Source organism: Pseudomonas sp. Irchel 3E20 (assembly GCF_900187645.1).
Taxonomy (GTDB): domain Bacteria; phylum Pseudomonadota; class Gammaproteobacteria; order Pseudomonadales; family Pseudomonadaceae; genus Aquipseudomonas.
Genome location: NZ_FYEE01000001.1, coordinates 285569 through 342347 on the forward strand (window position 1 = coordinate 285569; position 56779 = coordinate 342347).

Genomic DNA, 56779 nt, shown 5'->3' on the forward strand with positions numbered 1-56779 from the left:
GAAAAGGGCGGTATCCAATGCCTCTGTCGTTGTTTGAGTACAGGTTTGGATGGCGGTAGTAGTTTCATTGCAAGGTAAAAAGCCAACCCCCTACCGACTGCAAATGCAGAGGGTCGGGTAGGCAGCGCCGGCACTTGGGCCTGTGTGGGAGCAAGCCTGCTCCCACACAGGCAGCCCCCCTACACCAGCGGCTCGTCACTGGGCGATGGTTTTCACCGACACGCCGCGCTCCAGCGGGGTGGAGCGGCCGTAGATGTCCTCGAAGCGTTCGATGTCGTCTTCGCCCAGGTAGCTGCCGGACTGCACTTCGATGATTTCCAGGGGGATCTTGCCCGGGTTGCGCAAGCGGTGGACGGAGGCGATGGGGATGTAGGTGGACTGGTTTTCGGTGAGCAAAAACACGTTGTCATCGCAGGTGACTTCGGCGGTGCCGCTGACCACGATCCAGTGTTCGGCGCGGTGGTGGTGCATTTGCAGCGACAGGCACGCGCCGGGTTTGACCGAGATGTGCTTGACCTGGAAGCGCCCGCCCATGTCCACCGAGTCGTAGGAGCCCCACGGGCGGTAGACCTCGCAGTGGTTCTGGGTTTCGCTGCGGCCCTGGGCGTTGAGGGTGTTGACCATCTGTTTGACGCCTTGGACCTTGTCCTTGTGGGCGATCATCATCGCGTCCTTGGTTTCCACGACCACGATGTTTTCCAGGCCGATCACCGAAACCAGTTTGCCGTTGCCGTGGATCATGCAGTTGCGGCTGTCCTGGATCACCACGTCGCCCTTGGTGACGTTGCCGTTGGCGTCCTTGGCGTTGACTTCCCATAGCGACGACCAGCAGCCCACGTCGCTCCACCCGGCGCTCAGCGGCACCACGCAGGCGTCGAGGGTTTTTTCCATCACGGCGTAGTCGATGGAGTTGTCGGGGCAGCAGGCGAAGGTGGCTTCGTCGAAGGTCAGGGTGTCGGCGTCCTGTTCGCTGCGTTCCAGGGTCAGCAGGCAGGTGTCATAGATGTCCGGGTCGTGTTTTTTCAGCTCTTCGAGGAAGCGGCTGGCACGGAACAGGAACATGCCGCTGTTCCAGAAGTAACCGCCCTCCTTGATGAATGCGGTGGCACGTTTGACGTCGGGTTTTTCGACAAAGCGCTGCACCCGGCTCACGCCTTCGGGCAGCGCGGCATCGAGGTTGGCCTTGATGTAGCCGTAGCCGGTTTCCGGTTTGGTCGCCGGCACGCCGAACAGCACCATCTCGCCGCGCTCGGCGGCCACGGTGGCCAGGGCGAGGGCGCGTTGCAGGGCTTTTTGATCGTCGAGCACGTGGTCGGCGGGCAGCACCAGCATTAGCTCATCGCGGCCCTCGTTGACCAGCATCATTGCGGTCAAGGCCACAGCCGGCGCGGTGTTGCGCCCGAATGGCTCCATCAGGATGCGCTGGGTGTCCAGGCCACGGCTGGCCAACTGTTCGTTGACGATAAAGCGGTGGTCCTTGTTGCACACCACAATGGGCGCGTCCATGCCGTCGAACACCAGGCGTTCCAGGGTTTGCTGGAACAGGGTGTGCTCGCCGGTCAGGGCCAGAAACTGCTTGGGAAATTGCTTGCGCGACAGCGGCCACAGACGCGAACCGCTACCGCCGGACAGGATGACTGGGATCATGGTTTTTCTCCGAAAAAAGAGGGGGAGGGCAGTTGCAAGCGGCAAGCTTCAAGCGGCAAGTAAGGGCTTTTCACTTGCAGCTTGCCGCGAGTAGCTGGGCGCACTCAGCGCGCCTTGACCCACACGGGGGAAAGGCTGGCGCCCTGGCCGGTGACGTACAGCACCGCCGCTTCGCCGCGCTCCAGGGCGACGGGTTTGACGTCGCCGACTTTCTGGTTGCCGTCGTACAGGGCCAGGCTGACTTTCACCGGGTTGATTTCGCGCTCGCCACGGCCCTGGGCGGCCACGCGCTTGACCACTTCGGTCTTGCCGTCGGCGGTTTTCAGGGTCAGGGGTTTGTCGCTGAGGTTTTGCACGCGCACCAGGGATTTCTGTTTGTTCTTGAACGGCGGTTCTTCGATCAGTTGCGGTTGGCCTTTGCCGGTAGTGACCAGGGTGTAGTAGTGGTCGGCGGCCAGTTTCACCGCCAGGTTCTGGCTGCCGACTTTGGCGCTGTAGTCGCCGCCGGGCATGAAGCTGAAGTCGCTGCTGGCCAGGGGGGCGACCTCGTTGAGGTTGGTGCTGCCGACCGTGGCACTGACTTCGGCATTGCTGGCGTTGTACACGCGCACAAAGCTGGAGCCCTTGGGCGCCACCGGGCCGTAGAGCGCGGCGTCGCCGGCGAAGGCGGGGGCCATGAGGCCCAGGCCGGCGGCCAGGACGAGGGTGTGGGCGAAACGGGTGGGGAAGGTCATGGGTGTACCTCTCTTCTTCAGTTTTGCGCCCGGGTGGGCGTCTCGGGTTTAGGGCTGCTGGCCACGCTTTGTTGGCGTGCGCCGGTTTGCTTGAGCGCCGCGACCCACTGCGGGTCGGCGTCGCCGATTTCGTTGTTGACGGGCAGGTAGCGCTCGGGGAATTCCCAGATCAGCACCTGGGGCGGGTGGTGGATGAAGTCGTCGCTCTTGAGGTAGCTGAGCATCGGCAGGATCGGCCCGTGGCCGTCTTCGGCGTAGCTGAGCACGTCGCTGCTCAGGGCTTGCTTGAGGGCACCGACGAAGTTCCAGTCGGGGTTGGCGCTGTAGCTGGTGCCCACCAGCGCCACCGGGACTTCGCGGTCGGCGAACAGGGCGTCGTCGCCGGCGCCAGGCTCGACGGCACGGGTCACGCGTTTGTCCAGGGGCTCGCGGGCCGGCATGAGGTTCTCGAACAGTGGGTCCAGGGGCAGGAAGCGGCGCAGGTCGCCCTGGTGGCTGACCCGCTCGCTGGCCTCGGTGACAAAGCGCTGGGGCTCGCCGCTCAGGGGCGTTTTAGCGCGGATGGTGTGGGCCAGTTGCTCGGCGGCGATCTGCGCGCCTTGCGGGGTCCAGTGGGTGTCGGTGCGCAGGAACACCTGCTCGCCGGCCTGTTTGGCCCGTTGCAGGGGGCCGAGCAGGTCGGGGGCCAGCACCCGGTGGGCGGCCAGGCGTGCGTGGAAGTCGCGGTACAGGTCGGCGTGGATGCGCGCCGGTTGCACTTCGCCCAGGTGTTCGGGGTACAGGCGCGCCTTGGCCGGCACCACCGCCATCACCAGTTGCACGCCTTTGTCCTTGAGGGCCTGGCGCACGCCTTCGACCAGGGCGTAGTTGCCTTGCAGGTTGAGTTCTTCGTTGACGGCCGGGTTGAATTCTTCGTCGCTGTACAGCCATTGGCTGCGGCCCAGCACCACGCCGGGGCGGCCTTCGTTGAACAGTTTGAAATCCAGCGCGGCCCACAGGTTGGTGCCCAGGCGTTTGATGGGGAATTGGTCGTCGTAGTGGGTCTCTACCGCTTTGCTCCAGCGCCCGTTGAGCACGCTGGCGTCGGGGCCGGTGGCAAAGCCGAAAAAGCTGCGCAGCGACCAGCCGCCCAACACGAGCAGCAGGGCCAGGAACAGCGCGATGTAGAGGAGGCGTAAAGAGCGGGTCATGGCAGGCGCCCTCAGAACTGGAAGTAAAGGAACGGCGAAAAGCTTTGCGCCGAGAGTTTCAGGATGGAGGCGATAAACAGCAGCAGCACCAGGGCACGCAGGGCATAGCGGGGCCAGTCGAGGGTGATGCTGTGTCCCTGAGCGACCTGCTCTTGAGGGAGCGAGCCTGCTCGCGACAGCGCTGCCAGCGAGGTGGCGGCCGCCCCATCGTGAGCAGGGCTCGCTCCCACCGGTTGGGGTTGGCCTGGGCGGTCGCGATAAAAGTCACGCAGGCCGAAGAACGCCAGGGTGGCGTAGGCCAATACCAGGGTGGCCACTTGCAGGCCGGTGAGGCTGGCGCGGTTGAGTTCCGAGAGCTGCCAGTCACCGAAGCTGAACATGGCGCCGTACATGCGCCCGGCCACGTGCAGGTTTTCGGCGCGGAAGATCACCCAGCCCATCACCACCAGCAGGAAGGTCAGGGCCCAGCGCACGGGGTTGAAACTACGCGCCGTGGTGTTCAGGCCGATGGCTTTTTCAATCGCCAGCCACAGGCCGTGCCACGCGCCCCAGACGATGTAGGTGATGTTGGCGCCGTGCCACAAACCGCCCAGGAGCATGGTCAAAAACAGGTTGCGGTAGGTGGTGAGGGTGCCTTTGCGGTTGCCGCCCAGGGTGATGTAGAGGTAGTCGCGCAGCCAGGTGGACAGGCTGATGTGCCAGCGCCGCCAGAACTCGGTGATGGACTGGCTGATGTAGGGCTGCTTGAAGTTTTCCATGAAGCGAAAACCCATCATCAGGCCCAGGCCGATGGCCATGTCGCTGTAGCCGCTGAAGTCGAAGTACAGCTGCGCGGTGTAGGCCAGGGCGCCGAGCCAGGCGTCGCCCGTGGTGGGGTTTTGCAGGGCGAAGCAGTGGTCGGCGACCACCGCCAGGGTGTCGGCGATGAACACCTTCTTGATGAAACCCTGCATGAACCGCGTGCAGCCCTCGGAGAATTTATCCAGGGTGTGGGTGCGGTGGTTGAACTGCTCGGCCAGGTCGCGAAAGCGCAGCACGGGGCCGGCGATCAGGTGCGGGAAGATTGCCACGAACGCCGCGAAATCGATGAGGTTGCGCGTGGCCGGAGTGTCGCCGCGGTACACGTCGATGATGTAGCTGATGGACTCGAACACGTAGAACGAGATGCCGATGGGCAGCAGCACGTGGGTGAGGATAAAGGGCTCCAGGCCCACCGAGGTCATCATGGCGTTGATGCTCTCGACGCCGAAGTTGGCGTACTTGAAGTAGCCGAGGATGCCCAGGTCCACCACCACCCCCAGCAACAGCCAGCGCTGCGCCGGTTTGGTGCGCACCCCGGCGGCGCCCACCTTGAGGCCGATCCAGTAGTTCCACAGGGTGACGCCGATGAACAGCGCCAGGAAGTCCACCCGCCACCAGGCATAGAACACGTAGCTGGCCATCAGCAGCAGCAGGTTGCGGTAGCGTTGCCCGCTCAAGTAGTACAAGCCGAGGAAAATCGGCAAGAACAAAAACAGGAACACATTGGATGAAAACACCATCCCGATCTCTCCGTGTGTAGCCAACAGTAAGGGCCAACGGCCCCCCCCAAACCCCCCGGTGGAAACTGGGGGGGCGATCAATTCATGCCTTGCCCGCCACCTTTGGGCGCGAGCCTGGGTCGGTGGGAGCGAGCCTGCTCGCGATCTCAGGCTGTGCCGCCGTCATCGCGAGCGGGCTCGCTCCCACAGGGGTTCAAGTGCCTTTGCGTGGGTCATACACCTGGGTCAAGTCGCCGCCGAGGCGGAAGGTCTTGAACGGCTGCATCTGCCGCTTGCGCGCCAGCACGTCCGGCGCGCAGGTGTAGAGGCTGCAGAAGGGTTCGAGCCAGGCGAATTTGGCCTCGACCTTGAGGTCGCTCAGGTCCTGTTTTTTGCCGCTGCGGGCCTGGAAGTCGTCGGCGTCTTGAACCCCGGCCAACACCCGCTCGCCGAGGCGTTTGAGGGCGTCGTGGTTTTCGTTGCGCAGGTCCACACCGTTGGCCTGGGCGAAACTGGCGATCATCGCCAAGGGCGGCAAGGCGTAGTTGTGGTAGGCCAGGGCGCGTTGCTGGCGCTTGAGTTCGTTGGGCAAATAGCCCTGGGCGTCGACCTGGTTGGCGCCGACTTTGTATTGCTTGACCGCCCAGTCGAACAGGTCGCGGCGGTCGGTGGCGATGGCGCTGGCCATCACCGACCAGGCGGCCCAGTACGAATGGTTGTTGGTTTTTTCCAGGGGCAGGTTGTCCCAGTCGCGCACCACCTGCTCGGCCATGTTCGCGAACCAGGCCTCGATCTGCCGGGCTTGCGGTTCGTGGCGGGCCAAGGGCCTGGACTCGGAAAACTTCAGGCGGATATAGGCCGAGGCCATGCTGCCCAAGGCCCATTTGCGCATGGATTTGCCGGTGTGGTTGAAGTCCTTGGACATCAGCGCATCGGCCCCGGCCCACGCGGTGAGCCAGTCCAGGGTGCATTGCAACTGTTCGGGACGGCCGTCGCGCATGAACTGCATCACCTGTTTGCTCACGCCCCGCTCCAGGGTGGTGATGTTCGCGGTGCTGTCGCGAAAGGCCTTTTGCGACTGGCTATTGAGGGTGGCGCGGGCCTTGTCCGAGCCTTCGTATTTGCTGCGAAATTGCAGGGCGCCGGTGTAGGGCGCGGGGATGGCGCCGCAGTCGGAGGTGTAGTCGCCGGTCTTGAAGGTTTCCACCGGGGCGAAGTAGCCCAGGGGCGGGCGCAGCGCGGCATCCGCTGCGCCGGCGAACAGGGCCAGGCCCAGCAGGGCCGGGGTGAACAAACGGGTAAATGGGCTGTGCATAAGTAACCTCATGGCGCCAGTTGGGCGGTGCGTTGCCCGGCGCTGGGGAAGGTGTTGCGTTGGCAAACCCGGGCCTGGACTTTCTGCCCCTGGGCACCGGCCTCGGGGCCTTGCACCTCGACGGCGAGCAGGGTCTGGGCGGCCCAGTCTTCGTCGGTGCGTAGCTCGAAGGCGAAGCGCCCGTCGGTGTCGGCGGTGTCGGGTTTGTCGAGCTTGATGTCCTCGTGGCGGCCGTTCATGTACCAGAGGGTGGCTTGCAGGGTTTTCACCGAGGGGTCGGCGAAGCGGATATCGACCTGGTGGTTGCCGTTGCGCAGGTCCAGGTTACGGCTGTTGACCAGCAGTTCATTCTTGCCCGGCTTAAGGGTTTTGTTGGCGCTCATTTGCGCCGGTTTGCCTTCGCAGCCGTTGTCCAGCAGGGCCATCATTTGCCGGTAGGTGGTTTCCTGGTCGAGGCGGTACAGGGGCGAGAATTCCCAGATCAGGATTTTCGGCGGGTTGTTCTGGAATTCTTCGCTGCCCAGGTACTGGATCATCGAGCCTTCCAGGCCCCCGCCGGGGAACGCGACGTTGAGGATGTCGGCGCCGATGGCCTCTTGCAGGAAGCCGGCGAAGTTGTAGTTCTTGCCGCTGTGGCTGGTGCCCACCAGGGTGATCTGCGCCTGGGCGCTGTCGCCGAACAGGTCGCCGTCGCCGGCCTCGCCCTTGGGCTCGGTGGTGAATTGGTCCATGTACTGGATGGCGTAACTGGTGCCGCACAGTTGCCCGGCCATGTTGTGCAGGGTGCCGGTCTTGCCCATGCGCCCGGTTTTTTTGGTTTCGAATGCGCGCTGGGGAATGTCGGCGAATTGCGGCAGTTGCTTGACCTTGGCGGCGACGATTTTCGCCGTGCGCTGGGCGCCGTAGGGGGTCCAGTGCTGGTCGCCACGAAAGTAGAAGTCGTGGGCCGGCAGGGTCTCGGGCAGGCGTTCGTCGGCCAGGGGCGAGAGGTCGGGCACCACGTAGCCCATGGCGGCGAAGCGCCCGAGCATGCCTTGGTAATTGCGCAGCGCTTTGTCGAAATCAAAGCGTGCCTGCTCAGCGGGGTTGAGCTTGCTGCGGTTCACCAGGCCCCGGGTGGGTTGGTAGACCAGCACCAGTTCCACGCCTTTGCTCTTGAACGCGTCGTGCAATTGCTGGAGGCGCTTGTAGCCGGCGGCGCTGGTGTCGAACTCGGTGCGCAGGTCTTCCTGGGTGCGGAACAGCCAGTCGCCCTGGGCTTGCACCAGGGTGGTGAAGTTCTGTTGGTAGCGGGTGGTGTAGTTTTTCGCGTCGTGGGCGGCTGGGCACAGGTTGCAGCACGGCTCGGCGCTGAAGAGCGGGGCCGCGGGCTGGTCGGCGCGGGCAGTGCCGGCGGCGGCGAGAAGGCCCAGGGTCAGGCCCGAAAGGCCCAGCAGGGTTTTGATGTGGGGCTTCATGGCGGGCGTCCTCATGGCTGCAAAGGGGTCTGGCGTTCAACGGGGTCGATCAGCACGGCTTTGCGTTGGCGCACCAGCAGGTCGAGGATTTCGTCCTGGCGCTCGCCCAGGATGCCGTTGAAGCTGATGCCACTGGATTTGGTCGGCGCCAGCATTGAGACGCGGTACAGCTCGATGCTCAGCGGCGAGTCGATGGACAGCGGGCCGCTGCCGTTGCCGGCCAGCTCGCCGCCCACCAGGATCAGCGAAACCTGGGCGTCGAAGGGGTCGAGTTCGATGTTGCGGTCGGTGTCGCTCAAATCCTTGATGTGGCCGTATACGCCGGTCAGGCCGTTGGCCATGGCGAGGTTTTCGTAGAGGCGGATGTTGACGCTGTTGCGCACGCGGATGCCGTGGCGGCGGTTGCTGATGACCTTGTTGCCCCACAGCAGGTTGTTGCCGCTCTCGTAGAGGGTGATGCCGTCGGTGTGGTTGCGGTAGATGTGGTTGTCGGCGATCAGGTTGTTGACGCTGTTGCGGTCGATCACCAGGCCCGAGAGTTGGTTGTCGTAGCTGCGGTTGTTGAAGATGAAGCTGTCGTTGACCTCACGGGAAATGATGATGCCGTGCTTCTTTTTTGTGCCATGCACGGTGTTGTCGGCGATCACCAGGCCATGGGAACGGTCGTGGGGGTCGATGCCGTAGACGATGTTGTCGCGGTAGGTGCTGCCCTTGATGACGAAGCCTTGGGTTTCGTAGCAGTAGAAGCCGTACCACATGTCGGAGAACTCGGAATCGATGATCCAGCCCGTGGGCTCCTTGCGCTTGAGCACCTTGGCCATGTTGGGCGTGTACTGGGAAATGCTCACCCCGTAGGACTTGCTGTTGGCATAGCCGAAACTGGCCATCTGGCTGTTGACGATGTAGGTCTGGGTGCCGCCCCAGGCCAGCAGGAACGGGCGGAACTCCTTGGCCGAGCGGAAAGTCGCCGGGCCGTTGGCCTGCTCGCGCCACCCGGTGATTTTGCTGTCGCGCACGAACAATTGGCCGTCGTTGACCAGGAACGAACCGGCCTCCTGGGACAGGCGCAGCTCTTGGGTTTGCCCGTCGATTTCCAGGATGCCTTTTTCGCCGACCACGATGGGCAGGCGCGCCAGGTACACGCCGGGGGCGGTTTCGCGCAGGTATTGGCTGGGTACGGCTTTGGCCAGGTCCTTGAGGTTGAGGTAGCCGTCGTCGATGAAAATCGCCTGGGGGATGCCGTGTTGGCGCACCACCCATTCGGCCATTTTGTTGTCGCCGCCGATGAAGTCCTTGAGGGCGTTCTCTTGCATCATCCGGCGCACGCTGGCCTTGCCGCGTTGGCGTCGGTCGACCTTGGCCGCCACCGCGTCGGCGGTGTAGCCGGAGAGGTCCGGCAGCGCCGGTTTGGGCAGGTCCAGCGGCGCGGTCGGGGCGCTGCTGACGGTGTAGGTCTTGGCCTGTTGCAGCTCTTTGGCCAGGGTCGGCGCCTTGGCTTCGACGCTGGCCTGGGCGGTGGCGCCGCACAGCAGCAGGGCGGCCAGCAGCGGGGCTTTGAAGGCGTGGGGGTTCATCGCACAGGCTCCCATCAGAAGCGCCAGATCACGTCGACAAAGGCGCGGTGCATGTACGAGTCGACGTCCTTGCCGTAGGCATCGCCGGGCTTGAACACGCCACCGCGAAAGCGCACCAGCGCCGCTGGTTCGTCGATGGACTGGCTCAGGGCGGCGGGCAGCAGGCCTTGCTTGAAGTATTTGGTGACCACCAGGTCCACTTCCTGGCCCAGGTCTTTGTTGCCATCGGCCTGGGGCAGGGCGGAGCCGGCAATCCCGGCGTCGCTGTCCACTGCGTTGATGCCGCTGCCGGCCACCGGTTGCTTACCGTCCACGCGCCAGAACTTGTGGTAGACCAGGCTGGCGTCGTAGTCGTCGCGCAGTTGCCAGGAGCCGAACAGGGTGGCGGTTTGCAGGTTGCCGGTTTCGCCACGGAAGGCTTCGCCGAAGCGGTGCACCCGCGAGCGGGTGCCGGTGAAGTTGGAACGGTTGCTTTGCAGGCCGTTCTGCTCGTAGTCGGCACTGGCGCGGGCATAGGCGGCGCCCACTTGCCAGTGTTCGTCCAGGCGCAGGCGCAGGCCCAGGTCGGTGGCCCAGCCGTCGAGGTTGGCGTGGCGCTTGGCGTTGGCCGGGGGGCTGCCGTCGGCGCTCAAGGGGTTGACGCGGTCGCGCTTGCCCTGCATGCCGGTAACGCTGCCCCAGTAATTGACGGTGTTGCTGTTGCGCCAGTTGTAGGCGTCGCTGTTGGCCTCAAGGCCCAACCAGGTGAGGTCGCCGTTCTGTTTTTTGTCCAGGGAATCGGCCGCTTGGCCCGGCACTGGGTAGTCGAGTTGGCCGTCGTCCTGGCTGTGGTGGCCGCGCAGGCCTAGCCAGTGGCCGGGGGTCCATTGGTAGGCAACGTCAGCGTAGAGGTGCAGGCGATCTTCGTCTTGGGGCGAGAGTGCCTTGAGGTCGGTGCGGTATTCGCTGAAGCGCTCGGCGGCGCCGAGGTTGGCGCGCAGCAGGGTGGTGTCGAAGGTCCAGTTCAGCGCTTCGATGTTGGTGTCGCGCCACTGGCCGTCATCGTTGCGCAGGCGTTGGCGGCCGAACTTGAGCTGCTCGCCGGGGTAGGGCGTGAAACCGCTGTAGCCGACCCAGAACTCGCGCAGGGCCAGGTAGTTTTTTTTGCTGCGCCGGTCGCCGTTGTCGGTGGGTTGGCTGGCGTCGGCGCTGGCTTGTTGCAGGGTGTCGGTTTCGATGATGTCGCTGGCGGCCACAGCCTGGCCCATGGCGTAGGCGCTCCAGTGACCGCGCTCGCCGTACAGCCAGGGGCGCAGGTCCAGGCCGATGCCGTTGACGTCGCCGCCACGGGCGGTGCCCAGGTCGCGGTCGTCTTCGGATTGGCCGGTGATTTTCACTTCCAGGCCGAAGTTCTTGTCTGCGGTCAGTGCCGCCAGGGTCGGGCACGACCACAGCAGGGCGAAGGACAGGCCGAGGCCGGCCTTGACGAATGGGTTGAGCTTCATAGGGGTTCCTCGCCGGCTTCTGCTTGCAGGGCGTGCAGGGGCAGGGCGGCCGGGCTGATGGCGGCGCGGGCGGCCTGTTCCTGTTGCAGCAGGCGTTGGGCCTGGGCCCGTTGGGCGGGCGGTAATTGGGCGTCGAGTTGCTGGGCCAGCTCATGCGCCTGGGGGCTGTCCTGGGTTTTGGCCAGTTGGCTGAAGACGTAGGCGTTGACCGGGTCGGGCCGGGTGCCTTTGCCCTGGGAAAAGAGCTGGGCGAGGGCGAAATCGGCGCTGTTCTGGCCGTTGCGCGCGGCGGTCAATAGATGGTCGAGGGCCTTTTGCGGGTAGACCTGGCCCAGGTAGCCACGGCGGTAGATCTGGCCCAGGTAATAGTCGGCGGCTACCTCGCGGCCCACGGCTTTTTGCAGGTGCGCTTCGGCCACCTGGGCGTCGGCGGGCAGCACTTTGCCTTCGTAGTAGAGCTTGCCCAGCAGCAGTTCGGCGCGGGGCTGGTCGGCGGCGCGGCCGTTGTCCAGGTACTGGAGCAGGGTGTCGGTGTCGCCCAGTTCGGGGAAGTCGTAGAGCAATTGGGCGAGGCTGACCCACGCGGCCGGGTAGCCGGGGGCGATGCCTTCGAGCAGGCCTTGGGCGGTTTTGCCGTCGGGTTGGCCGAGGCTGGCGTCGCCCAGCACCCGGGCCACGCTGTCCACCCGTTGCGCAGTGACGGTGCCGCGGGCATGGGCCGCTTGCAGCTGTTTAATCAGCTCGGCCTGTTGCTCGGGCTGGGCCTTTTTCTGGTAGACGGTGGCCAGTTCGACGTAGCAGATGTCGGTGCTGGCCAGCGCCGCGGTGCAGATGGCTTGGACTTCGTCCAGGTGCTGGTCGTAGCTGCCCTGGGTGCGGTAGAGCAGCACCTGGGCCAGGCCCGCTTCGGGGTAGCCGGCGTCGCGCCATTGGCTGATTTGCTGCTGGGCATCGACGTCGGGGAAGCTTGTAGGGTGTTGCAGGTAGAGCATGGCCAGGGCCAGGCGCGTGTTGCCTTCGCCGGCGGCGGCGGCTTTTTTCAGCAGGGTTTGCGCTTCGCGGTGTTCGGCGGCGCTGGCGCCGGGTTTGGCGGCCAGCAGGCGCCCGAGGCGGGCCTGGGCGCGGGGCGAAACCGGGGCGGCGGCGCGGTAGGTGGCTTCGGCCTGCTGGAGTTGGGCCGGGTCACGGCTGTCGACCTGGATATCGGCCAAGCCGACTTGGGCTTCGCTGTAGCCCAGGTCGGCCAGTTGCCGGTAGTTCTGCGCCGCCAGCGCGGTGTCGCCGCGCTTGAGGGCTTCGTTGGCCAGGCGCTGGTCGGGCAGGCCGGCGCAACCGGCCAGGGCCAGGGCCAGGGCGCAGAGGGCGAGGCCGCTGCTGCGGGGGCGAGCCTGTGTGGGGGCCGGACCGGTCGGGGCGGTGCCGCGCTGCGAAAGCTTCGCCAGGGTTTGCCAGGCAAACCGCGTGGCCTGTATTGCGGGCAGGCCCGCTCCCACAGAGGCTTGTGCCCACAGGGATGAGGGTGAAGTGGTCATGGCCATGTCCTCCCTCAGAGCCCGGCGGCCATGGCTTTGTCGATCAGCCAGTTCATCGACGGGCCGCGGTCGCTGCGCACGTCCACCGGTTGGCCGGCCAGGGCGCTGTCGAGGGGGGCGTCGGGTTTGATCTGGACGCGGATGTCGGAGGCCAGGTCGGCGCTGTTGAGGCTGGTGCTGCTGACGATGGTGCCGCGACGCACGTCATCTTCGCCGGCGACCTGGAAGTTGACCTGGGTGCCGGGGTGCACGTCGGCGAACTGGCGGTAGGTGAAGCGTGCTTCCACGTTGGCCTGGCTATGGCGCGGCACCAGTTGGAAGATCACGTCGCCCTTGCTGGCGTACTGGCCGTCGGCGACCCGTTGCTGGGTGACGACGCAGTCGCAGGGCGAGGTGAGGGTGCCGGTCATTTGCTTGCCGAACAGTTCCTCGACCTTGGCCGGTTGCAATTGGTCTTCGTCCAGGTGGCCCTTGAGTACGTCGAGCATGCTGGTGCTGAACGTGGCCAGCGGCGCGCCCTTGGCGGCCATGCCGTCGGCCTTGACCAGGCTTTGCACGGTGCCATCGCGGGGCATGGTCACGTTCATCCCCGGCACGCTCACCAGGCCGGCCTGGGCGTGGCTGACGAAGTACAGGCCGTACACCGATTTGAAAATAAAACCGAACGCCACCAAGCCGACGATGAAGATCCCGGCGCTGAAAACCACGGCGCGCAAACGGCCAAAGACGCTCATGCCGCTGCCGCTGTCCTTGACCTTGCGCGCCTTGGTGAAGTTGTCCCGTTGCAGGGTGGCGAGCACGTCGCCCAGGGTCACGATGTCGCCGGCCAGGTGCGAGGTGATGAGGTGGCGCAGGGTGGCGATGTCTTGCGGTTCGAGGTTTTGGAACTCGCACCCGGTGCGCCCGCTTTGGCGGTCGTAGGAGCGGATCAGCAGTTCGACGTCCATGCCCAGGCCCAGGTTGTCGATGACAAATTGCAAGCGGCCCTTGTGTACCTGGCCCAGGGCCAGGGGTTTGCCGGTGCCGGCGTTGAAACACAGGCCGCCGGCGCTGAGGTCTTCGACGCGGGCCATCAGGGGGGTGCCGCTGGCGTCGATAAAGCGCAGTTTGGCCGGGATCTTGACCCGGGCGTGCTGGCGCTGGGCTTCGGATTCGTGGACGACGTTGACGTTGGCGCCGCGGGTGTTGAGTGAGCTGTTCATGGTGCAGGTCCTTGTTGATTCGGGCGGGTCGGGTCAAACCATCATCAGCAGCACGGCGACGAAGATGCTGCCTGCGGAGAAGGTCATGGTTCGCGACGACCAGGTGTTGAACCAGCGCTGGGCGCTTTGCAGGTCGCGGGTCAGTTTGGTGTCCTGGCGGGTCCAGGATTGTTGGTCGAGGCGGAAGAACACGTAGATCTTCACCAGCGCGCCGACGATCTGGTTGTAATAGAGGATCAGCGGGTAGGCCGGGCCGATGCGGTGCCCGGAACAGGCCAGCAGCAGGGTCAGGAGCAGGCGGGTGATGCCGATCCACAGCAGGTAGACGAGGATGAACGCGGTGCCGTACTTGAAGCTGGCGATGATTGCTACCGTCAGGCCCAGGAGGCTGGTCCACATCGACACGCGCTGGTCGAACAGCACCACGCTGGTGAACAGGCCCAGGCGCTTGACCCCCAGGCCCAGGGCGCGGGCGTTCTGGCGCAGGTTGTTGCCGTACCAGCGGAACATCAGTTTGCGGCTGGCCTTGATGAAGCTTTTTTCGGGCGGGTGTTCCACGGTGTGGATGGCCGCGTCAGGCACGTAGAAGGTGTCGTAGCCCAGGCGCATCAGGCTGAACCAACTGGACTTGTCGTCACCGGTGAGAAACTTGAAGCGGCCCAGGCGCCAGTGTTGCAGGGAGTCGCTTTCCACATCGGCGATGAACGCCGGGTCGGTCACCACCCGGGCACGGAACACCGACATGCGCCCGGTCATGGTCAGCACACGCTTGGACAGGGCCATGGAGCACATGTTGATGTGGCGCTGGGCGAAACGCAGTTTGTGCCATTGGCTCATCACGTAGCCGCCGCGCACTTCGCAGAATTCGTTGGTGGTCAGGCCGCCGACATTGCCGAACAACTGGAACCAGGGCACGGTCTTGCGCACCACGCCTTCGGCCAGCACGGTGTCGCCATCGATCACGGCGACCACGGCGCGGTCGTCCGGCAGGTGCCGGGAGATGGCGCGAAAGCCAAAGGCCAGGCCATCGCGCTTGCCGGTGCCGGCGATGCGCACGAAATCCAGTTGCACGCGCTCGGGCGGGTTCATCCGGGCCCACAGGCTTTTGACCAGCAGCTCATCGGACATTTCCACCAGGGAACAGACCACGGTGGTGGGGAAGCCGCAGTCGATGGCTTCGCGGATCACCGAGCTGTAGACCTGGGCGGTGGTCAGGGCGTCGATGCGAAAACTGGTGACCATCAGGAACACATGGGAGGGGTCCGCCGAGGCGCCGAGTTTGCGCACCTTGCGCCGCAGGTGCGGGTAGACCACGTAGAGAAACAGCATGCCGCGAATGAAGTGGGTGGCGCCCATGGAGTAGCGCCAGATCCCCACCGCGCCAATCAGGAAAATGAAGTCGCGCGACTGCGCGTCGAAAATCGACGGCGGCAACAGCGCGGCCAGCCCCATCAACAGGCTCAGGTACAACAGCCAGCCAGCGGCTTGCAGGAAAAATTGATTTAGCTTGGACATAGGCTTTTCCGCAAAAGAGAGAAGGAGCGACCAGTTGCAAGCGGCCAGTGAACAGCGCTTCACTGGCCGCTTGCCGCTGCTCTTACCAGCAAATTCCTTCAGTGCGGCCGCTGACGCTGGTGGCCTGGTTCATGAAGCCGACCAGGTCGATCACTTGTTTGCCCTGCGGGGCGGTCTGGGCCAGGGCGCGAAATTTTTCGTCGCGGTTGCCCAGGATGATGACGTCGCTGTTGTCGATCACCGAGTCGAAGTCGGCGTTGAGCAGGGACGAGACGTGGGGGATCTTGGATTCGATATAGTCCTTGTTCGAACCGTGCATGCGCGCGTATTCGACGTTGCTGTCGTAGATGCTCAGGTCAAAGCCCTTGCCGATGAGCATTTCGGCCAGTTCCACTAGGGGGCTTTCGCGCAGGTCGTCGGTGCCGGCCTTGAAGCTCAGGCCCAGCAGGGCGACGCGGCGTTTGTCGTGGCCGCTGATGATGTCGAAGGCGTTTTGCACCTGGGATTCGTTGCTGCGCATCAGCGAGTTGAGCAGTGGCGCTTCGACGTCCAGGGAACTGGCGCGGTAGGTGAGGGCGCGCACGTCCTTGGGCAGGCACGAGCCGCCGAAGGCGAAGCCTGGGCGCATGTAGTACTGGGAGAGGTTGAGGGTCTTGTCCTGGCACACCACTTCCATCACTTCACGGCCGTCCACGCCCACGGCCTTGGCGATGTTGCCGATCTCGTTGGCGAAGGTGACCTTGGTGGCGTGCCAGACGTTGCAGGTGTACTTAATCATTTCGGCCACTTCGATGCCCTTGCGGATGATCGGTGCCTTGAGCTCTTCGTACAGGGCTTGCAGCACGTCGCCGCTGGCGCTGTCGAACTCGCCGATGACGGTCATAGGCGGCATGTCGTAGTCCATGATCGCCGTGCTTTCACGCAGGAACTCGGGGTTGACCGCCACGCCGAAATCCACCCCGGCCTTCTTCCCGGAGCAGTCTTCGAGGATCGGGATCACCACGTTTTTCACGGTGCCGGGCAACACGGTGCTGCGCACCACGATGGTGTGGCGGGTGCTCTTGTCACGCAGGACAAAACCGATCTCGCGGCACACGGCTTCGATGTAGTTGAGCTCCAGGTCGCCGTTCTTTTTGCTCGGTGTGCCGACGCAGATCATCGACAGGTCGCTGCCGCGGATGGCCTCGGCGAAGTCGGTGGTGCCCCGCAGGCGGCCGGTGTGAATGCCCAGGGCAAGCAATTCGCCCAGGCCCGGTTCGACGATGGGGGATTTGCCGGCGTTGATGAGGTCGATCTTGTCTTGGGAGATATCCACGCCAATGACTTCATGGCCCCGTGCGGACAAGCAACCGGCACAGACTGCGCCGACGTAACCCAAACCGAATATGCTGATGCGCATCGTATTTACCTCTGTATTAATCACGCCAATTAGATGGCCGGAGTTAATGATTTTGCTGTTGTCGGTGCACTCGAATAACGGGCGAACAGGCGCCGCGATGCACTGTGCGGGCATACAAAGTTCGAGTGGCTAATTAACTGCACTCAAGTTGTGCGCAACTTGGCCTTGTTATAAGGGCTTGCCCTGAAATGTCGCGCACTGCCTTCAGGGGCAGTGCGCGAGCCGCGGTGGCAGGCGTTGGGGCAAGGGATGGGGACCTTGCCGGTGAGCCTGCGCCGGGCTGTTGGGATGAGCTAAGCCGGGGCCTGGTAGGGGATAGTGATGATGCTTATCTCCAGTTCTCGATCCGTTGTTTGAATACTCGACCGGCCAGTCAACGTTTTAATGACAACTTAGTGACAGCGCGGAAGTTGTTGTGTAGGTCATCTCTTACAAGTCTTGTGAGAATCGTTACCGGTTGTAGGAGCCGCTTCGGAACACATAGTTCCAGGCCACTCATCTCGATTCTGCGCAATTGGGCGGATATTTAAAAAGATGGCACTAATACTATATTGATAGCATTTGCAGTTTGGCCCCTTAGTTGCGGGGAGTTCAGCGGGGTAGATAGTTATTTGCCACTATCGATAAAAAAGTCACGTGCCACTACGAAATATTTTGCAATTTTTTTCTGAGAGGCGTGTAGGGCAAGGTGAGAACAACGGGTTTTGTAGGACAAGGTTGTATGGAGACGGCCTGTGTGGGAGCGGGCCGGGCGGCGCTCCGCTCGCCCGCGATGGTTGCCTGTGTGACGGACACTTGGCCATCGCGAGCAGGCTCGCTCCCACAGGGATTTGTATGGGCTGTTACTGGGGCGCGTGATCGCGCAGGAACACCAGGCTGTCGGGCTTGGACTGTTCGGCGCTGAAGCGGTAGCCCTGGGCGTCGAAGTGCTTGAGGGCGGCGGGGTCGTTGATGCGTTCCTGGATGACGAAGCGGCTCATCAGGCCCCGGGCCTTTTTCGCGTAGAAACTGATGATCTTGTACTGGCCGTTTTTCAGGTCTTTGAACTCGGTGTTGATGACGCGCGCGTTGAGGGCGCTGCGCTTGACCGCCGAGAAGTATTCGTTGGAGGCCAGGTTGAGCAGCACGTCGTCACCCTGTTCGGCCAGGGCCTCATTGAGCCATTCGCTGATGCGCGTGCCCCAGAACGCATACAGGTCCTTGCCCCGGGCGTTGGCCAGTTTGGTGCCCATTTCCAGGCGATAGGGTTGCATCAGGTCCAGCGGGCGCAGCAGGCCGTAGAGGCCGGAAAGCAGGCGCAAGTGTTGTTGGGCGTAGTCGAAGTCGGCTTGGCTGAAGTCTTCGGCGTGCATGCCGGTGTAGACGTCGCCCTTGAACGCCAGCAGCGCCTGTTTGGCGTTGTCTGGGGTGAAGGCTGGCGTCCAACTGCCAAAGCGCGCGGCGTTGAGGCCACCGATTTTGTCGGAAACGTGCATCAACTCGCTGATCTGCGCCGGGCTCAGCTCGCGCAACTGCTCGATCAATGCCTGGGAATGGTCCAGGTACTGCGGCAAGGTGAAGCGCGACGTGGCGGGCGGGGTCTCATAGTCGAGGGTTTTGGCGGGGGAAATCACCATCAGCATGAAGTCGTCTCCTGTAAACGTGCGGCGATTCTAGGGGCTATGGCGTTTTGACTCCACCTATGACGGCCATAGCCTGGCCGTAGCAAGCAGGGAGCGCACCCGCGAATCGGCTATAGTGCCGCGCGGGCTTTGTTATGGAGGCAGTCCCTTGCGTATCGCGTGTTTTCTCATGGCTGGGTTGTTGAGCGTCGGCGCGCTGGCCGCGCCCGGTGACGTGGCGACCCTGGACCGCAGCACCTGGCCCGAACCCTTGAGCAGCCCGACCCTGTTCGACGTCGCCTCGCGGGCCGAGATCCTGACCTTCGCCCGCGCCTTGCTGGCCTCCGAAGCCCTGGACGAAACCGCCCTCAAGCAACGCCTGGGGCTGCGCCAGATCAACCGCGACGCCATCGAGCGGGTGCGCGAGCGGATGTGGCAGCGCCTGCTGGCCAATTACAACTTCGCCCAGCAAAGCTGCGACCAGGACGCCTCGTTCTGCTATTGGGTGCAGGACCTGGACACCCTGCGCGAGCAGGCCGGCAAGTTCGCCCTGGGCGAGGACTCGTTCTACGCCCGCTGGGCCGAGCCCAGCCGCAGCTTCCATGAGCGTTACCTGGACGAGCAACTGCGCAAGGCCGCGCTCTTCCCGCAGACCAGCAGCGAAATCGAGCGCTTTGGCGACTACGAACGCAATGGCGATGAACTCAACGACCGCTTGTTTTTGCTCACCTTCGACAGCTCGGCGGCGCTGCAGCCCGACAACGCCGCGTGGCTGGCCGATTACCTGCGCAAGGCCAACCTGAGCGCGATTTTCTTTGTACTCGGCGCCGAGGTGCAGGCGCGCCTGGCCCAGGGTTCGGTGGCTTCGCTGCAGGCGCTGTACTCGCGCCAATGCGTGGGGGTGCAGGGCTGGGAGTACCGCTCCCACAGCCATTGGCAGGACTGGCAATACTCCATCGAGCGCAGCGTGGACCTGGTGAAAAACAAACTGCCGGAGAACTTCGTGCCGCTGTTCCGCCCACCCTACGGCCAGCGCCGGGCCGACGCCGGCGGGTTCTTGCGTGCCCAGGGTTTGCAGGTGGCGCTGTGGGACATCGACCCGCAGGACACCTCCGGCCGCCTCAGCCCCCAGCAGAGCGCCGACCGGGTGCTGACCCTGATGCTGCTGTGGCGCCACGGGGTCATTAACTTCAATGCGCGCCAGGACGGCGCCAAGACCGCGTTGCCCTGGTTGGTCACGCAAACGGCGCAAAGTGGCATCGGTTGGGAGGATTGCCAGGACGGGTTTCGCTGAAACGGGCCGAACCCCGTATTTGCTGGGGCTGGAGGCGATGGGCTGCGGCAAATGACCACGGCGTAACCATTGACTCTAGTTGCCTGATGGCGGTGCGCCAAGGGCTATTGGTCACTCTGCAAAATAAACTTCAAAAAAGCGTCAAAGTGCTTTTTCCTGTCACAGGTTTTGGAGTATTACGAAGGCAGACCGCCGAAACCTGCAACACAGGTGGCGTCTTCCAAGACCCACACGTGTCAGGTTCACTTGAGTCCCCACAGGTGAAATTCGGCGGCCATTTCGAGGCGCAGCGATTGCGTCGACTGGCTCCCAAAAAGGTGACCGAGTATGGATGATAACGGACGCAGACCTTCCTCCAACCAGCCAATCCTTTATGTACTCGATACCAACGTATTGATTCACGATCCCAACGCCCTGCTCAATTTTGAAGAACACCACGTGGCCATCCCGATGACCGTGCTTGAAGAGCTGGACAAGCTCAAGAGTGGCCATCACAGCGTCGCGGCCGAATGCCGCCAGGCGATCCGCCTGATCGACAAGACCCTGGGCGATGCCACGCCCCAGGACGTCGAACTGGGTGTGCCGATCCAGCGCGGCAAGAGCGGGCCCAAGGGCTTGCTGTCGATCCTGATGAGCAAGCGCGCCGAGCCCAACCTGGTGCTGCCTGAGCACCTGAACGACAACATCATCATCAACCAGTTGCTGGACCTGCACGCCCGCGACAAGTCGCTGCCCCTGGTGCTGGTGACCAAAGACATCAACATGCGCCTCAAGGCCCGCGCCTGCGGAATTGCGGCCGAAGACTACAGCACCGACCAACTGGTCGACGACGTGTCGCTGCTGCCCAATGGCTACCACACCATGACCGGCTCCTTCTGGGACCGCGTGAGCAAGGTCGAAACCCGCCAGGACCACGGCCGCACCTGGCACCAGGTGCAACTGATCGACAACCTGCCGGCGGTGCACATCAACGAGTTCATCATCGACGAGCAGGGTTTTGTCGGCTGGATCAAGGAAATCCAGGTCGATAAGTTGCTGATCCTCGACCTGCACCAGGAGCCCCTGCTGCACCAGGAGGCCTGGGGCCTCAAACCGCGAGACATCTACCAGAGCCTGGCGCTGTATGCCTTGCTCGACCCCGACATCCACCTGGTCAACCTGTCCGGCGCGGCAGGTTCCGGCAAAACCATCCTGGCCCTGGCGGCGGCCATCGAGCAGACCATGGTCAGCAAGCGTTACCGGCGCATCATCGCCACCCGCAGCGTGCAGGGCCTGGACCAGGAAATCGGCTTTCTGCCCGGCACCGAGGCGGAAAAAATGGAGCCTTGGCTCGGCGCCATCACCGACAACCTCGAAGCCCTGCACATGGACGACGAGAACACCCACGGCAGCGTCGACTACATCCTCAGCAAGGTGCCGTTGCAGTTCAAATCCCTCAACTACATCCGTGGGCGCAGTTTCCAGCAAAGCCTGATCCTGATCGATGAATGCCAGAACCTCACCCCGCACCAGATGAAAACCATCATCACCCGTGCCGGCGCCGGTTCCAAAGTGGTGTGCCTGGGCAACCTGGCGCAGATCGATACCCCTTACCTGTCGGCCACCAGCTCGGGGCTGACCTACCTGACCGAACGCTTCAAGGACTTCCCCAACGGCGTCCACATCACCCTGCAAGGGGTGCCGCGCTCGATCCTGGCCGAATACGCCGAGAGCCACCTCTAACCCCTAACCCTGTGGGAGCGGGCCCGCCCGCGATAGCGGCTCACCAGTCGGTACATCAACTGGCTGGTAGACCGCCATCGCGGGCAGAGCCCGCTCCCACAGGTATTTGGCTGCCACAAGCGTGTGTTCACCCCCGCAGCGGCGTCCTGTCGCACCCACCCGGTCAATCAGCCCTGCGGGAAACTGACCCACGGGTTTACAATCGGGCCTCCTGATAAGGAGTAACCCCGTGCTGACCCATCTCGATTCCCAAGGCCGCGCCAACATGGTCGACGTCACCGACAAGGCCGTGACCTCCCGTGAAGCCGTGGCCCAGGCGCTTGTGCGCATGCTCCCCGACACCCTGAACATGATCGTCAGCGGCGGCCACCCCAAGGGTGACGTGTTCGCCGTGGCGCGCATCGCCGGCATTCAGGCGGCGAAGAAAACCAGCGACTTGATCCCTTTGTGCCACCCGCTGCTGCTGACCAGCATCAAGGTCGAGCTCAGCGCCCAGGGCGACGACGCGGTGCTGATCGTGGCCCGCTGCAAACTCGCCGGCCAGACCGGCGTCGAAATGGAGGCCCTGACCGCCGCCAGCGTCGCGGCCCTGACCATCTACGATATGTGCAAGGCCGTGGACCGGGGCATGACCATCGAGTCGGTGCGCCTGCTGGAAAAACTCGGCGGCAAGAGCGGCCACTACCAGGCGGATGCGCAATGAAAACCATCAGCGTCAAGTTCTTTGCCCGTTACCGTGAGGCGCTGGGCGTGGACGCGTTGAGCGTCGAAGGCGAGTTCACCACCGTCAATGACGTGCGCCTGTTGTTGGCACAGCGCGACGGCGCCGAGGTCCTGCGTGAGCAAAACCTGATGTGCGCCCGCAACGAAGACCTGTGCCAGCTCGACGAACCGCTGGCCGATGGCGATGAAGTGGCGTTTTTCCCCACCGTGACCGGAGGCTGAGATGGCCATTCGCGTGCAACCCATGGCGTTCGACCCCGGCGCTGAAGTCAACGCGATGCACGCGGCCAATGCCGGTGTGGGCGCGGTGGTGAGTTTTGTCGGCTACGTGCGCGACTTCAACGATGGCCAAGACGTGGCCGGGATGTTCCTGGAGCACTACCCGGGCATGACCGAAAAAGCCCTGGCCAAGATCGCGGGTGAAGCCGAGCAGCGCTGGCCGTTGCTCAAGCTTGAAGTGCTGCACCGCGTTGGTGCCCTGGAACCGGGCGAGCCCATCGTCTTCGTCGCCGCCGCCAGCGCCCACCGCCAGGCCGCATTCGACGCCTGCGCCTTTGTCATGGATTACCTGAAAACCCGCGCCCCGTTCTGGAAGAAAGAAACCACCGCCGATGGCCCGCGTTGGGTCGAAGGCCGCGACAGCGACCACGCGGCGGCGGATCGCTGGAAGTAACTTCGTACAACTTGTTGCGACAGTGATCGAGTAAAGCGCGATTAATAGCCTTGATCTCGCCTGCTGGGAATAAATTCTATTTACTTAAAAGTTTAACCGTAGGGGCTCGTTACTTCGGCGTATGGCTGTGGGTACTATTTCGCGTGTTGGATTAATCCTTTGTACTTTTGCGCGAGGAAACGGTGCTGTTACCTATATTGTTCGATTTTCTAATCTCACAAAATGAAACTTGTTGCTCTTGCTCTTGAGGTGACTATTTTTGTTTTTCTGATACGCTTCAGTTAACGCTAGAGGAAAGGCCTTAAAGTTTGCTTGTGGCAGTAATGGCGGGTCACTTGTGCTTCTGGTTGTTATTTTAACTTGTAGATTTATGCGCGCTCACTGACACGTCTGCAATCAGTGCGCGAACCATGCCGCAAGGCACACAGGGAGAGTGAATATGGTTTCTGCTGATAAATATATTGTCAATATCTTCAAAGTTGTACTGCCCGGTGTGGGAGATTCGACAAAGGCACTTTATGCCAACGGCCGGCATCAATGTAAGGTCGAAGTAATTATCGATAAGGAAAGGCGCTTCATCCGTGATGAATGGGAAGTCGGAGAGTCTGAACCCCTGACTCCCGAGGAGCTTGCCAGCCTCACAATTACTCGTTACTCGGCCAATGAAAATGAAAAACTGCCAACCGGATGGTCGTGTGATACCACCAAAAACGAGTTCGATACGGGCTTGCGGGGTGGTTCCCCAATTGCCTCATCGGCCGGTACTACGGGCGGCGGCGAGGTGGTAGAGCGCTATTTGCGGGTCGATGCGCGCGTGGCGATCGAAGCCCAGCGTTTCATGGCTCGGGTAGTGGTGGGGGGCAAGACATACACCACCTACAACGTGGGGGCTGGCTCATCGGTGATTATCGAACCCACTCGGCCTTATGAAAAACTGCGCGCCGCGCAACTCGTCGCTGAACGAGATGATGCCTTGTCGGCCAACCCCGTTTTTCTCGATATCGATGTTTACTATTGGAGCCTGCCGGCGGGTTTGCGCCTGGTCAAGAACTTAGGGATCGACAATGCAGTCGATATCGCTGGCGTAGGGCGTGCGTTGCGCCCCTTCTATAGTGACTTTCGAATGAACAGCACCATGCTGGTGGGGGGCGTGATCGATATAGACTCTGCTGTAACTACATTGCGGGTGATTGATGTTTGTCCGGTCAAGGGTCATGAGAATAAAACGTTTCGGATTGATAAGTACCCGACGCAAATGCGCGCGATTCGTGTTTGGGCGAGAATGTTTTTGAGACTTGTCAAGGGTCGTGATGTCGTTTGGCGGATTTTGGATAACTACGGTGTGGAACATAGTTTCTTGCTGGGCTCTGAAGATGAATCGAATGTTCTGGTATTGCGCGACCACGGTTGATTGAATTTCGCTACTTTCACGGATATCGAGTTGTCGTCTCGGTATCCGTTACTTCATCCTGAATCCGAGTTAAGAGGAGACATTCATCCATGAATGTGTATTCCAACGCCTTCAATTTCAGTGCCCACTTGAATGGTCAGGTCGATCCTCGCACTGGCCAATATGGCTGCCAGGTACGATTGACCACGCTTTACCCGAAGGGGCCGGTCGAGGCCAGCCGCGATATCAACTTGTCGTTTTCCATGTACAACCCGCGTAACGATGGTTATGGCATTGGTTGGCGACTGAGTAATACCGAGTTCGATCTCAACACCCGCCGCCTGACGTTGTTGACGGGCGAGCAGTTCCAGACCCACGGGATGCCGTCCGTGGGCGGTGTGATGGCGCTCAAGGACCGCAAGTTGAAAGATTTGGTGGTCAAACGCCCGGACGTCGATAGCCTGCACGTGATCTACAAGGACGGCACGGTCGAGGTCCTGCGCCGTCAGAACAGCCTGAGGCCGTACATCATCAGTACTGTGCAGTTCGAGAGCGGTGAGCGCGTGCACTTTCGCTACGATCCGCAAGGTGCACTGGAGCGAATCGTCAACCAGCAAGGGGAAGACCTGCTGGTGCTGCACTATTCCGGCCGGCGGTTGGCAGGAGTGGAGGCCCGCATCGAAGGCGGGCGTTTTGCCCGCACCTGGTTTGAACAATTCAATGAACAGTTGGTGCGCGTCGATGTGGCGCATGCGCCGATGGGGCCTGGGGTGCCCGGTAGCTATGTGTTTGAGTACGAGGCTTTGCGCAGCGGCCTGGTGGCGATCAGGCGGGTGAAGTCCCCTATGGGGGGGGATGAGCGGATCGACTACGAGGAAAATGGCCATCAGTACCGGGACAACACGTTCCTGCCCCGGGTCAAGAGTTGGACTCGCTTTCCTGGCGCTGGCCAACCCTCGTTGAAGCGTACGTACCGTTACAGTGCTTCCCAAAACTTCACGGGTTACCCGTTCTCCGGTGGTTTTGTCGACGGCGAAGATAACCTGTACCTGGTCCTGGGCCTCTACGACTACTGGACCGAGGTCCGCAGCCAGGAAGGGGACGACGCCAATAAGGTGCTGCAGGTGGTGCGCACCGAGTACAACAAGTTTCACCTCCTGACCCGGGAGGTCACCGATTGCGCGGGCACGCTCACCGAGCGCGAGATTGAGTACAACGCGGTGCCGGGCCGGCTTTTCGCCGAGCAGCCAGCCAATCTCCAACTGCCTCGGCGTACCACCCGCCATTTCAGGTTGTTTGCCGATCAGGCCGGGCGCAAGGAGGTGACCGAAATCACCACCGACGACTATGGCAATGAGCTGACTCGGGTCGAGCCGTCGGGGCTGCGCAGGGAATACGACTTCTACCCGGTCGCAGGGGCGATGGACCAAGGCGTACAACGCTGCCCGGCAGAGCCTCACGGGGCGTTCGTGCGCTTCCTGAAACAGTCCAGGGAGCTTCCCGCGACGCCTACCGGTGGCCCAACGACGGCGGCCAAGACTACCGACTACACCTACTACGCCTTGGCCGCCAGCAACGGCCTTGCTTTTGTGTTGCCCGCCTCAATCACTACCGGCACAGGGGTCCAGACCCGCCTCACCCATTACAACGCGCCGGGCCAGTGGGGCGAGCATGGTCGGCTGCAAGCGTCCGTGACCACCCAGGATAAGGTGTCCGTCGCCATGCAATGTACCTACAGCCTCGAAGGCGACAGCCTGGTACAGAACAAGCTGATCCGCCGCGTGGGTGGCGATGAAAATCAGTGGCTCAAGTCTTCGCAAACCTTATCTCTCAGTACCCGGCGCATGCTTGCCCTGACTGGGGAGGATGGGGCGACCTTGGCGTTTTCCTACGATGCCCTTGGACGCCTCGTTTCAGAAGTTTCGGCGCCGGGTACGGCCGCAGCAGCCCGGCGCAGTTACGTCTATGCCAATGCGAGCAATTTGCTGCTGGCGCGGATGACCGCCACGGACGCCAAGGGGGTTAGCGTTGTCACGCGCTACGATGGCGATGGCCGGGAGGTGTCCTGCGCCCGGTTGATCGGAACCGGCGACGAGCAGAAGGAACAGGTACTCAAACGCCTGGATTACAACGCCCTGGGGCAAAAAATCCGGCAAACCCTGATCGACTATCTCGATGAAAACAACGTGCGCACCCTGGTGACCGAGTTCGCCTACAACGGCTGGGGGCAACTGAGCCGCACGACCGCACCGGATGCCACGGTACATATCGATGAGTCCGACCCGCGCCTGAACCTGCGCACACAAGGGGTCGACGGCTTGGACCTGACGCAAACCCACTTCAATGACTTTGGGCAGCCGCTGCGGGTCGAGCACTTGAGTTCGTCCGGCGAGCGGGTGACGAAGGTCACCCATGAGTACGATGGTTTTGGGCGCCGAATGCGAACGGTCGATCAAAACGGCAAACGCACCGAGTTCACCTACGACCTGTTTGACCGGGTGGCCCTCATTGCTGAAACGCCGCCTGGGGGCCAGGCCCAGCGCAAGACGGTGTTGGGCTACGCGCCGGGAAGCAGCGAGGTGCGGGTGGCGAGTATCACAGTCGACGGGGTTGCGCTGGCCACCCGCGCGTTTGATGACCTGGGGCGATTGCAGTCCCAGCAACGAGGCTCTGGCAAACCGACCCATTGGCAATACGGGCCTGGCTCGCTACTACCGTCTTCCAGCACCTCCCCTCGTGGACACGTGGATCAGCACACTTACGATCCACATTTGGGCCTGGTGGTGCGCAGTACTCTGGAAAAACACCCTGACCGGACTTTCGAGTACGACCCGATTTCGGCGTTGTTGCTCAGCTCCAAGGAAGCGGACAGGGCGCATAAGCTCGATTACGACATCCATGGCCGTCTCGTGGCGGACGCCCAGGTCAGTGACGGCGTAACGCGCGCGTTTGGTTACCGCTATGGCTCCTCGGGCCGTTTGGTGCAACAACAGTCCGACTTTGGTGAGGCCGTCGAGTTCGACTATGACCATGCGGGGCGTTTGCTGTCGATGACCGCAGGTTCGTTGGTGGTGACCCAGGGCTATGACCATTTCGGCCGTGTCATCCACGTGGAAACCCGCCAAGGCAGCGAAAGGCTGGTGATGGCGCTCAAGCATGACCCGTTCGGCCGGGAGCAGGAGCGTGAATTCATCCGCAATGGCGGGTTGCTGCAAACCATCTCCAGCACTTACCTGCCCAATGGGTTATTGGCATCGCGGACCCTGCGCGATCCCGCCCGGCAGGTTGTGATCGAGGAGACTTTCACCTATGACGGTTACCAGCGCTTGAGCGCTTACCAGTGCCAGGGGCCGCAGTTCCCCAAGGACGCCCTGGGGCGGCCAGTGGCGAGCCAGAGCTTCACCTATGATGGCCTCGACAACATCACCCAAGTGGTCACCCGCTTGCGCGATGGCAGTGAGGACACCTGTACCCGTTATTTCGAAGGCACCGACCCTGGCCAACTGACGCGCCTGACCCACAGCCACCCGCCCCGGGACGAGCGCTTGAGTTATGACGAATCGGGCAACCTGGTCCGCGGTACGGCGGGGCGCATCTACGAGTTCAACGGGCTTGAACAACTGATTGGCGTACATAGCGCCGGCGCCAACCTTGCCTACCGCTATGACGCCGATGCGCGGCAGGTCAGCCAAAGTATCGATGGTGAGCCGCCGGTCTACTTGGGTTACGGCGGCGGGCGGCTGGAAGGGTTGGCCCAGGGGGCGCTCAAGGTGAGTTTCCGGCGCAATGAAGAGCAGGTGCTGGCCCGCACGGGCGGCGAGTCTGCTGCACAGCTGCAGGTGCTGGATGCCGCAGGCAGCATTCGTGGGGTGCTTCGTGCAGGGCAGGCGCAGGAGCATCGGCACTACCTACCTTATGGCTATGGCACGGCAGCGACCGAGGGCGCGCAGATCCAGGCCCTGGTGGATCGCCAGTATCCGGCGTTCAACGGCGAGCGCCTGGATGGTGCTACGGGCCTGTATCACCTGGGCGGTGGTCGGCGTAGCTATGACCCTGAACTGATGATCTTCCTCTCGCCGGACCCGATGAGCCCATTCGGCGAAGGCGGTAGAAATAGCTACGCCTACTGCTACTGCAACCCGGTCAACCTCAATGACCCCAGCGGTTGGGTGCCTACGTGGCTGAAATGGGTACTGGGCGTGGCTTCGCTGGTGCTGTCGGTGGTCACACTGGGCGCTGCCGTTGCACCACTATTGGGTGCTGCCGCGGTGACGTTGACCGGGATGACGGCCTTAGGCCTGGTTGGGGGCAGCCTGGGCCTGGTGGGTGGCACCCTGGGGATTGCCGGCCTGGGTGTCGAGGCCGTGGACCTGGCGATGGGCTGGGACCGATCGCAGCATGTCAATAATCTGGGCTGGGCCTCCTTCGGCTTTGGCTTGGCCGCGACCGCGTTGGGCGCCGCCGGGGCCGTTCTGGCGGGCCGCTCCGCTGCCCAGGCTGCGGCGAGCAACGCGGTGGCCGGTGCGGCCCCGGGACGGCTTTCGCCAGGTAGTGTCGGGTTGTTGGCGGGTGTCCAGAAATACAGCGGGTGGTCGCTCTCGCTTGGCCAAGAAGCGCCCACCTGGGTGAACCGGGGAGTGGGCGTGACCAAGTTTGCCTTGAGCACTGTAGGTACCGTTCGCAGCACGCTGAGCCGGATTGATAGCCTCAATGGTGACCCCACCGGCAGTAATGCAAAGGACGAGGCGCCCCAGCAGCCTTCGCTGCAAGGCGACAGCAATGAAAACCGTCACGCCGATACCCTCGGCAACAGCCAGCGCTTTTTCGAGGCGTTCCGCGAGCAGGCGCAGCGCATTCGCCAGTCGTCGTTGGGCGATATTTACGCGGGCTGACGCTGTCGGCACTGACCTTGCTTGCACCTTCCAGCATGGCCCTCACCCGGGGCCGTGGTGGGAGGTGTTTACGTTCGATTGACGAGGTGTACGTAAAAGTCCAGTATGGATTTATAAGTACAAATTAAGTCGTTGCTGCATCCCTCTGCCTCTCTTCCGCCCACTTCGAGAGAACACCCATGAAAAAGCACCCCCTGATTACCGGCCTGGCCCTGAGCCTTCTGGCCAGCAGCGGCCTGTTTGCCGCCGAGAAAACCCTGCGCATCGGCATCGAGGCCGCTTACCCACCGTTCGCCTACAAGACGGATAAAGGGGAAATCGCCGGGTTTGACTACGACATTGGCAACGCCTTGTGCGCGCAAATGCAAGTCAAGTGCCAATGGGTCGAGGGCGAATTCGATGGCCTGATTCCGTCGCTGAAAGTGAAGAAAATCGACGCGGCGTTGTCGTCCATGACGATCACCGATGAGCGCAAGAAATCGGTCAATTTCACTCACAAGTACTATTTCACGTCCTCACGCCTGGCGATGAAGCAAGGCGCGGTGGTCGACGACCAGTACGCCAGCCTCAAGGGCAAGCGCATCGGTGTGCAGCGCGCCACCACCACCGACCGCTATGCCACCGAAGTGATGGAAGCCAAGGGCATCGAGATCGTGCGCTACACCAGCAACGAAGAAATTTTCATGGACCTGGCCGCCGGGCGCTTGGACGGCGTGTTCGCCGACACCATCCCGCTGGAGCAGGGTTTCCTCAACACGCCTAATGGCGCCGGTTTTGCCTTTGTCGGCCCGGAGCTCAAAGACCCCAAATACGTGGGCGAAGGCGCCGGCATCGCCGTGCGCAAGGGCAACGAAGCCCTGGTGAGCGAACTGAACTCGGCCATCGACGGTATCCGCGCCAGCGGCGAATACCAGAAGATCCAGGCCAAATACTTCAAGTCCGATATCTACGGCGACTGATACGCCTGCCGCTTCCCTGTGGGAGCAACTGCCTTACCCCTGCTATTCGTCAGCGCGACTCAGTGCCGCCCTCGCGAGCAGGCTCGCTCCCACAGAGGAAAAATGAAAATCCCACCCACAGTACAGTTCAGCTGTGGGTGCGGGCTTGCCCGCGATAGCGCCAGTACATCCGATGCATTCGTCGGGTCGCCACCCGCTCCCACAGGGCTATTCGCTCCACAGCGTCAGCTCTTTACCCCGCCTTCGCTTCCTTCAAATGCTTGTACACCGTCGCCCGGCCCATGTTGAGCACGTTGGCGACGTAGTGAGAGGCGCTTTTGCCCTTGAAGGCGCCTTCGGCATGCAGTGCCAGCACCAGTTCGCGCTTGTGGTCGCGGGTCAGCAGGTTGAGGCTCAGTTGCCGCTCGCGCAGCCAGGCGTGGAGGAAGGTGTTAATGCGCTCCTGCCAGTCATCGCGAAACAGCGAGTCCGGCTGGGCGATCAGCCTGCTCGGTGACAGAAACAGGTCCAGCGCCGCCTTGGCGCTTTCAAACAGCGAGATATTCAGGTTGATGCACAGCACGGCCATCGCCTGGCCGTGGCTGTCGCGCATCACGCTGCTCAGGCTGCGGATTTTCTGGCCGTCCCAGTTGAGCTTTTCATACGGGCCGATGTTCCGTTCGCTGCTGTCACCGGTGAGCATGTCTTCCAGGGCCGCGTCGTCGCCGATTTGCCGCTTGGACAGATTGTTGGCGATGTAGTCGACCTTTTGCGTGCGCAGGTCGTGCACCACCACTTCGGCGTGGGGATAAAACAGCGTAGCAATGGCGTCGGCAATGGCGCGGAAGTTATCCAGGGCCGGGTCGGCGTGGGGTGGGGTCATGGTGGTGCTCCGGGCGAGGTCAGCGCCCTTTAACAGGGCGCTGCGAGTGTGCCGCAATCGGGGCGGGGCGTCACCCGCGCAGGCGTTGCGGCGACAGCATGGCGGCGTTCAGGCCGCAGCGCACGAGGGGCTCGGGGAGGTCCTGGGCGCATACCAGGGCGGCCGACGCCATGCCCATCGCGGGGGAGGTCTGGATGCCGTAACCGCCCTGGGCCGCCACCCAGAACAGCCCCGGCACCTGCGGGTCGAACCCGGCCACCAGGTCGCCATCGGCGACAAAGCTGCGCAACCCGGCCCAGGTGCGGGTGGGGCGGCGGATGGTCAGGGTGGTGGCTTCTTCGATCTGGTAGATGCCCATGGCGATGTCCAGTTCTTCAGGCTGCACGTCGTGGGGTTCGACCGGGTCGGCGTTGGCCGGCGAGCCGAGGAACATGCCGGCGTCGGGCTTCATGTAGAAGGACTCGTCGAGGCTGACCAACATCGGCCAGTGATGCGTCTCGAGGCCTTCGGGTGCGGCGAAGACAAACGCCGCGCGGCGTTTGGGTTGCAGGCCCAGTGGGGCGGCGCCGGCCATTGCCCCGAGCTGGTCGGCCCAGGCGCCGGCGGCGTTGACGATGATTGGCGCGCTGAAGGTTTGTGCGCGGGTTTGCACCTGCCACTGGCCCTCGGCGTCGCGGTGCAGGCCCAGCACTTGAGTGTCGGTGTGGACCTGGCCGCCATTGCGCCGGATGCCGCGCAGGTAGCCCTGGTGCAGGGCGTCGGTGTCGATGTCGCTGGCGCTGGGGTCGTAGATCGCGCCGTGAACCTTGTCCCGGCGTAGGATCGGCAGGCGTGCGCAGGCTTCGTCGGCGCTGAGCAATTGCATCTGTGGCACGGTGGCTTTGGCGCTGAGGTATTGGTTGTTGAGCTCGGCCGCGTCACCGGTGAAGTCCACGGTCATTTCGCCCCGGGGCGACAGCAACGGGTGCTCGCAGAAGCCCTCGGGCGGGTGGTCGAAAAACTCCCGGCTGGCGAGGGTCAGCGCCCGCACCTGGGGCGTACCGTAGGCGGCGGTGTAGATCGCCGCCGAGCGCCCGGTGGAGTGATAGCCGGGGTGGGATTCGCGTTCCAGCACCACCACGCGACCCTGGCGCGACAGCCAGAAGCCAGTGGAAGCACCGGCAATACCGCCGCCGATAATGATGAAGTCTGCTTGGGGCATGGGGGCTCCTGACTAGGTCGGTCATCCGTAGCAAGCGGGTTTACCCGCACTGGAGCGCAAAGCGCTCCTTGATGGTGTGCGCCTGCTGTGCAGCCGAGCGCGGGCAAGCCTGCTGGCTACAGCGCCTGGGGGGTGAGCTGGCGGTACAAGGCATTAGCCAGGGCGATGTCTTCCAGGCCCAGGCCGATGGAGCGGAAGAACACGTGGCGTTCGTAGGTTGGGCGTGGGGTCTGGTCGCTGAGCAGTTCGGCGAGGTCACCGACAATGGCGTCCGCGCTCCAGCCGTGTTGTTCGGCGGCGATCAGCATATCCCCGGCCGCGCCTGGGGTGGTCTGGCGGTAGTCGCAGTACACCTGCATGGCGCCCAGGGCCTGGGGCGGTACCTCGTGGGCGCGGGGCGCGTTTGTGCTGATGGAGGTGATGAGCGCCGGTTTGCTCAGGGTGGCCGGGTCGATCACCGGGCCGGCCGAAGAGGTGCAGAGCAGGATCACATCGGCGTCGTGCAAGGCCTGTTCGCGGCTGTTGGCAATCTCCAGGCGCGGGTCCAGGGCACGCAAACCGGCCAGTTCCTCGGCGCTTTTGTGCGCCAGGGCAGGGGAGTAGAGGCGGATGTCCTGCCACGGGCGCAGGCCTTTGATGTAGTGCAAATGGGCCAAGGCTACCGGGCCGCTGCCGATCAGGGTTAGACGCGTGGCGGTGGCGGGCGCCAGGGCGTCTACCGCCACGGCGGTGGTGGCGGCGGTGCGGGCGGTAGTCAACTCGCCGGCATCGCACAGCAACAGCGGCTGGCCGCTGTGCATCGACATCAACAGCGTCCACGCGGTAACCAACGGGCCTTCGGCGCGCACGATGTAGGGCGAAGTCTTGACCCCGTACACGCCGTCCTCGGCCAACACGCCCAGGTAGTTGATGAAATCCCCCGCGCCCTGGGGGAACTCCACCCGTTGCTGGGCCGGTTGCACTGCGTGCCCGGCAGCGAGGTCGCGGAACAGCTTGCGCAAAATCTGCGGCACATCGACCTGGGCCAGGAGCTGGCGCGCCTGGGGTTGGGCAATCACGTAAGGCGTGCTGGACATACAGAAGCTCCCGGATCGGCTGAATTAAACTAATTTGTCCATTATGGACTTTTAGTTTTTATCTGCAATTGCCAGGCGTAAAAAAGGCGCAGTCCGTTGCCGGCTGCGCCTGTTTTTTTGCCCGCAGGTTTACGGGCGCTTGCGCTCCACGGCCCGCAGCAGGTGCGTGGGCGGGGTTTCACAGCTGATCTTGCGGCCCAGCAGCGCTTCGATGGACGGCAACTGGTAGGAGTCGTCCTCGCCAGCGAAGCTGATGGACACCCCATCGGCGCCCGCGCGGCCAGTGCGGCCGATGCGGTGCACGTAGTCGTCCGGCACTTCCGGCAGGGTGAAGTTGATGACGTGGCTGATGCCATCGATGTGGATGCCGCGCCCGGCAACGTCGGTTGCCACCAGCACGCGGATCTTGCCTTCGCGGAAACCTTCCAGGGTCTTGATGCGCTTGTGCTGCGGCACGTCGCCCGACAACTGCGCCGCGTTCACGCCATCGCGCACCAGGCGTTCCTCGATGCGCCGTACCTCGTCCTTGCGGTTGGCAAAAACCATGACCCGTTCCCAACCGTTGTCGGTGACCAGGTTGTACAACAGCTTGTATTTGTCGGCGCCGGCCACGGCGTAGATGTGCTGCTCGACGTTTTCGCTGGCCACGTTCTGGGCTTCGATCTCGACGATGGACGGGTCGGTGGTCCATTGCTTGGCCAGGTTCATCACGTCTTCGGTGAAGGTGGCGGAGAACAGCAGCGTCTGGCGTTCGCTCTTGGGCGGGGTCTGGCGGATGATCTGGCGCACCTGCGGGATGAAGCCCATGTCGAGCATGCGGTCGGCTTCGTCCAGCACCATCACTTCGACCATGTCCAGGTGCACGTCGCCGCGCTGGTTGAAGTCCAGCAAGCGGCCCGGCGTGGCGACCAGGATGTCGCAGTGGCGCGCTTCGAGGTGCTTGAGCTGCTTGTCGAAGTCCATGCCGCCAACGAAGGTCATCACGTTGAGGCCGGTGTACTTGGTCAGGTCGGCGGCGTCTTTGGCGATCTGCACCACCAGTTCGCGGGTCGGCGCGATAATCAGCGCCCGCGGCTCGCCCATGTAGCGTTCCTTGGGCGGCGGGGTTTGCAGCAGTTGGGTGATGATCGACACCAGGAACGCGGCGGTCTTGCCGGTGCCGGTCTGGGCGCGGCCGATGGCGTCCTTGCCGGCGAGGGTGAAGCCCAGCACCTGGGCCTGGATCGGCGTGCAGTACGGGAAGCCCAGGTCCTGGATGGCGTGCATCAGTTCCGGGGCGAGTTTGAAGTCATGGAAGCGGGTCTTGCCTTCCTGGGGTTCGACGACGAAGTCTTCGAGTTTCCAGGCCGCTACTGGCGGTTTTGGCGCCCGCTCGCGACGCGGTTGCGGTGGTTTTTCCGCGTCAGGGCGAGGGGCCCTGGGCGCAACCTGAGGCTCGGCTGGCCTGGGCGGATGACCGCAGGCCGGCTGGCTGGGGCTGGAAGAAGGGGCGCTGGAAACAGGGGCGAGCTGCTCAGCCTCGCTTTTACCGAACATCTTCTTGAGTGCTTTGAGCACGGTCATCTCATCAATTGGTTAAGTGCCGGCCAGTGTAATGCAAGAACCGGGCGCGGCGTAGTGGATTGCTTAAAGAGCCTGCGCCAGGGTCAGCGCAGGCGTTCGCCCAGCCAGGTGCCGATGTCGTGGATTTCTTCGGGTAACACTTCGTGGCCCATTGGGTATTCCTGCCATGTCACGGTGACATTGCGGGATTTCAGGTGTTCGTAGGCGCTGCGGCCCATGGCGTTTTGCACCACTTCGTCGTATTGGCCGTGCAGGCACAGCACCGGAATGCGCTGTTGGCTGGCGGACAATTGGAGGCTGTCGCTGAAGGTCGGCGCATAGGTAGACAGGGCAATCACGCCGCCCAAGGCACCCTGCCATCGCACGAATGCGGTGTGCAGCACCACGGCGCCGCCCTGGGAAAAACCGGCGAGGAAAATCCGCGAAGGCTCTATGCCAAGGGTTTTCTGTTCTTCGATCAGGTCGGTGAGACTTTGCGTGGATTCATCCAGCTGTTCGCGGCTGATGGCCCGGGCCGGGCTCATGGCCAGAATGTCGTACCAACTGGGCATCGCGTAGCCGCCGTTGATGGTCACGGGGCGGGTCGGTGCTTGGGGTAAGACGAAGCGTGTGGTCTTGAGGGTTTCCTGTAAGGCCTCGGCCACCGGCAGAAAGTCATAACGGTCGGCGCCCAGGCCGTGCAGCCAGATCACGCAGGCATCTGCGGCTTTTTCGGGTTGAAGAATCAAGGGCTCGGTCATGGCTGCTCCATTGTTGTGCACGCGCGCAGAGTAGGTGCGAGTTTTGGGGGCGCGTCAGGGTTGTCGGTTACGAAGATGTCGCATTGCTGCACGTTTTGCTATTGCAGTGTCGCTGAATCGCTTTAGCGGTAGGAATGGTACGACGTTTGCTATGTGTAAGTTCGTACAGACGATCCTACGCGGGGCGGTAACACTACCAGGCCCCCGTGCTCGTGGGACAGCAATCACTCCAGGGATGGGCGTTCACCAGCCGCTTCACGGTTCGGCGAACTGCAAAGGGCATAGCCCGTTCGACCGCTTGGTGAGCCGTGAGGTTTCCCGTGATTTGGGAATTCTCCTACTAGACTCATAGCGAAGGTCTTACGCCGCTTGGCCCAAAAAAACGCCAACACGGGTCAACAGCGCCTCACAAGGGTGCGGCAAGACTCTCGCTCCGACACAACAAGAGCAAAACTGGAGGTTTGAATGAAGATGTTGAAATCCACCCTGGCCGTCGTGACTGCCGCAGCGGTACTCGGTGTCAGCGGGTTTGCCCAGGCGGGCGCAACCTTGGACGCGGTGAAAAAGAAAGGCTTTGTACAGTGCGGTGTCAGTGATGGCCTGCCGGGTTTCTCGGTACCGGACGCCACCGGCAAGATCCTGGGCATCGACGCTGATGTCTGCCGCGCCCTGGCCGCCGCCGTGTTTGGCGACGCGACCAAAGTGAAATTCAGCCAGTTGAACGCCAAGGAACGCTTCACCGCGCTGCAATCGGGCGAAATCGACGTGCTGTCGCGCAACACCACCATGACCAGTTCCCGTGACGCGGGCATGGGCTTGAAGTTCCCCGGCTTTATCACCTACTACGACGGCATCGGCTTTTTGGTGAACAACAAGCTGGGGGTCAAGAGCGCCAAGGAGCTGGACGGCGCGACCATCTGCATCCAGGCCGGTACCACCACCGAGCTGAACGTCTCCGACTACTTTCGCGGCAACGGTCTCAAATACACCCCGATCACCTTCGACACCTCCGATGAAAGCGCCAAGTCGCTGGAATCCGGGCGTTGCGACGTGCTGACCTCCGACAAGTCGCAACTCTTTGCGCAACGCAGCAAGTTGGCGTCGCCCAAGGACTACGTGGTGCTGCCGGAAACCATCTCCAAGGAACCCCTGGGCCCGGTGGTACGTAACGGCGACGACGAATGGCTGGCCATCGTGCGCTGGACCGGCTACGCCATGCTCAACGCCGAAGAGGCGGGCATCACCTCGAAAAACGTCGAGGCTGAGGCCAAGTCCACCAAGAACCCGGACGTCGCTCGCCTGCTGGGCGCTGACGGCGAGTACGGCAAGGACCTGAAACTGCCCAAGGACTGGGTCGTGCAGGTGGTCAAGCAAGTAGGCAACTACGGTGAAGTGTTCGAGAAGAACCTGGGCAAGAGCACGCCACTGGAAATCGACCGCGGGTTGAACGCCCTGTGGAACAACGGCGGCATTCAATACGCACCACCCGTGCGCTGATGGATCTATCACCCGGCGGGCCAACCGCCGGGTGATGTTCTGTTCCATTTTTCCTGGGGCACTTCATGCAAAAAACAATTGGCGCACCCAAGCAGAGGTTCAGCCTCAGCGATCCGCGAGTGCGTGCCTGGCTATTTCAGATCATCACCATCGTGGCCGTTGTTTCGCTGGGCTGGTACCTGTTCGACAACACCCAAACCAACCTGCAACACCGGGGCATCACCTCCGGTTTCGACTTCCTTGAACGCAGCGCCGGCTTCGGCATCGCCCAGCACCTGATCGACTACACCGAGGCGGACAGCTATGCCCGGGTCTTTGTCATCGGCCTGCTCAACACCCTGCTGGTGACCTTCATCGGCGTGATCCTGGCAACCCTCCTGGGGTTCATCGTCGGTGTGGCGCGGCTTTCGCCCAACTGGATCATAAGCAAACTGGCGACGGTCTATGTGGAGGTGTTCCGCAATATCCCGCCGCTGCTGCAAATCCTGTTCTGGTACTTCGCGGTGTTCCTGACCATGCCGGGGCCGCGCAACAGCCACAACTTCGGCGACACCTTCTTTGTCAGCAGCCGGGGCCTGAACATGCCTGCGGCCATTGGCGCGGAAGGCTTCTGGCCGTTCGTGGTCAGCGTGCTGGTGGCCATCGCGGCCATCGGGCTGATGTGCCGCTGGGCCAACCGGCGTTTTGACGCCACCGGCGTGCCTTTCCACAAGTTCTGGGTGGGCCTGGCGCTGTTGCTGGTGATTCCGGCGCTGTGCACCCTGATGTTCGGCGTGCCCGTGCATTGGGAAATGCCCCAGCTCAAAGGCTTCAACTTTGTCGGCGGCTGGGTGCTGATCCCGGAACTGCTGGCCCTGACCCTGGCCCTGACGGTGTACACCGCGGCGTTTATCGCCGAGATCGTGCGTTCGGGGATCAAGTCGGTCAGCCATGGCCAGACCGAGGCGGCCCACTCCCTGGGGCTGCGCAACGGCCCGACCCTGCGCAAGGTCATCATCCCCCAGGCGCTGCGGGTAATTATTCCGCCGCTGACCAGCCAGTACCTGAACCTGGCGAAAAACTCGTCCCTGGCTGCCGGTATCGGCTACCCGGAGATGGTGTCGCTGTTTGCCGGCACGGTGCTCAACCAGACCGGGCAGGCCATCGAGGTCATTGCCATCACCATGAGCGTGTACCTGGCGATCAGCATCAGCATTTCCCTGCTGATGAACTGGTACAACAAGCGCATTGCGCTGATCGAGCGGTGAGGAAACGCGCATGACAACCCATACCTTCAAACCCGACATGCCCCCGCCGAGTAGCAGCATCGGCATCGTGGCGTGGATGCGCGCCAACATGTTCTCCAGTTGGCTCAACACCCTGCTGACCCTGTTCGCGTTCTACCTGATCTACCTGGTGGTGCCGCCGATCCTCAGTTGGGCGGTCATCGACGCCAATTGGGTCGGCACCGAGCGGGCCGATTGCACCAAGGAGGGCGCCTGCTGGGTGTTCATCCAGCAGCGCTTTGGCCAGTTCATGTACGGCTACTACCCAGCCGATCTGCGCTGGCGCGTGGACCTGACCGTGTGGCTGGCGGTGATAGGCGTCGCACCACTGTTCATTTCGCGTTTCCCGCGCAAGGCGATCTACGGCCTGAGCTTTCTGGTGGTCTACCCGATCCTGGCGTACACCTTGCTCCACGGCGGCTGGTTGGGCCTGAGCACCGTGGCCACCAGCCAATGGGGCGGGTTGATGCTGACCCTGGTGATCGCCACTGTGGGCATCGCCGGCGCCTTGCCGTTGGGCATCGTCCTGGCCCTGGGGCGGCGCTCGAACATGCCAGCTATTCGTGTGGTCTGCGTGACCTTCATCGAGTTCTGGCGCGGTGTTCCGCTGATTACCGTGCTGTTCATGTCATCGGTGATGCTGCCGTTGTTCCTGCCCGAAGGCATGAACTTCGACAAGCTGCTGCGGGCGCTGATCGGGGTGATCCTGTTCCAGTCAGCCTACGTTGCCGAAGTGGTGCGCGGTGGCTTGCAGGCCATCCCCAAGGGCCAGTACGAAGCGGCGGCGGCCATGGGCCTGGGCTACTGGCGCAGCATGGGCCTGGTGATTCTGCCGCAGGCCTTGAAACTGGTGATTCCGGGCATCGTCAACACCTTCATCGCCCTGTTCAAGGACACCAGCCTGGTCATCATCATCGGCCTATTCGACCTGCTCAACAGCGTCAAGCAAGCTGCCGCCGACCCCAAGTGGCTAGGCATGGCCACTGAAGGCTATGTGTTCGCGGCCCTGGTGTTCTGGATTTTCTGTTTTGGCATGTCGCGCTATTCCATGCACCTGGAACGCAAACTCGACACCGGCCACAAGCGTTAGGAGTTTTCTGATGAGCGAAGCAATCAAACAGCCTGTGAGCCCTGAAGGCATTATTCAGATGCAGGGCGTGAACAAGTGGTACGGCCAGTTTCACGTGCTCAAGGACATCAACCTGGACGTCAAGCAAGGCGAGCGTATTGTCTTGTGCGGGCCTTCAGGTTCAGGCAAGTCCACTACTATCCGCTGCCTCAATCGCCTGGAAGAACACCAGCAGGGGCGCATCGTGGTCGATGGCGTGGAACTGACCAACGACCTCAAGCAGATCGAAGCGATCCGCCGCGAAGTGGGCATGGTGTTCCAGCACTTCAACCTGTTCCCGCACCTGACCATCCTGCAGAACTGCACCCTGGCGCCGATGTGGGTGCGCAAGTTGCCCAAGCGCAAGGCCGAGGAAATCGCCATGCATTACCTGGAGCGCGTGCGCATTCCAGAGCAGGCGCACAAGTTCCCGGGGCAGCTTTCCGGTGGCCAGCAACAGCGCGTGGCGATTGCCCGGGCGCTGTGCATGAAACCCAAGATCATGCTGTTCGACGAACCCACTTCGGCCCTGGACCCGGAGATGGTCAAGGAGGTGTTGGACACCATGATCGGCCTGGCTGAAGACGGCATGACCATGCTCTGCGTGACCCACGAAATGGGCTTTGCCCGCACCGTGGCCAACCGCGTGATCTTCATGGACAAGGGTGAAATCGTCGAGCAAGCCGCACCGAACGACTTCTTCGATAACCCGCAAAATGACCGCACCAAGCTGTTCCTGAGCCAGATCCTGCATTGATGGGCAATTAATTAAGATGGGCTCTTGTGGGGGCGAGCAGGCTCGCTCCCACACGTTGCCTGTCAGGTAGCGGTCAGGGTCTCGTGATCCTTGTGCACCCGCTGCTTGAGTTGCCATAGTCCACCCCTTCTCCCAGCGTCCTGGCATCGGCTAACAGATGCAGGTATCGATCCAGCAAACGCATCAGCACGGCCAACGGCTTAGGCGGCAATACCTCGCCGCGTTCCTAACGGGAAAACGCGTTGTGCCCGCCACCGGACAGCAATAGCACTGCGTCTTTTTGCGACAGGTGCAGTCTGCGGCGGATGCGCTTCATTTCTGCACTGACTTCCTGCCGGGCGGCGATGACCCACTTGAATTTTTATGGCGCATTGAATGTGCTGATAAAGCTGGCTAGCATGTCGGAAAATTCATCCGATGATTGGATGAAAAGGCGAAATTCAATGACAGAAATACTTCCAATCGTTAAGCGCTCTCTGGTGGATCAGGCCCTGGAGCAATTACGCCTGCGCATCTCCAACGGCCTGTGGGTGGTAGGCCAGCGCTTGCCCACCGAGCCGGAACTGGCGAGCGAGTTGGGCATCAGCCGCAACACGGTGCGCGAGGCCATGCGGGTGCTGGCGTTTTGCGGGCTGATCGAGATTCGCCAGGGTGATGGCAGTTACCTGCGCGCCGTGGTCGACCCGATGGACACCCTCAAGGTGCTATCGCGCTGTTCCCTGAACCAGGCCCGCGAAACCCGGCAGATCCTTGAGGTCGAAGCCATCGGCCTGGCCGCGCTGCGCCGTACCGATGAGGACCTCAAGGCCCTGCATGAGGCGCTGGACATCAGCGGCCGCCACTACCACGGCGACCTCGACCACTACATCGCCTGCGACCTGACCTTCCATCGGCGCTTGGTGGAGGCCGCGCACAACCCGACCTTGAGCGAGCTGTACCGTTATTTTTCCAGCATCGTCGGCGCGCAATTGCGCCAGACCCTGAACATCACGCCACGGCGCCAGGAAGTGTTCGACTTGCATATCGAACTGTTGGCGGCGGTTGAACAACAAGATCCAGAACGGGCCAAGGCCCTGATGAGGCAACTGATTAATGAGCCCTGAAACCGACAACGCCTTGCCTGCCCGGCCCCACGACAGCCCTCAGGCCAAGCGCACGGCCGAGTTGGAGGAACTGCTGATCGACGCTGAAGCCGACGACGAGCAGGTGCAACACGCCCCCCCTGTGGTGCTGCGCCCTTGGCTGTTGTTGCTGGGGCTGGTGCTGGTGGCGCTGAACCTGCGCCCGGCCCTGTCGAGCATGGCGCCGCTACTGGGCGAGGTGTCGCGCAACCTGGGGTTGTCGGCGGCCCAGGCCGGGTTGCTGACCACCTTGCCGGTGCTGTGCCTGGGCCTGTTCGCGCCCCTGGCGCCGGTGCTGGCACGGCGCTTTGGCGCCGAGCGGGTGGTGCTGGGCATTTTGCTCACCCTGGGCGGCGGCATTGTCCTGCGCAGTTCGTTCGGCGAGGTCGGGTTGTTTGCCGGCAGCATCCTGGCTGGCGCCAGCATCGGTGTGATCGGCGTGTTGTTGCCGGGTATCGTCAAGCGCGATTTCGCCAAGCACGCGGGCACCATGACCGGGGTCTACACCATGGCCCTGTGCCTGGGCGCGGCGATGGCGGCGGGGGCGACCGTGCCGCTGAGCCAGCACTTTGGCCAGAACTGGGCCATGGGCCTGGGCTTTTGGGTGGTGCCGGCGGTGCTGGCGGCGATGTTCTGGTTGCCGCAAGTGGGGCGTCGCCAAGGTGCGCACCATGCCGCCTACCGGGTGCGCGGGCTATTGCGCGATCCGCTGGCCTGGCAGGTGACGTTGTACATGGGCCTGCAATCGTCCCTGGCCTACATCGTGTTCGGCTGGTTGCCGTCGATCCTTATCGGCCGGGGCCTGACGCCAACCCAGGCAGGGTTGGTGCTGTCGGGTTCGGTGATCGTGCAGTTGGCCAGCTCCCTGGCCGCGCCCTGGCTGGCGACGCGGGGCAAGGACCAGCGCCTGGCGATTGTCATCGTCATGTTGCTGGCCCTGGCGGGCTTGTTCGGCTGCCTGTACGCGCCCCTCGACGGCCTCTGGGGCTGGGCGATCCTGCTGGGCCTGGGCCAGGGCGGCACCTTTGCCCTGGCGCTGACCCTGATCGTGCTGCGCTCGCGCGACGCCCACGTGGCGGCGAATTTATCGAGCATGGCCCAGGGGTTTGGCTACACCCTAGCGTCCATGGGGCCCTTCGCTGTGGGCCTGGTGCACGACTGGACCGGCGGCTGGACGGCCCTGGGGTGGATCTTCGGGGTCATTGGCCTGGGAGCGATCATCGCGGGGCTGGGGGCCGGGCGGGCGCTATATGTAAATGTGGTGAGTGAGAAGGTGGGGTAGGGTTCATCTGTTTTCTTGGGGGCGAATCTGCCCCCGATCCTCCCCCCCTACAAATAAACCAACTCCAACGTCCCAGACCCATCGAGCCGCACATCGGTGCTCAGGTCCAGCACCTGTTTGGCCGCAATCACCACCTCAACACCCAACAGGCTCGTCAGGTGTTGCAAGGCCGCCGGGCCGCTGGTGCTGCCCTGGATGTCGGTAAAACCCAGGTAGCTGCGGGCGCCGACCTGGATTGGGTTGAGGTTGGCCATGCGCCACGCCAGGCCAGCGGTGGTGGATTCTGTGCCGAAGATCTGCCCATGGCTGTCGGCGACGGTGAGCGTGGGGTCGAACGTCACCGAGTACAGGCCGATGCGGTTGCCTGCGTTGTCCAACCCCAGGCCGTAGTAGATCTCGCTGTTGACCATGGCGGTGCCGTCGCGGTTGTCGCGCATGCGCAGGGCGAAGCGGCTCAAGCCGTCGCAGTCGATGGCCAGCGTCAGGTTGCGGCGGGGCAGGCGCGTGCCTTTGTCGGCGTTGAGGTCTTGCTGGGATATTTTGCCGAAGTCGATCAGGCCACCGCTGGACAGGGTCGGGGTGCACGCTGTCGGGGTAATCAGGCCGTTGACCGCCAGGTCCACTGTTGAGGCGGCCAGGGCGGGAGCGCCGGCGCTGAGGAGGCCGATGGCCGCCCAAGTGTTCAGTCTTGCGTTCATGGTGAAGCCCTCGCTGCGTTACAGGTAGATGATCTCGATGGTGCCCGAGCCGTCGAGTGCGACTTCGTTGCTCAGGTCCAGGGCCTGGGTCGGGGCGATCCAGGTCTGGATGCTGATGTTGCCGCTCAGGTTCTGGATGGCTGCGGGGCCGGCGTGACTGCCGGGGGTGGCAGTGAAACCCAGGTAACTGCGCGCGCCGATGGGAATGGGTTGGTTGCTAGCGCCGCTCCAGGCTGTGCCGGCGGTGGTGGAGTCGGTGCGGTAGACCTGGGGCAAGGCATCGGCGCTAATATCGGCGGGGTTGATGTTGAGGTAATAACGGCCAATTTTTTGCCGACTGTTGTCCAGGCCCAGGCCGTAGGCGGTTTCGTCGGCGCCGCCAGTGGCGGTGCCTTCGCGGTTGTCGTGCATCACCAGGGCAAAGGAGGTGGGTGCGTCGCAGCGGATGCTCAGCAGCAGGCTTTTGGCCGGCAAGCGAGTGTGTTCGTCGGGGCGCAGGTCGCTGGCCGAGAGCTTGCCCAAGTCCACCACGCCGCCGCCCGACAGGCTGGGTTCGCAGGCCGCCGGGGCGAAGCGGGCTTGCAGGGTCAGGGGCTGCGAGCGGCCCGTGGCGACTGAGTCGAGCAGGCCTGAGGTTTCCCAGGTGACGGCTTCGCGCAGTTGGGTGGCATCGGCTTGGGCCCAGGCACTGACCTGCACCACCAGCGCCAGGCTCTTGCCCTGGGCGGGCACGCCATCGCGCAGCGGGGTGATGGCGTGGTTCGGTCGCCAGTCCAGGGCTTGGGCGACGTGCCCCGGCGCCTGGCCACTGCCTGCGAGCAAGCCCAGTTCCACGGCTTGGCCGTCGAGCACCGCCTCCTGTACACGCAGGGCGTAGCTGCCGCGTTCGGTGAAGCGCAGGCGTTCGGCGCTGGCGGCGGGGGCGCGGTAGAACAGGGTCATGTCTTGGGCCTGGGGGCAATTGAGCTGCACGCTGATGCGCCGTTCACCCAACAGCCATTGCGGGGCCGAGGGGTTGCGGGCAGCGCGGTTCATCAGGCCGAAATCCAGCAGCGGTTCGCTCAGGCTCAGTTGGCAGGTATCGGCGCTGGCCTGCGGGGCGACGGCGCCGAGTAGGGCCAAGGCACAGGCGGCTAGCCAGAGGGAAGGTACGAGGTTCATGGCTGTTCTCCGGTGGCTTCGCGGCACAGGGCCGGGGCAGTTTCGTAGTAACGGTCGAGGTCGGGCTGGGCTGCTAGTTCGTAGCTCAGTTCGCAGCGCGGTTGCCCGGGGGCCTTGACCCACAGGCGCGGCACCTCCAGGACGTTGGTCAGGAACACCTTGCCGCCCTCCAGCACCAGGGTGACGAATTCGCCGTTGGCGTCACTTACCGTGGCCCCCCGTGGCAGCGGTTGGCCTTGGGGTGTGCTAACGGTGAGCAGCGCGCGGCGGGTTTTGCTCACCTCGAACTCGACACGGTCTACGGCGCCACGGCCGGCGGCGATCATCGCCAGGCCGTTGCCGATGTCGGCATTGCGCGGCAGTGAGCGGGTCTGCACTTGCACCGGGGTGCGGCCGTAGGCGCTGACCTGCGGCACCACAGCCTGGCCTTGCCAGTCGGTCCATACCGGGCCGCTGGGGGTGCTGACTTTGATACCGCTCATGTCCGCCACCGACAGCACGGCGAAGGTGTCGCGCACCGGGTAAGGCGACAGGGTCATGCCGGTGCCGTGCAGCACCACGGCGCCGCGCATGCCGCCCTGGTAGCTGGAGCGTTCGCTATCGTCGCGGGTGTAGTTCAGGTCCAGTTGGCTGTAGCGCGGCAGCACGGAAACCCCCAGGGAGGATTCGACCTGATGATCGCGGGTGTCTTGCTCCACCCCGACGCGGTAGCTGAACTGATCGTTGACCTGCTCGCTCATGCCTAGGCCGGTGCGGTGCTCGCCGCCGGAGTCGCGCACCCAGGTGCGACCGCGGCGATTACCGCCCAGGGGCACACTGACGCTCAGGTAGAGGCTGTTGTCCTGGTGGGCAGCGCCGCCCATTTGCCATTCGGCGCTGGCGGAAATCGACACCGCGCCCAGGTTGGTGCCCCAGGAGGCCAGGGCGCGATCACTGCTTTTACCGCCAAAGGAGGTGGTGCGCGACACACCGCCACTGAAGGCCCCCAGCCAAGGGTGCGACCAGGCAGCGCTGAGGCTTTGCTGGTCGCGGTAGCGTGCGTTGGTGTTGGAGCGCGAGTCGGCATCGAAGGCGGCGTCCTGTAATTCCCGGTAGCCTCGGGTGCGGTACGAGGTGCCGGCGCTGACCGACCAGCGCTCGCCGATTTGCTGGGACAGCGACAGGTCAGCCTGCATCCCCCGCGCTGTTTCGTCGGCCTGGCTGTCGGCCGCTTGCACGGCCACTTGCACCTGGCTGGCCGGCCATGGGGTCAGGCCCAGGCTGGCGCCGACGGAGCGGTAATCGCTGGCCGCCAGTGCGCCGAGGCCATAGCTGGTGTGGGGGCCGAGCGCGCCGCTCCAACCGGCGCTGACCACCCATGGGGCTTCGCCGCGGCTGTCGCCCAGGTTGCGTACTTGCCCGGCAGCCACCGAGAAGCCGGGGGCGGGCAGGCCGATGCCGAGCATGGCGGCGGGGACGGTGAAGCGCCGTTCCTCGCCCGCGCTTTCCTTGACCGTGACCTCGACATCGGCGCGGCTGTTGAGGCGGCGCACGTTGCTTAGGCTGAAGGGCCCGGCGGGCACCACGGTGGAGTGGATCAACGCGCCGTTTTGGCGCACCTCGACCTGCGCCGGGCTGTTGGCGACGCCCTGGATGCTGGCGCCCTGGGCCTGGTCTTGCAGGGCCTGTTCGGTGAGCACCTGCACGCCGGTGATCTGTGCCCCGGCGAGTACCGGGTTGTAGAGGTTGATCTGCCCGGCCTGGAGTACTGCTTGGTGTTGGGCGAAGGTGCGCTGGGCGTAGGCTTCCAGGTGGGTGGCGCGGGAGCTGTCATCCTGCCAGGTCTGCACCTGGCGGCTGCGCACGATCCAGTCGCCAGCATTGAAGCCCACCTCAGTGTTGGCCGAGCCGAAGCGGCTGCTGTCGTCGCCATAGCGGTTGTACAGGCCACTGAGGTCGTAGTTGAGCAGGCCGGCGAAACCGCCGGTTTCATAGCCTGACAGTTCCCGCTCCTGCGGGCGGAGGGCGTCGGTGGGCACCACCAGCGCCAGGCTCAGGCTGGCCGGGTCTTGTTCGATCAGGGTTTGCGGGTACTCACGCAAAAAGCCCTGGCAACTGTCATCGCTGCCCAGGCGCAGGCCCGCCGCGCTCAGCAGCGCTGGGGCCAGGCACAACTTGCCGTCTTGATCGAAGCGCGCATCGACCCGGCCCCGGCGTTGGCCGTTGACGGTCAGCGTCACCCGGTGCTCGCCCTGGGTGAAACGCGGCGCTTGCAGCAACAAGCTGGCCAGGTGCGGGTCGATGCCCCGTTGTTGCAGGGTTTGCAGGTCGAAGGTCGATGCACTGGCCGCCCGGGCGTCGGCCAGCAGCACGGCGGTGGCCAGGGCCAGAGCGCTGCGGGTCGGTAGCGCGCTGGTATAGGCGCAGATGGAAACGCCGGGCACGGCTTTGCCATCACGGTCAATGTCTACTGTGTTCACGCAGGGTTCTCAGGTTGTGAAATGCGTTGTGGCCGCCGCCGTTGTGCGTTGTAGCAAGCGCTCGGTCGCGTAGCGGCCGTAAAAAACGGCGGCCACAGAAACTAAGGGGCGCTGCGCACCCCAGCGCGGGTGAGCCCGCTTATTACATGAGAGGCACTTGCGGGGTCATTGCAGGGGTGCCTCGTAGGCTGCCACCGCAAAGCCGTACACCGTGGCCGGTTGCAGACGCACGCTGGTCGCACCGGGGCTGTTGGCTGCCACGCTCAGGGTTTCCCCTGGCAGCACGTAGGTGCGCGGCAGCATGGCGCTGGTCTTTCCCGGCAGCAGTTGCAGTTCCTGGGCCAGACGCACCACGTAAGGCGTGGCATTGGTGACGTGCAACTGGCCATCGCCCAGACGCCAGGTCAGGTCGGTCCAGGGCGTGCGGTTTTTCGCCAGGCCCTTGGGGTGCAGGATCACCGGCAGGTTCTGGCGCACGGTGACGCCCACCCTGGCATGGCCGTCGGCCACGGCGGAACGGCCCTGGGGCATGCCTTCGAAAATCACTCGTTTGAGGCGTTGGGTCAGCAAGGGCTTTTCGGTTTGCAGAATAAAGCGCACCAGTTGGGTCTTTGACGGCTCGACTCGGGATAGAGGTGGTGTGACGAATACGAGGGGTTCGGTGTCTTCGGGGATGTCTTCGAGGGTGACGTTGAGCAGGGCCAGGGTCGGATCGCTGTTGGTCACCGAGACCTGGGCTTCGCCCTGTTCCTCTTCGATTATCACCACCGAGGTGTCAGGGATCATGCCGTCGGCGGCGGCCGGGGCGCCAAGGCCCAGGGTCAGGCTGGCGAGGCAGGCGGCGAGCCAGCGAGGGGGAGTGTGCGTGGTCATGGGATGTCCGTAGGGGTTAAAGGGAGGCATCACAAATACCGCAGGTCCAGGGTGATCGAACCGTCCAGCGGCACCTCTTGATCCAGGGTCAGGTACATCGCGGCGTTGATCGAGGTGTCGATCCGCACGAGGGTGTCGAGCCTTGTGAGGGGCCGGGGTACGATCGCTCCGGGCTGGGCGAAGGCCATGTAGTTTCTCGGGTAGGCGTTGGGCTCGGGAAACCAGGAGGCGCCGTTGTTGCTGGAGGCCAGTGGTTGCACGGCTTGCCCATCGCCTACGGGGTTGCGGTAGGAAAACGCCACCGAGCCCAGGCGTTCGACGGGGGCATGGATGTTCTTGCCTAAGCCGTAGAAGAACCCCGGCGCCAGGGAAGAGTCGGCGCGGTTGTCCATGCCCACCAGGGCATAGAGTGTGGGTGAGCCACAGGTCACGTTCAGTTCCAGTATCTGGCTGGGCAGTACGGTGAACTCGTCCTTGTTCAGGCTTTTGGCGGGAATCCGGCCCAGGTCGATGATTCCGTTTTTGGACAGCAACACGACGCAGGCGCTGGGTGTGAGTGCGCCCTGCACGGCCAGTTGCACGCTAGAGTCGGCCAGGGCCGTGGTGGTAGCCAGCAGCGAGAGCAGCAGGGTGGGTATGCGGGTGGATGTGTTCATGGGCTGCGGTTCACTGGGGGTGAGTGCGTCCGGTTCATGGGGGAGGCCTGTTGCCCCTGCTGCACCAAGATGCGCGGCAGGGGCATTGGCGCTTACAGGTACTTCACTTCCAGGGTGGAGAGGCCGTCGATCTGCACTTCATTGGTCAGGTCCAGGGTGCTGGCAGCGGCGATGATGGTGTTGACCACCAGTTCCACGTTCCAGATCTGCACGGGGATCGGCACGCTCAGGTCGCTTGGGGCGGCTACCGACATGTACAGCCCGGGCGTCCAGTCGCTGCCCTGGCCCCAAGTGAGGCCGCCGTCGGTGGAAGCGATAGTCTGCGCGGCGACGCTGTCGGCTTGCGGGTTGAGCAGGCCGAGGGTGTACTTGCCCAGTTTCTGGTTGCTGTTAATCAGCCCCAGGCCGTAGCCATCGGTGTCGATCGCGGACCCCGCGCGGTTGTCGATGGCGTTGAGGGCGATCAGGGTCTTGCCTTCGCAGGTGACGGTCATTTGCAGGGTATTGCTGGCGACCTGGGTCGAGGTGTCCTGGTTCAGGTCCTTGGCCGAGATCTTGCCGATGTCGATGGTGCCGCCTCCGTCCAGGGCCGGTACGCAGGCGCTCGGCACGATCAGGCCCTTGACGGTGAGGTCTACGGTGGATGCGGCGAAGCTGGCGTGTGAAGTGGCCAGCAGGAGGGCGCAAGCGGCGAAACCAAGTGTCTTGTTCATTGCTAAAGAGTTCCTTTCTAGAAGAGGGCTTAAACAGGCTGAGCCCGATTACAGGTATTTCATTTGCACGGTGATATGGCCGTCGAGCGGTACTTCGTCGGTCAGGGTCAGGTCATTGGCGCGGGCGATCATGGTGTTGAACCGCAGTTGTGCCTTGAGGGTCGTGAGCGCCGCCGGCACCAGCGGCTGGCTGGTCAGGGCAATGGCTGTCATGCCGTTGTGGCCCAGGTAGGTGGTGGGCATCCAGGTGGCGCCGCCATCCCTGGACAGAATGGCACCGGCAGGCATGTCGTCCGCCTGGCTATTGATGATGCCCAGGTAGACGCTGCCCAGTTTTTCCTCGTCATTGACCATGCCCAAGCCATGCCAGTTGTCATTGATGGCCGACGAACCGGAGCGGTTGTCCACGGTGTTGAAGGCGAGCAGGGTCGAACCTTCGCAGACCACCTCCATGTCGATCACCACGGTGGGCAGGCTGGTGTACTGGTCGGCGTTGAGCGTTTGGGCTGACACCTTGCCATGGTCGATGTCGCCGCCGCCGGTCAGGTTCAGCTGGCAGGCATTGGGGGTAATCGCCCCGTTGACGGCCAGTTGAGTATTGCTGGCGGCCAGCAGCGCGGGCGCGAATAACAGCCCGGTCAACAGCATGGGTACTGAAAGGTTCATAGGGCGATAAAGCTCCTTCGGGTCGGGGTTACAGGTAAATCACATCAAGCGTGGCGGAACCGTCGATCGGCACCTCGTCACTCAGATCCATGTTGTCTGTTCTCAGAATGCTGGTGTTGATGAGCAGGTCCATCTTCAGGTTCTTGAGGGGGATCGGCGTGGAGTTGTCCACAGGGGAACTGATGGCATGGAGGTAGCCGGGGTCCATGAATTTTTCCTTGTACCAAGTGACGCCGTTGTCGCCGGACGCGATGGTATGCGCCGGCACTTCATCGGCTAGAGGGTTCTTCATCTCCAAGTAATAGGTGCCGAGCTTTTTGGTCCCGTTGACGAAACCGATGCCGTAGCTACTCCCGGGAAAACCCGAGGTACTACGGTTATCCAGGGGCTCGAGGGCAAACAGCGTGGCCGCCTCGCAATCGATGGTTAACTGCAGCGTGACATCAGGCAGGGCGGTCGGCCTGCTGGCATTGAGGTCTTTGGCCGAGATCTTGCCGTAATCGACAACGCCTGCGCTGGAGAGCATGGGGGAGCAGGCGCTGGGAGTAATGAGGCCACTGATGGCCAATTCGGTTGAACTGGCGGCAAACGCCGTGGGTGTTGCGGCAATCAATAGGGCGGTGTTGAGCGCGATGGCAAATTTGTTCATTTGATCTCCGTTGTTAAGGTCGGCGGTGTGTCCACTTTGAGCCAGCCGGGATAACAGGCTGGCAAACGTCGACGGGGCTTATAGGTACATCACATCCAGCGTGGTGGAGCCGTCGATAGGCACTTCGTTGCTCAGGTCCAACTCGGCAGATGGCGCGAAGCGAATACCCACGTCCACATCCACGTTCATTTCCTTAACCGGGATCGGTTGCAGCGGGCCGCCCAATGCCGCCGCCGAGACCCAGGTACCTGGCATCAGGTAAATCTTATTTTCCCAGGTGGCGCCCTTGTCTGCGGACCAGATCACCTGAGCGGGAATGCTGTCGGCCACCAGGCGCATCAGGGTCAGGTCGTAGTAGCCCAGCTTCTGGTCGCCATTGATTAGCCCCAGGCCATAGAGACCGTTGACGTAGGCGGACCCGGCGCGGTTGTCCGTGGAACTGAGCGCCATCAACGTCTGGGCCTCGCAGGTGACGTTCATTTGCAGCGTGCGTTTGCCGATGGGGGTGATCCCCATTTCATCCAGGTCGCTGGCAGAAATCTTGCCCAGGTCAATGACACCGCTCGAAGACAGTGTGGGGGTGCAGGCGCTGGGGGTAATCAGGCCTTTGATAGCCAACTCGGTCGAGCTGGCGGCCAATGCCGAGGCGCTGTGGGCAATTAACAGGGCGCTGCAGAGTGCGAGGGCAAACTTGTTCATTTGATCTATGTCCGGTGCAAGGTCGGCTGACGCGCCGGGCTGAATGTGCGAGTGGCAAAAAGCCCTGGCAGGTATCCAGGTAGCGGGTCTGATTCAAGCCCTCCGTGGGAGGTGTTTTTACCCTCTGGTGGGGTAGGGCGAAATCTATCGGGGGGGGCGGCGCAGGGGAAATACAACAATTACGACATTGGCGAATTTTCCGTTCGGGACGGCTGTTCGTCGGAATTTGTAGATTTACTTGTAGGATTTTTTGTCTTTTCGTAGTTCTTGTATCGCTAAATGTCTGATGAGTTGGCTAAGGTCGCTGCCCGAATTTTTCTGTAAGACCATCAGAATGTTTTCCTTAGCTTTTGTGCGCCCCTGCTGATGCCAGCACTGAATAGGCAGCCCGGCAGCAACCCCGGACAGGGTCCGGGAATGGCGGCCCCACCCTTGTGCTGGCAGGCATCGACCGTGCTGGTGGTGGAGGACCACCCGGCTTACCGCATCTTGATGGGCTGGTGCCTGCAACGCCTGCAGGTGGGCCACGAGGTGGTCGCCGATGGCCTCGCGGCGCTGGAAGCCTTGAGGCGTCGGCCCTTTGACCTGCTCATCAGTGATTGCCGCATGCCGGTCATGGACGGCTACGCCATGGCTCGCGAAGTGCGCCGTCGTGAGCAGGCCGAGGGCAGCCCGCGCATCCCCATCATCGCCCTGACCGCCAGCCGCGACCCCCATGAAGCTCAACGTTGCGCCGAAGCCGGCATGGACGCCTGGCAACTCAAACCCCTAACCCTGGAAAAACTGCGCGAAGTACTCGAACGCTGGCTACCCGCGTCGGCCCTCATGGCACCAGGACCTGCTGGGCTCGCACCCCGGGGGGCAGCCTGCCTGCTGCCGACGCGGGCGCAACTAGTGAACATTTTCGGTTGCCCCGAAATGGTCGACCTGATGCTGGCCAAGTTGATCGAGGAGGTCCGGGCAGACAGCCTGATATTGGCCCAGGCGCGTATTGCACGGGATGCGGGGACCACCGCCGAACGCCTGCACCGCTTGGTGGGGGGCATTGCTTTCCTGGGGATGGCGGACCTGGAGCGGCGCGGCACGCAACTGATAAGCGCGGTCCTGGCCTCAGGGGTGGCCGTGAACGACCAGGCCCTGGCGCACTTTCGCGATGAGGTGCAAGCCTGCCTCAATCACTTGGTCGCCTTGTAGGTGATAACCCACATTTCGCACGACAAATGCAGGATGTTTCTTCTGTGTCTGTAATTTGTGTATGTAAGCTTTTTCTTTTTGTTTTGTGGGCTTTATGCGCGCTCTCGCAAACACGGGGGATGGTTGTTTAGCGCGTTTTTTTGCCGGTTGTGAGAGGCGTGCGGCAGCGGTACTTTGCGCGAATTCAATTTGCCATCATCCAGGGAGAGCACCGATGCTGCGCGTCATAATCGCCGACGACCACCCCATTGTGCGTGTCGGCCAGCGAGTGGTGATCGAGGCCGGAGGGCGCTGCAAGGTCGTAGGCGAGGCCGATGGCCCCGATGAACTGCTGGCCTTGGTGGGCAGCGTTCCCTGTGACGTGCTGGTCACTGACTTTGCCATGCCGGGCAACCGTCAGTCCGATGGCTACGGCCTGCTGGGCCTGTTGCGCCGCCAGTACCCGCACCTGCCCGTGATCCTGGTCACCATGTTCGCCAATGTCGCTACCCTGCGTGCCTCCTTTGCCCACGGTGCCCAGGCCATCGTGGCCAAGAGCGCCTCGGCCCGGGAACTGCCCAGGGCCATCAGGGCCGTGAGCGAAGGCCAGACCTTCGTCAGCGAGTGCCTGCGGGAGCAACTGGTGGAGGCGGGGTGCGGCGACCCTTCGGCGCAACCGCAGTTGTCTGGCAAGGAGCGTGAAGTGGTACGCATGCTCGCCAGCGGCATGACCGTCAGCCAGATCGCAGCCCACGTCAACCGCAGCATTTCCACCATCAGCAAGCAAAAGAGCACCGCCATGCAGCGCTTGTGCATCTCCACCGACGTGGACTTGTTCACCTATGCCCGCAGCAGCGGCATGGTGCCTTAGCACCATTGCCATTCGCCCAGCGAATGCCCGTGGTTTTCCCGGCGTTGGCGGATTATCGTGCTGCATTCTTTTTACTTGTGGAGCCTGGCCATGACTGACGCCCATAACGCCCTGATTACCGAGTTCTATCGCGCGTTCCAGCGTCTGGATGCCGAGGCGATGAGCGCCTGCTACACCGACGACGTGCTGTTCCACGACCCCGCGTTCGGCCCGTTGCGTGGCCGTGATGCCGGTGACATGTGGCGCATGCTCACCACCCGGGCCAAGGATTTCACCTTGACCTTCGACAGCGTGCGCAGCGAGGGCAACACCGGCAGCGCTCACTGGGTCGCCACCTACCTGTTCAGCCAAACTGGCCGGGTGGTGGTCAACGATATCCAGGCACGCTTTGTGTTTCGCGACGGCAAGATCTGCGAGCACCACGACCATTTCGACCTGTGGCGTTGGGCGCGTCAGGCCTTGGGCACCAAAGGCCTGTTGCTGGGCTGGACGCCCCTGGTGCGCAACGCCGTGCGGGGCCAGGCCCTGAAGGGCTTGAAGGCATTCCAGGCCAGTCGCTGATAAGATCGCGGCTTCTCTTTCCTCGCCCAGATTGCCCCGTGAACGACCTGCCCAGCCCCAAAACCTGGTTCGTGTACTTGGTGCGCGCCGCCAATGGCGCCTTGTACTGCGGCATCAGCGATGACCCGGTGCGCCGTTTCGCCGCTCACCAACGGGGCAAGGGCGCGCGGTTTTTTCTCTCCAGCCCAGCGGTGGCGCTGGTGTATACCGAAGCCTGCCGCGACAAGGGCGAAGCGCTGCGCCAGGAGCGGCTGATTAAAAAACTGCGTAAGAGCGCCAAGGAATGCCTGGTGGCCAGCGCCGCGGTGGGCCCATCACGCTGACTGATGGGTTCCCATCAGGCACTGGCGCGGATTTGCGCGCTAAGCTGCGCATTCCCCACAACGGCGAAGGTTTCCAGCATGTCCGCGTTGATCCTGCACCACTACCCGACGTCCCCATTCGCGCAAAAGGCCCGCTTGCTGCTGGGCTTCAAAGGCCTATCCTGGCGCTCGGTGAAAATCCCGCCGATGATGCCCAAACCCGACCTCACAGCCCTGACCGGCGGCTACCGCAAGACCCCGGTGCTGCAAGTCGGCGCCGATATCTACTGCGATACGGCCCTGATCGCCCGGCGCCTGGAGCAGGAAAAAGCTGCGCCGACGCTGTTCCCCCAAGGCCAGGGAATGATCGTGACGGCGTTCGCCGCGTGGGCAGACTCGGTGGTGTTCCAGCACGCGGTAAGCCTGGTGTTTCAGCCCGAATCCGTGGCCCTGCGGTTTGCCCAATTGCCGCCCGAAGCAGTCAAGGCGTTCCTGGCCGACCGTGCCGGGTTGTTCAATGGCGGCAGTGCCAGCCGGTTGTCGGCGCAGCAGGCCCGTCACCAGTGGCCGAGCATCATGGCGCGCCTGGAACAGCAGTTGCAGCATGAGCCGGGGGATTTCCTCTTCGGCGAGCCGTCGATCGCCGACTTCGCCATGGCCCACCCTTTGTGGTTCCTCAAGGGCACGCCCGTCACGGCACCGTTGGTGGACGCCTATCCGGCGGTTTCGGCCTGGTTCGCGCGGGTATTGGCGTTTGGCCAAGGCGCAGCCAGCGACATGAGCGCCGAAGAGGCCTTGCAGGTGGCCCGCGCGGCGCAACCGGCGGTGTTGCCGAGTGAGGTGTTCGCTGAACCCAACGGTGTGAAACCCGGCCAGCCAGTGCTGATCGCGGCGACCGACTACGGTGTCGATCCGGTGGCCGGTGAGTTGCTGTTTGCCGGCAGCGAAGAATTGATCCTGCGCCGCGAAGACGAACGCGCAGGCGTGGTGCATGTGCACTTCCCGCGTTTAGGCTTTCGCATCGAAGCGCAATGAGGCGCAAGCGGGCTTGCCCTAGACGGTGTTGGGCCGCTACGCGACCGAGCACGGGCAAGCCCGCTTGCTACGGTAGGGCCTTGAGGATGGCGTCCGGCTCGTAGCCGCGGATCAGCGTACCGTTGACGTCCAGGATCGGAATTCCACCACCGCCCAGTGCCTGGTAGGCCTGGCGGGCCTGGGCGTCCTTGTCGATATCGAACTCCTGGTACGGGATACCTTTGTGGTCGAGAAACCGCCGGGTGCTCTGGCAGTAACCGCACCACGCGGTGGTGTAGAACACCACTTTGGCCTGGGTGCGGGTTGCCTGCGAGACCGCTTCCCCGGGGTTGAACAAGCGCTCGACCTTGCCCCAGTTCTGATAGATCACCACCACCAGCAAAACCAGCAGGATTTTCTTCAATACACCGCCCAGCATCAGTTACGGCGCTTGAGCTGATCGGTCAGTTGGGTGGGCAGGCCCTTGATAATCAGGGTGCCGGCTTCTTCGTCGTACTCGATCTTGGAGCCCAGCAAGTGCGCCTCGAAACTGATGGACAGGCCTTCAGCGCGGCCGGTGAAACGGCGGAATTGATTGAGGGTGCGTTTGTCGGCAGGGATTTCCGGGGACAGACCGTAGTCTTTGTTGCGGATGTGGTCGTAGAAAGCTTTGGGCCGTTCTTCGTCGATCAATTCCGACAACTCTTCCAGGCCCATCGGCTCGCCGAGCTTGGCCTGGCTGCTGGCGTAGTCCACCAGGGTCTTGGTTTTCTCGCGGGCCGATTCTTCCGGCAGGTCTTCGCTTTCGACGAAGTCACTGAAGGCCTTGAGCAGGGTGCGGGTTTCGCCGGGGCCATCGACGCCTTCCTGGCAGCCGATGAAGTCGCGGAAGTACTCCGAGACTTTCTTGCCATTCTTGCCCTTGATAAAGGAGATGTACTGCTTGGACTGCTTGTTGTTCTGCCACTCGGAAATGTTGATCCGCGCCGCCAGGTGCAACTGGCCCAGGTCCAGGTGGCGCGAGGGCGTCACGTCCAGTTGCTCGGTAACAGCCACGCCTTCGCTGTGGTGTAGCAGGGCGATGGCCAGGTAGTCGGTCATGCCCTGTTGATAGTGGGCGAACAGCACATGGCCGCCGACCGACAGGTTGGACTCTTCCATCAGCTTTTGCAGGTGTTCGACCGCGACGCGGCTGAACGCGGTGAAGTCCTTGCCGCCGTCCAGGTATTCCTTGAGCCAGCCGCTGAACGGGTGCGCCCCTGATTCGCCATGGAACAGCCCCCACGCCTTGCCTTGCTTGGCGTTGTAGCTCTCGTTGAGGTCGGCGAGCATGTTTTCGATGGCCGTCGACTCTGCCAGTTCCGAGTCGCGGGCATGAAGAACGGCAGGCGTACCGTCGGGTTTTTTGTCGATCAAGTGGACGATGCAATGACGGATCGGCATGGGCTTCTCGGCTGGTGGAAGGGCGGGGGCGGGCTCGCCGGAAAAGGCCCAAGTGTACCGTACCTGCGGGTTTGGGCGCTGTCCGACGACAGATTTGGGCGGTTCTGACCCGTGTCATGCAATTTTTTATGGGTTTGAGGCGATAAAGCTGACCAATTGGGTAGGTAGAGGCGGATATTTCCCCGTCTCTGTGCTAGTTTTGCCCCCGTCTTACGCGAACTCTCGGCGTTAAGCGTGCATTCAGCACTGTCAGGTCGAACCAAACCCTGATTTCGGTATCTATAGCCCCGACCCGTCGTGGTTCCAACCGGGGTGCCAGGTCCAGAAGATCTGGCTCGATGGCTGACACTGCACTCTGCAATCCAAATGAATTTGATAGGGAAGGAACACCACAATGGCTATGACTAAAGACGAACTGATCAGCGATATCGCTGGTGCCATCGGCGAGCCGAAGACCACCGCACGCAACGCTCTGGACCAACTGGCCCAAATCGTTGCCGATCAGTTGGAAAATGGCGGCGAAATCACTCTGCCAGGCATTGGCAA

The 56779-nt window shown here is 62.9% G+C and carries 50 protein-coding genes and 1 pseudogene (2 of these 51 cut by a window edge); 21 read left to right on the plus strand and 30 right to left on the minus strand.

Annotation, left to right across the window (positions count from 1 at the left end):
• Positions 1-37, plus strand: partial view of an RHS repeat domain-containing protein gene (locus tag CKW13_RS01175; protein ID WP_095106141.1) — the 3' end only. 2591 nt of this gene lie to the left of the window's left edge; the window shows 37 of its 2628 coding nt (coding positions 2592-2628); its start codon lies beyond the left edge, outside the window; it ends in the stop codon at positions 35-37.
• A gap of 158 nt (positions 38-195) precedes the next feature.
• On the opposite strand, the gene CKW13_RS01180 is transcribed toward CKW13_RS01175, so the two are convergent.
• From CKW13_RS01180 to yaaA, 13 genes are all read right to left on the minus strand, one after another.
• The gene (locus CKW13_RS01180) at positions 196-1647 is read right to left on the minus strand and encodes a mannose-1-phosphate guanylyltransferase/mannose-6-phosphate isomerase (protein ID WP_095106144.1); all 1452 of its coding nucleotides are present in this window, start codon (positions 1645-1647) and stop codon (positions 196-198) included.
• A 104-nt stretch (positions 1648-1751) separates the two neighbouring features.
• Entirely contained in the window at positions 1752-2381 is a 630-nt protein-coding gene (locus CKW13_RS01185; protein ID WP_095106145.1) for an alginate O-acetyltransferase AlgF, read from the minus strand.
• A 17-nt stretch (positions 2382-2398) separates the two neighbouring features.
• Complete coding sequence (locus CKW13_RS01190; protein WP_095106147.1) at positions 2399-3571, minus strand: alginate O-acetyltransferase; 1173 nt, start codon at positions 3569-3571, stop codon at positions 2399-2401.
• A gap of 11 nt (positions 3572-3582) precedes the next feature.
• A complete protein-coding gene (locus CKW13_RS01195; RefSeq protein ID WP_095106149.1) occupies positions 3583-5112 on the minus strand; it encodes an MBOAT family protein in 1530 nt (509 codons plus the stop codon).
• 193 nt (positions 5113-5305) lie between these two features.
• Positions 5306-6406: a mannuronate-specific alginate lyase gene (locus CKW13_RS01200; RefSeq protein ID WP_095106151.1), complete on the minus strand. Its 1101-nt coding sequence runs from the start codon at positions 6404-6406 to the stop codon at positions 5306-5308.
• An 8-nt stretch (positions 6407-6414) separates the two neighbouring features.
• Positions 6415-7863, minus strand: coding sequence for an alginate O-acetyltransferase (locus tag CKW13_RS01205; RefSeq protein ID WP_095106153.1), 1449 nt, complete (start codon positions 7861-7863; stop codon positions 6415-6417).
• Between the two features lie 11 nt (positions 7864-7874).
• On the minus strand, positions 7875-9452 hold the full coding sequence (algG, locus tag CKW13_RS01210; protein ID WP_095106154.1) for a mannuronan 5-epimerase AlgG: 1578 nt from the start codon (positions 9450-9452) through the stop codon (positions 7875-7877).
• Positions 9452-10921, minus strand: a complete 1470-nt coding sequence (locus CKW13_RS01215; RefSeq protein ID WP_095106156.1) for an alginate export family protein — start codon at positions 10919-10921, stop codon at positions 9452-9454. The genes algG and CKW13_RS01215 overlap by 1 nt, the downstream gene beginning before the upstream one ends.
• Complete coding sequence (gene algK, locus CKW13_RS01220; RefSeq protein ID WP_218192042.1) at positions 10918-12453, minus strand: alginate biosynthesis TPR repeat lipoprotein AlgK; 1536 nt, start codon at positions 12451-12453, stop codon at positions 10918-10920. The genes CKW13_RS01215 and algK overlap by 4 nt, the downstream gene beginning before the upstream one ends.
• Before the next feature lie 14 nt (positions 12454-12467).
• A complete protein-coding gene (locus CKW13_RS01225; protein WP_095106157.1) occupies positions 12468-13655 on the minus strand; it encodes an alginate biosynthesis protein Alg44 in 1188 nt (395 codons plus the stop codon).
• A gap of 33 nt (positions 13656-13688) precedes the next feature.
• Complete coding sequence (gene alg8, locus CKW13_RS01230; protein ID WP_095106159.1) at positions 13689-15170, minus strand: mannuronan synthase; 1482 nt, start codon at positions 15168-15170, stop codon at positions 13689-13691.
• A gap of 82 nt (positions 15171-15252) precedes the next feature.
• Positions 15253-16569, minus strand: coding sequence for a nucleotide sugar dehydrogenase (locus CKW13_RS01235; RefSeq protein ID WP_095106160.1), 1317 nt, complete (start codon positions 16567-16569; stop codon positions 15253-15255).
• Positions 16570-17411: 842 nt separating this feature from the next.
• Positions 17412-18191, minus strand: a complete 780-nt coding sequence (gene yaaA / locus CKW13_RS01240; protein ID WP_095106161.1) for a peroxide stress protein YaaA — start codon at positions 18189-18191, stop codon at positions 17412-17414.
• Between the two features lie 169 nt (positions 18192-18360).
• Between yaaA and CKW13_RS01245 the strand changes: the two genes are divergently transcribed.
• The 8 genes from CKW13_RS01245 (at position 18361) to CKW13_RS01280 (ending at position 29823) form a co-directional block, all read left to right on the plus strand.
• Positions 18361-19464: a polysaccharide deacetylase family protein gene (locus CKW13_RS01245; protein ID WP_371856213.1), complete on the plus strand. Its 1104-nt coding sequence runs from the start codon at positions 18361-18363 to the stop codon at positions 19462-19464.
• A gap of 327 nt (positions 19465-19791) precedes the next feature.
• The gene (locus tag CKW13_RS01250) at positions 19792-21186 is read left to right on the plus strand and encodes a PhoH family protein (RefSeq protein ID WP_095106166.1); all 1395 of its coding nucleotides are present in this window, start codon (positions 19792-19794) and stop codon (positions 21184-21186) included.
• 229 nt (positions 21187-21415) lie between these two features.
• Complete coding sequence (gene moaC, locus CKW13_RS01255; RefSeq protein WP_095106168.1) at positions 21416-21889, plus strand: cyclic pyranopterin monophosphate synthase MoaC; 474 nt, start codon at positions 21416-21418, stop codon at positions 21887-21889.
• The gene (gene moaD, locus CKW13_RS01260; RefSeq protein ID WP_095106170.1) at positions 21886-22131 is read left to right on the plus strand and encodes a molybdopterin converting factor subunit 1; all 246 of its coding nucleotides are present in this window, start codon (positions 21886-21888) and stop codon (positions 22129-22131) included. Before moaC ends, moaD begins: the two co-directional genes overlap by 4 nt.
• A gap of 1 nt (position 22132) precedes the next feature.
• The gene (gene moaE / locus CKW13_RS01265; RefSeq protein ID WP_095106172.1) at positions 22133-22582 is read left to right on the plus strand and encodes a molybdopterin synthase catalytic subunit MoaE; all 450 of its coding nucleotides are present in this window, start codon (positions 22133-22135) and stop codon (positions 22580-22582) included.
• 439 nt (positions 22583-23021) lie between these two features.
• Positions 23022-23993 carry a hypothetical protein gene (locus tag CKW13_RS01270; protein WP_095106174.1) on the plus strand — a complete coding sequence of 324 codons (972 nt, stop codon included), beginning with the start codon at positions 23022-23024 and terminating at the stop codon, positions 23991-23993.
• Between the two features lie 89 nt (positions 23994-24082).
• Complete coding sequence (locus tag CKW13_RS01275; protein ID WP_095106176.1) at positions 24083-28864, plus strand: RHS repeat domain-containing protein; 4782 nt, start codon at positions 24083-24085, stop codon at positions 28862-28864.
• 179 nt (positions 28865-29043) lie between these two features.
• Entirely contained in the window at positions 29044-29823 is a 780-nt protein-coding gene (locus CKW13_RS01280) for an ABC transporter substrate-binding protein (protein ID WP_095106178.1), read from the plus strand.
• A 232-nt stretch (positions 29824-30055) separates the two neighbouring features.
• Here the strand turns inward: CKW13_RS01280 and CKW13_RS01285 are convergent, their stop codons facing one another.
• The 5 genes from CKW13_RS01285 to CKW13_RS01305 form a co-directional block, all read right to left on the minus strand.
• Complete coding sequence (locus tag CKW13_RS01285) at positions 30056-30685, minus strand: transcriptional regulator (RefSeq protein WP_095106181.1); 630 nt, start codon at positions 30683-30685, stop codon at positions 30056-30058.
• Between the two features lie 70 nt (positions 30686-30755).
• On the minus strand, positions 30756-31886 hold the full coding sequence (locus CKW13_RS01290) for an FAD-binding oxidoreductase (RefSeq protein ID WP_095106183.1): 1131 nt from the start codon (positions 31884-31886) through the stop codon (positions 30756-30758).
• Between the two features lie 116 nt (positions 31887-32002).
• Positions 32003-32962 (minus strand): ornithine cyclodeaminase family protein, encoded by a 960-nt coding sequence (locus CKW13_RS01295; RefSeq protein ID WP_095106185.1) that lies wholly within the window; start codon positions 32960-32962, stop codon positions 32003-32005.
• A 129-nt stretch (positions 32963-33091) separates the two neighbouring features.
• Positions 33092-34525, minus strand: a complete 1434-nt coding sequence (gene rhlB / locus CKW13_RS01300; RefSeq protein ID WP_095106187.1) for an ATP-dependent RNA helicase RhlB — start codon at positions 34523-34525, stop codon at positions 33092-33094.
• Positions 34526-34608: 83 nt separating this feature from the next.
• A complete protein-coding gene (locus CKW13_RS01305) occupies positions 34609-35265 on the minus strand; it encodes an alpha/beta hydrolase (protein ID WP_095106189.1) in 657 nt (218 codons plus the stop codon).
• Between the two features lie 465 nt (positions 35266-35730).
• Between CKW13_RS01305 and CKW13_RS01310 the strand changes: the two genes are divergently transcribed.
• From CKW13_RS01310 to CKW13_RS01325, 4 genes are all read left to right on the plus strand, one after another.
• Positions 35731-36762: an amino acid ABC transporter substrate-binding protein gene (locus CKW13_RS01310; protein WP_095106191.1), complete on the plus strand. Its 1032-nt coding sequence runs from the start codon at positions 35731-35733 to the stop codon at positions 36760-36762.
• Between the two features lie 65 nt (positions 36763-36827).
• Positions 36828-38009 carry an amino acid ABC transporter permease gene (locus CKW13_RS01315; protein ID WP_095106193.1) on the plus strand — a complete coding sequence of 394 codons (1182 nt, stop codon included), beginning with the start codon at positions 36828-36830 and terminating at the stop codon, positions 38007-38009.
• 10 nt (positions 38010-38019) lie between these two features.
• Positions 38020-39117 carry an amino acid ABC transporter permease gene (locus CKW13_RS01320; protein ID WP_095106195.1) on the plus strand — a complete coding sequence of 366 codons (1098 nt, stop codon included), beginning with the start codon at positions 38020-38022 and terminating at the stop codon, positions 39115-39117.
• A gap of 10 nt (positions 39118-39127) precedes the next feature.
• Positions 39128-39892: an amino acid ABC transporter ATP-binding protein gene (locus CKW13_RS01325; protein ID WP_095106197.1), complete on the plus strand. Its 765-nt coding sequence runs from the start codon at positions 39128-39130 to the stop codon at positions 39890-39892.
• A gap of 62 nt (positions 39893-39954) precedes the next feature.
• Here CKW13_RS01325 and CKW13_RS24665 read toward each other — a convergent pair.
• Positions 39955-40229: pseudogene (locus tag CKW13_RS24665) on the minus strand (type II toxin-antitoxin system MqsA family antitoxin); the annotation flags it as partial.
• A gap of 106 nt (positions 40230-40335) precedes the next feature.
• Here CKW13_RS24665 and CKW13_RS01335 point away from each other — a divergent pair.
• Together CKW13_RS01335 and CKW13_RS01340 are read left to right on the plus strand one after the other, a co-directional pair.
• On the plus strand, positions 40336-40995 hold the full coding sequence (locus tag CKW13_RS01335) for a FadR/GntR family transcriptional regulator (RefSeq protein ID WP_095106199.1): 660 nt from the start codon (positions 40336-40338) through the stop codon (positions 40993-40995).
• Positions 40985-42295: a CynX/NimT family MFS transporter gene (locus tag CKW13_RS01340; RefSeq protein WP_095106201.1), complete on the plus strand. Its 1311-nt coding sequence runs from the start codon at positions 40985-40987 to the stop codon at positions 42293-42295. Before CKW13_RS01335 ends, CKW13_RS01340 begins: the two co-directional genes overlap by 11 nt.
• Positions 42296-42342: 47 nt before the next feature.
• Here the strand turns inward: CKW13_RS01340 and CKW13_RS01345 are convergent, their stop codons facing one another.
• The 9 genes from CKW13_RS01345 to CKW13_RS01385 all read right to left on the minus strand — a co-directional run bounded on the left by CKW13_RS01345 (position 42343) and on the right by CKW13_RS01385 (position 50869).
• Entirely contained in the window at positions 42343-42993 is a 651-nt protein-coding gene (locus CKW13_RS01345) for a DUF1120 domain-containing protein (protein WP_095106203.1), read from the minus strand.
• Between the two features lie 18 nt (positions 42994-43011).
• Entirely contained in the window at positions 43012-44154 is a 1143-nt protein-coding gene (locus CKW13_RS01350; protein WP_095106204.1) for a DUF1120 domain-containing protein, read from the minus strand.
• Positions 44151-46613: a fimbria/pilus outer membrane usher protein gene (locus CKW13_RS01355; protein WP_095106206.1), complete on the minus strand. Its 2463-nt coding sequence runs from the start codon at positions 46611-46613 to the stop codon at positions 44151-44153. The genes CKW13_RS01350 and CKW13_RS01355 overlap by 4 nt, the downstream gene beginning before the upstream one ends.
• A 165-nt stretch (positions 46614-46778) precedes the next feature.
• Positions 46779-47486, minus strand: a complete 708-nt coding sequence (locus CKW13_RS01360; RefSeq protein ID WP_095106207.1) for a fimbria/pilus chaperone family protein — start codon at positions 47484-47486, stop codon at positions 46779-46781.
• Positions 47487-47515: 29 nt separating this feature from the next.
• Positions 47516-48142, minus strand: coding sequence for a DUF1120 domain-containing protein (locus CKW13_RS01365; RefSeq protein WP_095106208.1), 627 nt, complete (start codon positions 48140-48142; stop codon positions 47516-47518).
• Positions 48143-48234: 92 nt separating this feature from the next.
• Entirely contained in the window at positions 48235-48855 is a 621-nt protein-coding gene (locus CKW13_RS01370; protein ID WP_095106210.1) for a DUF1120 domain-containing protein, read from the minus strand.
• 48 nt (positions 48856-48903) lie between these two features.
• The gene (locus tag CKW13_RS01375; protein WP_095106211.1) at positions 48904-49521 is read right to left on the minus strand and encodes a DUF1120 domain-containing protein; all 618 of its coding nucleotides are present in this window, start codon (positions 49519-49521) and stop codon (positions 48904-48906) included.
• A gap of 28 nt (positions 49522-49549) precedes the next feature.
• Positions 49550-50170, minus strand: a complete 621-nt coding sequence (locus CKW13_RS01380) for a DUF1120 domain-containing protein (protein WP_095106213.1) — start codon at positions 50168-50170, stop codon at positions 49550-49552.
• Positions 50171-50248: 78 nt separating this feature from the next.
• Positions 50249-50869: a DUF1120 domain-containing protein gene (locus CKW13_RS01385; protein ID WP_095106215.1), complete on the minus strand. Its 621-nt coding sequence runs from the start codon at positions 50867-50869 to the stop codon at positions 50249-50251.
• 417 nt (positions 50870-51286) lie between these two features.
• Here CKW13_RS01385 and CKW13_RS01390 point away from each other — a divergent pair, with 417 nt between their 5' ends.
• The 5 genes from CKW13_RS01390 to CKW13_RS01410 all read left to right on the plus strand — a co-directional run bounded on the left by CKW13_RS01390 (position 51287) and on the right by CKW13_RS01410 (position 54811).
• Positions 51287-52063 carry a response regulator gene (locus tag CKW13_RS01390; protein WP_176465024.1) on the plus strand — a complete coding sequence of 259 codons (777 nt, stop codon included), beginning with the start codon at positions 51287-51289 and terminating at the stop codon, positions 52061-52063.
• Between the two features lie 214 nt (positions 52064-52277).
• Positions 52278-52913 (plus strand): response regulator transcription factor, encoded by a 636-nt coding sequence (locus tag CKW13_RS01395; protein ID WP_095106219.1) that lies wholly within the window; start codon positions 52278-52280, stop codon positions 52911-52913.
• 90 nt (positions 52914-53003) lie between these two features.
• Positions 53004-53474 (plus strand): nuclear transport factor 2 family protein, encoded by a 471-nt coding sequence (locus tag CKW13_RS01400; RefSeq protein ID WP_095106221.1) that lies wholly within the window; start codon positions 53004-53006, stop codon positions 53472-53474.
• 38 nt (positions 53475-53512) lie between these two features.
• Positions 53513-53797 (plus strand): GIY-YIG nuclease family protein, encoded by a 285-nt coding sequence (locus CKW13_RS01405; protein ID WP_095106223.1) that lies wholly within the window; start codon positions 53513-53515, stop codon positions 53795-53797.
• Positions 53798-53875: 78 nt separating this feature from the next.
• Positions 53876-54811 (plus strand): glutathione S-transferase family protein, encoded by a 936-nt coding sequence (locus CKW13_RS01410; RefSeq protein ID WP_095106225.1) that lies wholly within the window; start codon positions 53876-53878, stop codon positions 54809-54811.
• A 67-nt stretch (positions 54812-54878) separates the two neighbouring features.
• On the opposite strand, the gene CKW13_RS01415 is transcribed toward CKW13_RS01410, so the two are convergent.
• The gene (locus CKW13_RS01415) at positions 54879-55229 is read right to left on the minus strand and encodes a glutaredoxin family protein (RefSeq protein WP_095106226.1); all 351 of its coding nucleotides are present in this window, start codon (positions 55227-55229) and stop codon (positions 54879-54881) included.
• Entirely contained in the window at positions 55229-56233 is a 1005-nt protein-coding gene (gene yejK, locus CKW13_RS01420; protein ID WP_095106227.1) for a nucleoid-associated protein YejK, read from the minus strand. Before yejK ends, CKW13_RS01415 begins: the two co-directional genes overlap by 1 nt.
• Before the next feature lie 394 nt (positions 56234-56627).
• Between yejK and CKW13_RS01425 the strand changes: the two genes are divergently transcribed.
• A protein-coding gene (locus tag CKW13_RS01425) for an HU family DNA-binding protein (RefSeq protein WP_095106229.1) crosses the window boundary here: on the plus strand, positions 56628-56779 show its 5' portion. It continues 130 nt past the right edge of the window; only the first 152 of its 282 coding nucleotides appear in the window; the start codon lies at positions 56628-56630; the stop codon falls past the right edge of the window.

Coding starts and splice junctions, on each gene's coding strand:
- CKW13_RS01335 (WP_095106199.1), top strand. CDS start 40,336: ATGACAGAAATACTTCCAATCGTTAAGCGCTCTCTGGTGGATCAGGCC.
- CKW13_RS01340 (WP_095106201.1), top strand. CDS start 40,985: ATGAGCCCTGAAACCGACAACGCCTTGCCTGCCCGGCCCCACGACAGC.
- CKW13_RS01375 (WP_095106211.1), bottom strand. CDS start 49,521: ATGAACCTTTCAGTACCCATGCTGTTGACCGGGCTGTTATTCGCGCCC.
- CKW13_RS01200 (WP_095106151.1), bottom strand. CDS start 6,406: ATGCACAGCCCATTTACCCGTTTGTTCACCCCGGCCCTGCTGGGCCTG.
- rhlB (WP_095106187.1), bottom strand. CDS start 34,525: ATGACCGTGCTCAAAGCACTCAAGAAGATGTTCGGTAAAAGCGAGGCT.
- CKW13_RS01360 (WP_095106207.1), bottom strand. CDS start 47,486: ATGACCACGCACACTCCCCCTCGCTGGCTCGCCGCCTGCCTCGCCAGC.
- CKW13_RS01280 (WP_095106178.1), top strand. CDS start 29,044: ATGAAAAAGCACCCCCTGATTACCGGCCTGGCCCTGAGCCTTCTGGCC.
- CKW13_RS01390 (WP_176465024.1), top strand. CDS start 51,287: ATGGCGGCCCCACCCTTGTGCTGGCAGGCATCGACCGTGCTGGTGGTG.
- CKW13_RS01380 (WP_095106213.1), bottom strand. CDS start 50,170: ATGAACAAATTTGCCATCGCGCTCAACACCGCCCTATTGATTGCCGCA.
- CKW13_RS01190 (WP_095106147.1), bottom strand. CDS start 3,571: ATGACCCGCTCTTTACGCCTCCTCTACATCGCGCTGTTCCTGGCCCTG.
- CKW13_RS01205 (WP_095106153.1), bottom strand. CDS start 7,863: ATGAAGCCCCACATCAAAACCCTGCTGGGCCTTTCGGGCCTGACCCTG.
- CKW13_RS01310 (WP_095106191.1), top strand. CDS start 35,731: ATGAAGATGTTGAAATCCACCCTGGCCGTCGTGACTGCCGCAGCGGTA.
- algK (WP_218192042.1), bottom strand. CDS start 12,453: ATGACCACTTCACCCTCATCCCTGTGGGCACAAGCCTCTGTGGGAGCG.
- CKW13_RS01275 (WP_095106176.1), top strand. CDS start 24,083: ATGAATGTGTATTCCAACGCCTTCAATTTCAGTGCCCACTTGAATGGT.
- yaaA (WP_095106161.1), bottom strand. CDS start 18,191: ATGCTGATGGTGATTTCCCCCGCCAAAACCCTCGACTATGAGACCCCG.
- CKW13_RS01350 (WP_095106204.1), bottom strand. CDS start 44,154: ATGAACCTCGTACCTTCCCTCTGGCTAGCCGCCTGTGCCTTGGCCCTA.
- CKW13_RS01290 (WP_095106183.1), bottom strand. CDS start 31,886: ATGCCCCAAGCAGACTTCATCATTATCGGCGGCGGTATTGCCGGTGCT.
- CKW13_RS01180 (WP_095106144.1), bottom strand. CDS start 1,647: ATGATCCCAGTCATCCTGTCCGGCGGTAGCGGTTCGCGTCTGTGGCCG.
- CKW13_RS01305 (WP_095106189.1), bottom strand. CDS start 35,265: ATGACCGAGCCCTTGATTCTTCAACCCGAAAAAGCCGCAGATGCCTGC.
- CKW13_RS01395 (WP_095106219.1), top strand. CDS start 52,278: ATGCTGCGCGTCATAATCGCCGACGACCACCCCATTGTGCGTGTCGGC.
- algG (WP_095106154.1), bottom strand. CDS start 9,452: ATGGGAGCCTGTGCGATGAACCCCCACGCCTTCAAAGCCCCGCTGCTG.
- CKW13_RS01370 (WP_095106210.1), bottom strand. CDS start 48,855: ATGAACAAGACACTTGGTTTCGCCGCTTGCGCCCTCCTGCTGGCCACT.
- CKW13_RS01185 (WP_095106145.1), bottom strand. CDS start 2,381: ATGACCTTCCCCACCCGTTTCGCCCACACCCTCGTCCTGGCCGCCGGC.
- CKW13_RS01325 (WP_095106197.1), top strand. CDS start 39,128: ATGAGCGAAGCAATCAAACAGCCTGTGAGCCCTGAAGGCATTATTCAG.
- CKW13_RS01320 (WP_095106195.1), top strand. CDS start 38,020: ATGACAACCCATACCTTCAAACCCGACATGCCCCCGCCGAGTAGCAGC.
- yejK (WP_095106227.1), bottom strand. CDS start 56,233: ATGCCGATCCGTCATTGCATCGTCCACTTGATCGACAAAAAACCCGAC.
- CKW13_RS01215 (WP_095106156.1), bottom strand. CDS start 10,921: ATGAAGCTCAACCCATTCGTCAAGGCCGGCCTCGGCCTGTCCTTCGCC.
- CKW13_RS01235 (WP_095106160.1), bottom strand. CDS start 16,569: ATGCGCATCAGCATATTCGGTTTGGGTTACGTCGGCGCAGTCTGTGCC.
- CKW13_RS01295 (WP_095106185.1), bottom strand. CDS start 32,962: ATGTCCAGCACGCCTTACGTGATTGCCCAACCCCAGGCGCGCCAGCTC.
- CKW13_RS01415 (WP_095106226.1), bottom strand. CDS start 55,229: ATGCTGGGCGGTGTATTGAAGAAAATCCTGCTGGTTTTGCTGGTGGTG.
- CKW13_RS01365 (WP_095106208.1), bottom strand. CDS start 48,142: ATGAACACATCCACCCGCATACCCACCCTGCTGCTCTCGCTGCTGGCT.
- CKW13_RS01195 (WP_095106149.1), bottom strand. CDS start 5,112: ATGGTGTTTTCATCCAATGTGTTCCTGTTTTTGTTCTTGCCGATTTTC.
- CKW13_RS01225 (WP_095106157.1), bottom strand. CDS start 13,655: ATGAACAGCTCACTCAACACCCGCGGCGCCAACGTCAACGTCGTCCAC.
- moaD (WP_095106170.1), top strand. CDS start 21,886: ATGAAAACCATCAGCGTCAAGTTCTTTGCCCGTTACCGTGAGGCGCTG.
- CKW13_RS01410 (WP_095106225.1), top strand. CDS start 53,876: ATGTCCGCGTTGATCCTGCACCACTACCCGACGTCCCCATTCGCGCAA.
- moaE (WP_095106172.1), top strand. CDS start 22,133: ATGGCCATTCGCGTGCAACCCATGGCGTTCGACCCCGGCGCTGAAGTC.
- CKW13_RS01285 (WP_095106181.1), bottom strand. CDS start 30,685: ATGACCCCACCCCACGCCGACCCGGCCCTGGATAACTTCCGCGCCATT.
- CKW13_RS01250 (WP_095106166.1), top strand. CDS start 19,792: ATGGATGATAACGGACGCAGACCTTCCTCCAACCAGCCAATCCTTTAT.
- CKW13_RS01385 (WP_095106215.1), bottom strand. CDS start 50,869: ATGAACAAGTTTGCCCTCGCACTCTGCAGCGCCCTGTTAATTGCCCAC.
- CKW13_RS01270 (WP_095106174.1), top strand. CDS start 23,022: ATGGTTTCTGCTGATAAATATATTGTCAATATCTTCAAAGTTGTACTG.
- CKW13_RS01315 (WP_095106193.1), top strand. CDS start 36,828: ATGCAAAAAACAATTGGCGCACCCAAGCAGAGGTTCAGCCTCAGCGAT.
- CKW13_RS01400 (WP_095106221.1), top strand. CDS start 53,004: ATGACTGACGCCCATAACGCCCTGATTACCGAGTTCTATCGCGCGTTC.
- alg8 (WP_095106159.1), bottom strand. CDS start 15,170: ATGTCCAAGCTAAATCAATTTTTCCTGCAAGCCGCTGGCTGGCTGTTG.
- CKW13_RS01345 (WP_095106203.1), bottom strand. CDS start 42,993: ATGAACGCAAGACTGAACACTTGGGCGGCCATCGGCCTCCTCAGCGCC.
- CKW13_RS01245 (WP_371856213.1), top strand. CDS start 18,361: ATGGCTGGGTTGTTGAGCGTCGGCGCGCTGGCCGCGCCCGGTGACGTG.